The organism is Streptococcus sp. TATVAM-FAB8, from assembly GCF_046592795.1.
GTDB lineage: Bacteria > Bacillota > Bacilli > Lactobacillales > Streptococcaceae > Streptococcus > Streptococcus ruminicola.
In genome coordinates this window covers 1-57,671 of sequence record NZ_JAWVPQ010000008.1, presented here as the reverse complement: position 1 = coordinate 57,671, position 57,671 = coordinate 1, and the positions used below count along the sequence as shown (strand labels likewise).

At 37.9% G+C, this 57,671-nt stretch carries 49 protein-coding genes (1 of these 49 running past the window's edge); 4 read left to right on the top strand and 45 right to left on the bottom strand.

Annotated features, from left to right (window positions below):
• From SFC32_RS05895 to SFC32_RS05810, 18 genes are all read right to left on the bottom strand, one after another.
• A protein-coding gene (locus SFC32_RS05895) for a DUF2798 domain-containing protein (protein WP_411050117.1) crosses the window boundary here: on the bottom strand, positions 1–302 show its 5' portion. It extends 181 nt beyond the left edge of the window; only the first 302 of its 483 coding nucleotides appear in the window; the start codon lies at positions 300–302; the stop codon falls past the left edge of the window.
• A 337-nt stretch (positions 303–639) separates the two neighbouring features.
• Positions 640–1,056, bottom strand: coding sequence for a cupin domain-containing protein (locus tag SFC32_RS05890; RefSeq protein ID WP_039697104.1), 417 nt, complete (start codon positions 1,054–1,056; stop codon positions 640–642).
• 132 nt (positions 1,057–1,188) lie between these two features.
• Entirely contained in the window at positions 1,189–3,066 is a 1,878-nt protein-coding gene (locus SFC32_RS05885) for an ABC transporter ATP-binding protein (RefSeq protein ID WP_039697105.1), read from the bottom strand.
• Positions 3,066–4,817, bottom strand: coding sequence for an ABC transporter ATP-binding protein (locus tag SFC32_RS05880; protein ID WP_074563443.1), 1,752 nt, complete (start codon positions 4,815–4,817; stop codon positions 3,066–3,068). Before SFC32_RS05880 ends, SFC32_RS05885 begins: the two co-directional genes overlap by 1 nt.
• Positions 4,810–5,256, bottom strand: coding sequence for a MarR family winged helix-turn-helix transcriptional regulator (locus SFC32_RS05875; protein ID WP_074563441.1), 447 nt, complete (start codon positions 5,254–5,256; stop codon positions 4,810–4,812). Before SFC32_RS05875 ends, SFC32_RS05880 begins: the two co-directional genes overlap by 8 nt.
• Positions 5,257–5,448: 192 nt before the next feature.
• Positions 5,449–7,368 (bottom strand): ABC-F family ATP-binding cassette domain-containing protein, encoded by a 1,920-nt coding sequence (locus tag SFC32_RS05870; protein WP_411050118.1) that lies wholly within the window; start codon positions 7,366–7,368, stop codon positions 5,449–5,451.
• 76 nt (positions 7,369–7,444) lie between these two features.
• Positions 7,445–9,064: an SIR2 family protein gene (locus SFC32_RS05865; RefSeq protein ID WP_411216635.1), complete on the bottom strand. Its 1,620-nt coding sequence runs from the start codon at positions 9,062–9,064 to the stop codon at positions 7,445–7,447.
• A 169-nt stretch (positions 9,065–9,233) separates the two neighbouring features.
• Positions 9,234–9,947, bottom strand: coding sequence for a matrixin family metalloprotease (locus SFC32_RS05860; protein WP_039697110.1), 714 nt, complete (start codon positions 9,945–9,947; stop codon positions 9,234–9,236).
• A gap of 147 nt (positions 9,948–10,094) precedes the next feature.
• The gene (locus tag SFC32_RS05855) at positions 10,095–11,756 is read right to left on the bottom strand and encodes a ribonuclease J (protein WP_039697111.1); all 1,662 of its coding nucleotides are present in this window, start codon (positions 11,754–11,756) and stop codon (positions 10,095–10,097) included.
• A gap of 200 nt (positions 11,757–11,956) precedes the next feature.
• Complete coding sequence (locus tag SFC32_RS05850; protein ID WP_039697112.1) at positions 11,957–12,715, bottom strand: ABC transporter ATP-binding protein; 759 nt, start codon at positions 12,713–12,715, stop codon at positions 11,957–11,959.
• Complete coding sequence (locus SFC32_RS05845) at positions 12,712–13,581, bottom strand: ABC transporter permease (RefSeq protein ID WP_411049988.1); 870 nt, start codon at positions 13,579–13,581, stop codon at positions 12,712–12,714. The genes SFC32_RS05850 and SFC32_RS05845 overlap by 4 nt, the downstream gene beginning before the upstream one ends.
• Positions 13,582–13,602: 21 nt before the next feature.
• Positions 13,603–14,604, bottom strand: coding sequence for a tryptophan ABC transporter substrate-binding protein (gene trpX / locus SFC32_RS05840; protein WP_074625911.1), 1,002 nt, complete (start codon positions 14,602–14,604; stop codon positions 13,603–13,605).
• Positions 14,605–14,952: 348 nt separating this feature from the next.
• Positions 14,953–16,575 carry a peptidase M20 gene (locus SFC32_RS05835; protein ID WP_411049987.1) on the bottom strand — a complete coding sequence of 541 codons (1,623 nt, stop codon included), beginning with the start codon at positions 16,573–16,575 and terminating at the stop codon, positions 14,953–14,955.
• Complete coding sequence (locus SFC32_RS05830; protein WP_411049986.1) at positions 16,565–17,530, bottom strand: NAD(P)-dependent oxidoreductase; 966 nt, start codon at positions 17,528–17,530, stop codon at positions 16,565–16,567. Before SFC32_RS05830 ends, SFC32_RS05835 begins: the two co-directional genes overlap by 11 nt.
• Positions 17,508–18,593 carry a histidinol-phosphate transaminase gene (gene hisC, locus SFC32_RS05825; RefSeq protein ID WP_411049985.1) on the bottom strand — a complete coding sequence of 362 codons (1,086 nt, stop codon included), beginning with the start codon at positions 18,591–18,593 and terminating at the stop codon, positions 17,508–17,510. The genes SFC32_RS05830 and hisC overlap by 23 nt, the downstream gene beginning before the upstream one ends.
• A 63-nt stretch (positions 18,594–18,656) precedes the next feature.
• Complete coding sequence (locus tag SFC32_RS05820) at positions 18,657–19,493, bottom strand: dimethylarginine dimethylaminohydrolase family protein (RefSeq protein WP_074625917.1); 837 nt, start codon at positions 19,491–19,493, stop codon at positions 18,657–18,659.
• A gap of 12 nt (positions 19,494–19,505) precedes the next feature.
• Positions 19,506–21,059 carry an ABC transporter permease subunit gene (locus SFC32_RS05815; protein ID WP_411049984.1) on the bottom strand — a complete coding sequence of 518 codons (1,554 nt, stop codon included), beginning with the start codon at positions 21,057–21,059 and terminating at the stop codon, positions 19,506–19,508.
• A gap of 20 nt (positions 21,060–21,079) precedes the next feature.
• On the bottom strand, positions 21,080–21,817 hold the full coding sequence (locus SFC32_RS05810; RefSeq protein WP_411049990.1) for an amino acid ABC transporter ATP-binding protein: 738 nt from the start codon (positions 21,815–21,817) through the stop codon (positions 21,080–21,082).
• A gap of 218 nt (positions 21,818–22,035) precedes the next feature.
• Between SFC32_RS05810 and SFC32_RS05805 the strand changes: the two genes are divergently transcribed.
• Both SFC32_RS05805 and SFC32_RS05800 read left to right on the top strand, forming a co-directional pair.
• Positions 22,036–22,896, top strand: coding sequence for a LysR family transcriptional regulator (locus tag SFC32_RS05805; RefSeq protein WP_411049983.1), 861 nt, complete (start codon positions 22,036–22,038; stop codon positions 22,894–22,896).
• A gap of 141 nt (positions 22,897–23,037) precedes the next feature.
• Complete coding sequence (locus SFC32_RS05800) at positions 23,038–24,699, top strand: NFACT family protein (RefSeq protein WP_411049982.1); 1,662 nt, start codon at positions 23,038–23,040, stop codon at positions 24,697–24,699.
• 51 nt (positions 24,700–24,750) lie between these two features.
• Here the strand turns inward: SFC32_RS05800 and SFC32_RS05795 are convergent, their stop codons facing one another.
• The 23 genes from SFC32_RS05795 to miaA all read right to left on the bottom strand — a co-directional run bounded on the left by SFC32_RS05795 (position 24,751) and on the right by miaA (position 47,804).
• Positions 24,751–26,154 (bottom strand): APC family permease, encoded by a 1,404-nt coding sequence (locus SFC32_RS05795; RefSeq protein WP_411049981.1) that lies wholly within the window; start codon positions 26,152–26,154, stop codon positions 24,751–24,753.
• A gap of 216 nt (positions 26,155–26,370) precedes the next feature.
• Complete coding sequence (budA, locus tag SFC32_RS05790; protein WP_039697121.1) at positions 26,371–27,090, bottom strand: acetolactate decarboxylase; 720 nt, start codon at positions 27,088–27,090, stop codon at positions 26,371–26,373.
• Positions 27,091–27,163: 73 nt separating this feature from the next.
• Complete coding sequence (alsS, locus tag SFC32_RS05785; protein WP_411049980.1) at positions 27,164–28,837, bottom strand: acetolactate synthase AlsS; 1,674 nt, start codon at positions 28,835–28,837, stop codon at positions 27,164–27,166.
• Between the two features lie 270 nt (positions 28,838–29,107).
• The gene (locus tag SFC32_RS05780) at positions 29,108–29,284 is read right to left on the bottom strand and encodes a hypothetical protein (RefSeq protein ID WP_006532428.1); all 177 of its coding nucleotides are present in this window, start codon (positions 29,282–29,284) and stop codon (positions 29,108–29,110) included.
• Positions 29,268–30,503 carry a tetratricopeptide repeat protein gene (locus tag SFC32_RS05775; RefSeq protein ID WP_411049979.1) on the bottom strand — a complete coding sequence of 412 codons (1,236 nt, stop codon included), beginning with the start codon at positions 30,501–30,503 and terminating at the stop codon, positions 29,268–29,270. The genes SFC32_RS05780 and SFC32_RS05775 overlap by 17 nt, the downstream gene beginning before the upstream one ends.
• On the bottom strand, positions 30,493–31,680 hold the full coding sequence (locus SFC32_RS05770; protein ID WP_411049978.1) for an AI-2E family transporter: 1,188 nt from the start codon (positions 31,678–31,680) through the stop codon (positions 30,493–30,495). The genes SFC32_RS05775 and SFC32_RS05770 overlap by 11 nt, the downstream gene beginning before the upstream one ends.
• A 34-nt stretch (positions 31,681–31,714) precedes the next feature.
• Positions 31,715–32,200, bottom strand: a complete 486-nt coding sequence (locus tag SFC32_RS05765) for an NUDIX hydrolase (RefSeq protein ID WP_074563417.1) — start codon at positions 32,198–32,200, stop codon at positions 31,715–31,717.
• 193 nt (positions 32,201–32,393) lie between these two features.
• Entirely contained in the window at positions 32,394–33,443 is a 1,050-nt protein-coding gene (gene rfbB / locus SFC32_RS05760) for a dTDP-glucose 4,6-dehydratase (RefSeq protein ID WP_006532368.1), read from the bottom strand.
• Between the two features lie 168 nt (positions 33,444–33,611).
• A complete protein-coding gene (locus tag SFC32_RS05755; RefSeq protein WP_020916519.1) occupies positions 33,612–34,205 on the bottom strand; it encodes a dTDP-4-dehydrorhamnose 3,5-epimerase family protein in 594 nt (197 codons plus the stop codon).
• The gene (rfbA, locus tag SFC32_RS05750) at positions 34,205–35,074 is read right to left on the bottom strand and encodes a glucose-1-phosphate thymidylyltransferase RfbA (RefSeq protein ID WP_039697125.1); all 870 of its coding nucleotides are present in this window, start codon (positions 35,072–35,074) and stop codon (positions 34,205–34,207) included. The genes SFC32_RS05755 and rfbA overlap by 1 nt, the downstream gene beginning before the upstream one ends.
• 132 nt (positions 35,075–35,206) lie before the next feature.
• Positions 35,207–35,995 carry a Nif3-like dinuclear metal center hexameric protein gene (locus SFC32_RS05745; protein ID WP_411050198.1) on the bottom strand — a complete coding sequence of 263 codons (789 nt, stop codon included), beginning with the start codon at positions 35,993–35,995 and terminating at the stop codon, positions 35,207–35,209.
• On the bottom strand, positions 35,982–36,668 hold the full coding sequence (locus tag SFC32_RS05740) for a tRNA (adenine(22)-N(1))-methyltransferase (RefSeq protein ID WP_074601623.1): 687 nt from the start codon (positions 36,666–36,668) through the stop codon (positions 35,982–35,984). The genes SFC32_RS05745 and SFC32_RS05740 overlap by 14 nt, the downstream gene beginning before the upstream one ends.
• A gap of 91 nt (positions 36,669–36,759) precedes the next feature.
• Positions 36,760–37,410 carry an endonuclease III gene (nth, locus tag SFC32_RS05735; RefSeq protein ID WP_411050199.1) on the bottom strand — a complete coding sequence of 217 codons (651 nt, stop codon included), beginning with the start codon at positions 37,408–37,410 and terminating at the stop codon, positions 36,760–36,762.
• A complete protein-coding gene (locus SFC32_RS05730) occupies positions 37,410–38,084 on the bottom strand; it encodes a DnaD domain-containing protein (RefSeq protein ID WP_074601616.1) in 675 nt (224 codons plus the stop codon). The genes nth and SFC32_RS05730 overlap by 1 nt, the downstream gene beginning before the upstream one ends.
• Before the next feature lie 78 nt (positions 38,085–38,162).
• Complete coding sequence (metA, locus tag SFC32_RS05725) at positions 38,163–39,107, bottom strand: homoserine O-acetyltransferase MetA (protein WP_074559710.1); 945 nt, start codon at positions 39,105–39,107, stop codon at positions 38,163–38,165.
• 107 nt (positions 39,108–39,214) lie between these two features.
• A complete protein-coding gene (locus tag SFC32_RS05720; RefSeq protein ID WP_004231134.1) occupies positions 39,215–39,733 on the bottom strand; it encodes an adenine phosphoribosyltransferase in 519 nt (172 codons plus the stop codon).
• A 102-nt stretch (positions 39,734–39,835) separates the two neighbouring features.
• On the bottom strand, positions 39,836–40,813 hold the full coding sequence (gene bsh / locus SFC32_RS05715) for a choloylglycine hydrolase (RefSeq protein WP_074601613.1): 978 nt from the start codon (positions 40,811–40,813) through the stop codon (positions 39,836–39,838).
• A 171-nt stretch (positions 40,814–40,984) separates the two neighbouring features.
• Positions 40,985–43,189, bottom strand: a complete 2,205-nt coding sequence (gene recJ, locus SFC32_RS05710; protein ID WP_411049763.1) for a single-stranded-DNA-specific exonuclease RecJ — start codon at positions 43,187–43,189, stop codon at positions 40,985–40,987.
• Positions 43,190–43,224: 35 nt separating this feature from the next.
• Entirely contained in the window at positions 43,225–43,983 is a 759-nt protein-coding gene (locus SFC32_RS05705; protein WP_411049764.1) for an SDR family NAD(P)-dependent oxidoreductase, read from the bottom strand.
• Entirely contained in the window at positions 43,980–44,909 is a 930-nt protein-coding gene (gene rnz, locus SFC32_RS05700) for a ribonuclease Z (RefSeq protein WP_074563406.1), read from the bottom strand. Before rnz ends, SFC32_RS05705 begins: the two co-directional genes overlap by 4 nt.
• Positions 44,910–44,950: 41 nt before the next feature.
• A complete protein-coding gene (locus SFC32_RS05695; RefSeq protein WP_411049765.1) occupies positions 44,951–45,589 on the bottom strand; it encodes a cystathionine beta-lyase in 639 nt (212 codons plus the stop codon).
• The gene (hflX, locus tag SFC32_RS05690) at positions 45,582–46,820 is read right to left on the bottom strand and encodes a GTPase HflX (protein WP_039697134.1); all 1,239 of its coding nucleotides are present in this window, start codon (positions 46,818–46,820) and stop codon (positions 45,582–45,584) included. The genes SFC32_RS05695 and hflX overlap by 8 nt, the downstream gene beginning before the upstream one ends.
• 84 nt (positions 46,821–46,904) lie before the next feature.
• Positions 46,905–47,804 carry a tRNA (adenosine(37)-N6)-dimethylallyltransferase MiaA gene (miaA, locus tag SFC32_RS05685; protein WP_411049766.1) on the bottom strand — a complete coding sequence of 300 codons (900 nt, stop codon included), beginning with the start codon at positions 47,802–47,804 and terminating at the stop codon, positions 46,905–46,907.
• Positions 47,805–47,990: 186 nt separating this feature from the next.
• On the opposite strand from miaA, the gene SFC32_RS05680 reads away from it, so the two are divergent.
• Positions 47,991–48,167 (top strand): DUF3042 family protein, encoded by a 177-nt coding sequence (locus SFC32_RS05680; RefSeq protein ID WP_074481996.1) that lies wholly within the window; start codon positions 47,991–47,993, stop codon positions 48,165–48,167.
• Between the two features lie 49 nt (positions 48,168–48,216).
• On the opposite strand, the gene SFC32_RS05675 is transcribed toward SFC32_RS05680, so the two are convergent.
• Positions 48,217–48,951 (bottom strand): hypothetical protein, encoded by a 735-nt coding sequence (locus tag SFC32_RS05675; protein ID WP_411049767.1) that lies wholly within the window; start codon positions 48,949–48,951, stop codon positions 48,217–48,219.
• Positions 48,952–48,977: 26 nt separating this feature from the next.
• Positions 48,978–49,418 carry a cytidine deaminase family protein gene (locus SFC32_RS05670; protein ID WP_411049768.1) on the bottom strand — a complete coding sequence of 147 codons (441 nt, stop codon included), beginning with the start codon at positions 49,416–49,418 and terminating at the stop codon, positions 48,978–48,980.
• A 183-nt stretch (positions 49,419–49,601) separates the two neighbouring features.
• Here SFC32_RS05670 and SFC32_RS05665 point away from each other — a divergent pair, with 183 nt between their 5' ends.
• A complete protein-coding gene (locus SFC32_RS05665) occupies positions 49,602–50,747 on the top strand; it encodes a cobalamin-independent methionine synthase II family protein (RefSeq protein WP_074869078.1) in 1,146 nt (381 codons plus the stop codon).
• Positions 50,748–50,849: 102 nt separating this feature from the next.
• On the opposite strand, the gene addA is transcribed toward SFC32_RS05665, so the two are convergent.
• Together addA and rexB are read right to left on the bottom strand one after the other, a co-directional pair.
• Complete coding sequence (gene addA / locus SFC32_RS05660; protein WP_411049769.1) at positions 50,850–54,476, bottom strand: helicase-exonuclease AddAB subunit AddA; 3,627 nt, start codon at positions 54,474–54,476, stop codon at positions 50,850–50,852.
• Positions 54,466–57,671, bottom strand: a 3,206-nt coding sequence (gene rexB / locus SFC32_RS05655; protein ID WP_411216634.1) for an ATP-dependent nuclease subunit B, incomplete at its 5' end; no start/stop codon positions are given. The genes rexB and addA, both read right to left, overlap by 11 nt.

The following is a 57,671-nucleotide window of genomic DNA, read 5'->3' as shown; positions in this document are numbered from 1 at the left end:
ATTCCATAAAATGACATACATGTTACCATACCAAAAACCATGCAGCCTGAAATCGTAAGGATTTTTACTAATTGGTGTTTTAAACCACTTGGTAGGATTCCAAAAGCAATTTTCTTAGCAATTGGACCAACGACTAAAGTATCTAAAATGAAAGCAACGATAAACCCTGGAATGAATCCTAAAAAGACATGTTTCCAAGAAAAAGCACCAGCAACGAACAAGTTCCACATACTCATTCCAAAAACCATCATTCCACACATCAAACACGTAAATACCATTGCTTCTTTAAAATTACGAGGCATTTTATTCTCCATTCATTTCATTTTTTATCAACCCTCAACCTAGGTCGGCGTACAACAATATGTCCTCCGCTAGGATAGTGCCTGAATGGATTTTTTACTCCAACACTTCTCCAATCAACTCCAGTTTACAGTCAACAGGATTCAGTCTACCATAAAAAAATTTTCTTCGTAAGTGATTTTTGCCAAAAAATAAAAGTAAACGTTTTACACATTTACCTCTCATTTTATTAATCAATAATTTGTTCCATACGTGTTTCTAGTGGTGTCATACCTTGAAGTTCTTTGAAAACGCTTAAAAAGAAGATATAAAAAAAGACGCCAGATGCGTCTTTAAAACTTACTTCTCTCCCAATATTTTCCTTACCAATTCTTCGCAATCGACTTTGTCGTTTTTGATTTTGTCAGATTGGTTATTGCCGCTTGGGACAAAGCGAAAAACGGTGAACTGAACTTCTTCTTTAGTATCACCAATGATTCGATGTATCGAATCGTTTACCCGTAGGACATCACCGCAATTCGCCGTATAAGTCTTTATGGCATTGTCTTCCAAGACTTGAATGGTTACATTTCCTTTTGTCGGTACAATAACTTCTTCAATAGCTTGATGCTTATGCCAATCCTGAATGGTATTTGCAGGTAAAACATTTTGATGAATTTCAAATTCGGGATATAAGAAATAATTCACCTTAGTTCCATTGTCTTTTTCAACCGAAATAGCTTCTGAAAATTGCCGAATGTCAATAAATTTTGACATGATAGCCCTCCTTTGGTTTGAACAAAGTATATCACGACAATTTAGCATTTTCAACTAAAAATATATACCTAAAACACAAAAAACAACCCTTGAAAAACAGCTCTGCTATTTTCCAAAGATTGTCTAAATCTGTTATTCGCTGATGGCGTTACCTGTGTAGAGTTGGTAGTAACGGCCTTTTTGAGCGATTAATTCGTCGTGGTTACCACGTTCAATGATGCGTCCTTGTTCAAGAACCATGATACAATCAGCGTTGCGAACCGTTGATAAGCGGTGGGCAATGACAAAGGTTGTACGACCTTTCATAAGAGCGTCCATACCTTCTTGAACGTGAACTTCGGTACGTGTATCGATTGATGAGGTTGCTTCATCAAGGATCAATGCTGGTGGATTAGCCACAGCCGCACGCGCAATCGCAAGCAATTGACGTTGTCCTTGAGAAAGATTGCTTCCGTCACCCGTCAAAACAGTATCATAACCTTCAGGCAAGCGTTTAATGAAATCATGCGCATTTGCCAATTTTGCGGCATCGATACATTCGTCATCAGTCGCATTCAAATGTCCGTAACGGATGTTGTCCATAACTGTACCAGTGAAAAGGTGTGTATCTTGCAATACAATCCCTAAACTACGACGAAGATCTGCTTTTTTAATTTTACGGATATTGATACCATCGTAATGAATCTTACCTTCTTGGATATCGTAGAAACGGTTAATCAAGTTCGTAATAGTTGTTTTACCAGCACCAGTTGAGCCGACAAAGGCAATCTTTTGACCAGGTTCAGCAAAAAGATTGATGTCATGAAGCACCATCTTATCATCATTGTATCCAAAGGTAACATCTGTGAAAGTCACGCGACCTTCTTGCTTGTGATAAGTGACTGTACCATCTTCATGTGGGTGTTTCCATGCCCATGTACCAGTTGCTTCTTCAACTTCTTGAAGATTTCCATCAGCATCTTCTTTGGCATTGACCAATTCAACATAGCCTTCATCAACTTCAACTTCAGCGTCAAGCAATTTGAAGACACGGTCTGCCCCTGCCATCGCCATAACTACAGAGTTGATTTGTTGGCTGATTTGAGTGATTGGGTTAGTAAATCCACGGTTCAATGCAAGAAAAGAAACCAAAGTTCCCAAAGTCAAACCAGCATAACCATGAAGTGCCAAAGCCGCACCGAGCATGGCACAAAGAACATATGAAATGTGTCCAATGTTAGCAGATACTGGCATCAAGATATTGGCAAAAATATTGGCATTTGTAGCTGAATGACGGAGTTCTTGGTTGAGTTTACGGAAATCTTCTTTGGCACGTTCTTCGTGGTTAAAGACTTTAACGACTTTTTGACCGTCCATCATTTCTTCGATGAAACCATTAACGCGACCGAGGTCATTTTGTTGGTCATGGAAATATTTTGATGATTGCGCAGCGATTTTACGAGCTACATAAAGCAAAACAATAACCATGAAAACTGACAAGGCTGATAATGGCACATTTAGAACTAACATGCTGACAAAAGTTGTCAAAATCGAAAAGCTTGAGTTGACCACTTGCGGGATACTTTGTCCAATCAATTGACGAAGCGTATCAACGTCGTTGGTATAGATTGACATGATGTCCCCGTGAGCATGCGTATCAAAGTACTTGATTGGCAAGCTTTCCATGTGCGTAAAGAGGTCAATACGAATACGGCGCATTGTTCCTTGTCCCACATAAACCATCAAACGGTTATAAGTGTAAGTACTTGCTACCCCAATAATCCCAATAATGATTAGTTGGAAAATAGCATGCGCTAAACCAGAAAAGTCAGGATTTTTTGCAGCTAAAAGAGGTGTAACATAGCTATCAATCAAGGTTTGCATGAACAAACTAAAACGAACCATACAAAGCGCAGCAATCAAAATCAAGACGAAAACAGCCATGAAACGCCATTTATAATTCTTAATCACATAAGCCAAAACACGTTTTAGTGTGGCTTGTTTGTTCACTTCTTTTTTAGGTTGAGCCATTAGTTATTACCTCCTTCCTCATCAAAATCACCGCTACCTTGTTGTTGAACCTCATTGATTTCACGGTAGATAGCGTTTGTTTGTAGTAATTCATCGTGGCTAGCAAAGCCTGAGATTTTACCATCATCAAGCACCAAAATCTTATCAGCATGTTGCACACTTGAAATACGTTGTGCAATGATAATTTTTGTTGTTCCTGGAATTGTTTCTTCAAATGAACGACGGATATTGGCATCTGTGGCAGTATCCACGGCACTTGTTGAATCATCCAAAATCAAAACTTTTGGTTTTTTAAGCAATGCGCGAGCGATACATAGACGTTGTTTTTGACCACCAGAGACGTTGCTTCCGCCTTGTTCAATCCAAGTATTGTATTTATCAGGGAAGCGTTCGATAAATTCGTCTGCACAAGCTTGACGACAAGCTTCCATACATTCTTCATCAGTCGCATTTTCATTCCCCCAACGAAGGTTATCAAGAATAGTTCCTGAGAAAAGGACATTTTTTTGAAGCACTACGGCAACTTGGTCACGAAGAACTTCCAAATCGTATTCGCGAACATCGTGTCCACCAACTTTAACTGACCCTGCATCCACATCATAAAGACGAGAAATCAAGTTAGCAAATGATGTCTTACCTGAACCTGTGCCACCGATAACACCGATGATTTCACCAGATTTGACACTAAGGTCAATGTCAGACAACACTTCTTCTCCACCACCGTGTTTGTATGAAAAATGCACGTGGTTAAATTCAATGCTACCATCTGGAACTTCCATCAAAGGATTTTCTGGATTAACGATATCAGCTTTTTCATTCAAGACTTCAGCAATACGTTCAGCACTGGCTGTACTCATTGAGACCATAACCATAATCATTGACAACATCATTAGTGACATCATCATGGCAAAGATGTATGACATTAAGGATGTCAATTCACCTGTTGTCAAACTACCATCAACGATAAACTGTGCCCCAAACCATGACAAGCAAATAATACATGTAAAGATGATAAACATCATGACTGGCACGTTGAAAATGATGATTTTTTCAGCTTTAACAAATAAACGGTAAATATTTTCAGCAGCCTTAGTGAATTTTTTATTTTCATATTTTTCACGAACAAATGCTTTCACCACTCGAATGGCAGAAATATTTTCCTGAACGCTGGCATTCAAATCATCGTATTTACGGAAAACGTAATTGAAAGTTGTCATAGCCTTACGCATGATAAATAGAAGAGATGCTCCCAAAATCAAGACAGCCGCAAGGAAAATCAAACTCAAGCGGCGATCCACCACAAAACACATAATCATACTAACAACGATTGTCAGCGGTGCACGCACAACAATACGAATGATCATTTGATAAGCATTCTGTACATTTGTAACGTCTGTTGTCATACGAGTGACAAGACCAGCTGTACTGTATTTATCAATATTTGAAAAGGCAAAGGTTTGAATATTTTCATACATTCCTTCACGCAAATTAGCGGCAAATCCTGCTGAGGCTTGCGCAGCGAATTTACCAGCCAAGAAACCAGTTGTTAAACCACATGTGGCAAGAACCAACATCAAGATTCCATACTTCATGGCAACAGCCAAGTTCCCTGCTTGTACCCCTTGGTCAATTAACTTAGCAATGACAAAAGGGACTGACATATCGAAGAAAACCTCTAAAGCTGCACACAAAGGAGCAAGTAAAGATGGTGTCTTATACTCCTTGACTTGAGCTAAAAGAGTTTTAATCATTCTCGTCACCTCTTTCTACAACATTATAATAAGCTCGTTCGAGCAATGAATGAAATGTTTCTTGATCTTTATCAAAAAAGCCTCTAATGATATCGTCTTCAGACTCTTCCAAGTGACCACAAACCAGCATAATCAAGTCCATGCCCTTATCAGAAATACGCACTTTCTTGATACGCTTGTCTTTTTCATCCTGACCTGTAATAACTAATTCCTTTTGTTCCAAACGCGAGATAATCCCAGCCATGGTTGGTTGCGACACTTCAAATTCTCTCTCTAATTCCTTATAAGTACAACAATCCTTGTCATCTTTTAAATACAACAATACCCAAGATTGCATAATGGTGATATTATAAGGCTTCAAGAAATTATTCATATTTTGTTCCAAACGATGTGCGATTCGCTTAACAAGCCAACCGTATGGAGCATTTTTAGGATTCATAGTTACCTCCGACAATAAAAAAGCAAGGTCTTAAAATATGCCAGAATTGATTGACATCTCTTAAGATTTGCTAAACATTCCATTTTATTCCATTAATTATTATAAAACTTTGAGTTGAAAAGTCAATAGCCTGCTATTGATTTTTTAAAATCAAAAAAAGCCTGTTTTGATTCAAAACAGACTATCTTACATTTATCCCTCAACTTTTTCGCTGAGTTCTTCCCATTCTAACATGAGGGTTTCTTGTTGTTCAGTTAATTCATCAAGTTCTTTTTGAAGATCAACAAGTTCTGTTGCGTCATTTGTAGCCAACATGGCTTGATTGATTTCTTCTTCACGCGCTTCAATCTCTTCTAATTGATTTTCAATTTCAGTGATGCGACGTGTGAGTTTGCGAAGTTCTTTTTGATTGGCTTTTTGCGCTTGATAATCATTAGCTGGCGCTTTTTCAACGACTACAGTTGTTTTTTCTTGCGCTTCTTCTTCCTTCATGCGAGCCAATTCTTCCAGCTCTGCTTTTTTCTCAAGGTAATAATCATAATCACCTAGATAAAGTGTTGAACCTTCTTCAGAGATTTCAAGCACTTTCGTTGCCACACGGTTAATGAAATAACGGTCGTGACTGACAAATAAAAGTGTCCCGTCAAAATCAATCAAAGCATCTTCCAAAACTTCCTTACTGTCGATATCCAAGTGGTTGGTTGGTTCGTCAAGGATAAGGAAGTTATTATTTTGCATTGATAATTTGGCAAGCAAAAGACGAGCTCGTTCGCCACCTGAAAGCATGCTGACAGATTTTTTAACGTCATCACCTGAGAAAAGGAAGGCTCCTAGACGATTTCTGATTTCTACTTCAGGTGTAGTTGAGAAATCATTCCACAACTCATCAAGAACGGTATTGGTACGTGTCAAATTTGATTGTGTTTGGTCATAGTAACCAACCTCGACATTAGCACCGTAAGTTGATGTTCCTTTGATAAATGGAATTTGTCCAACGATAGATTTAATCAAAGTTGATTTTCCAATACCATTTGGTCCAACGATGGCAATGGCATCAAATTTCTTAACATCAATGTTAATCGGTTCAGATAAGATTTGGTCGTCATAGCCGATTGCTGCATCTGCCACTGTCAAGACGACGTTTCCTGATACCTTATCAGCGTGGAAAGTCATGTTAGCTGATTTTTGTCCAGCTGATGGCTTGTCCAAGCGCTCCATTTTTTCTAGTTGTTTGCGGCGGGCTTGGGCACGTTTTGTCGTTGATGCACGAACAAGGTTGCGTTGCACAAAGTCTTCCAACTTAGCAATTTCTTTAGCTTGTTTTTCGTAATTTTTAGCTTCAAGAGCTAATTTCTCAGCCTTCAAGTCCATGAATTTTGAGTAATTACCGACGTAACGATCAAGCGAATGTTTTGTCAAATCAAGCGTCACTGTAGCAACTTTATCAAGGAAGTAACGGTCGTGACTGACAATAATCAAAGCGCCTTGATAGTTGACCAAGTAATTTTCAAGCCAAGCAATGGTTTCAATGTCCAAGTGGTTGGTTGGTTCGTCAAGAACAAGCAATTCAGGCTTTTCAAGCAACATTTTAGCAAGAGCCAAGCGCGTATTTTGCCCACCAGACAACTCAGAAATTTTCATTTGCCACATAGACTCATCAAATTTGAACCCATTCAAAATGGCTTTGATTTCTGCTTCGTAAGTGAATCCACCTTTAACACGAAATTCTTCTGATAAACGGTCGTAATCCGACATCAATTTATCAAAAGCATCGCCTGTTAGCTCTGCCATTTGCATTTCCATCTTGCGAAGACGTGATTCCATGCTACGCACGTCATCAAAGACATGCAACATTTCATCAAAAATGGTATTTTCTGACTCAAAACGGCTATCTTGTGCCAAATATGACAAGCTCAAATCACGTTTTGTGTTAATTTCACCTGATGTTGGTGCTTCTTCCCCAACTAAAATTTTTAACAACGTTGACTTACCAGCACCATTTCGCCCAACAAGCGCAATACGGTCCTTTTCATCAACTTGAATATTAATATTATCAAATAATACATCGCCCGAAAAAGAGCGTTCAATTTTGTTTCCTTGTAAAATAATCATAGTTATATTTTAACAAATCCTCACCCGTTAAACTAGGAGAATGTTAAAAAATCTGCCAAATTCAGCAGATTTTTATTTACTCAATATCTCCATTTTCAATTAAATCATACGCTAATAATAATTTTCGCTGAGCAGATAACTCTGGTGCAGAATTATTATAATTTTCACGTATCACTGGCAAAATATCTTTTTTTATATAGCTTAATATTTCTTCTGGTGAAAAATTCTTTATGTTATAACAAATTATTTCTAATATGCTAGTTTTATAAAGTTGTAACGAAAGTATTTTATCTAGTGAATCATATTCTCTTTGATTACTCTTATTAACAGTTTTAATAAGCTTATCTAAAGTTCCCATATTATTTATTCTTGTTTCTATTTTTTGTTTTTCTTTACGTCTTAAAAATCTACATTCTTTGTAATTAATATTTTTCAAATATTTGACAAAAGGGAATCTTGCGTTAGAAGTTTCATTTGCAATAAATTTAAGTGCGACTTCTGGTAAAAAACTTGTTTTGTCAAAATAATCTTCTACATAGTCAACAAAACCTGGATTTACAAATATATTCTTTTTATCTCCTAAAGCAACTACCAAGTGCTTATTTTGTACATCCTCCGGCATAGTCTCTAAATCCCGAGGAGCGACTAGAACACTACTTAACTTTCCATTTGCTCCTGCCGTAACTATAATATTCTTTATTTTAGATTCAAATAGACTGACTTCATAAGGAGATAACCCTTGATCAATTTTTATAATTTCTCGGTACAATTCTGAATAGTTATCAGTTTTTATAATAGAATGCGAAATATTGATTGAAGGATTATTCACTATTTGTTCAGTAAATTCATTTTGCCCTTCTTGATAATCTACAACTGTTATCCTATTACTGGTTTTTCTTAAATCATCATTTGGCAACTGTGAAGAAAAATCAGATAGTAATTTTTGAATGTTTCGATCTGTTAAAGAATAGCCTAAAAAAATAATAGGAGAATTAATTAAATTAGCTAAAATTTTGGCACTAATTAAGATAGAATTTTTATCATATTTCCTATAATCTTCCTCTGTGATAATAATACTGTTAGGATCGTTTACATCTCCATGTATTTTAAATAATTCAGACCAATTACGAGTTTCGTCAAAAAAGCCTTTTTGTCCAACATAAACTGTCGGCTTTTTATTTATGGAATATAACAAATCTTCTGTAAGTGTATCATAATTAGTTGTAATTATCACTTTTGCTTTTGATAAAAATTTAGTGTATAAATCAATTTCCTCTCGCATTTCGTCTTTTATCACAGGATTTTTAAATCTTTCAGCAAGCGAAAAATTAAAAGGAGAAATCGAATTGTGAAAAGCAGTACTTTGATCAAGACCATCTATTTTAATAACACCATCAAAAAATAGATCATCATATTTCTGCTTAATATATGAAGCAGTTTTCGTATTAACGGCAAAATCCTTTTCATTATCAGATACAGAATCTTCTAACTCTTTTTTTAGCTCTCTCATATAACTAAAAATTGATTTTTCTTCTCCTAATAGTTTCCAATATTCTTCTAAAAGATCTAACCAAGTTGGAAAATCTTTCAAATACCTTTTAGACATCCCAGAACCAATAAAAACGATTGGATAGCTATTGTTATCAATAATATCTTTTAACAAATTAGTATCTCCTTTAACTTTTCTATCTGTCATTTTCAATAAATTAGTATAATCACGATAAAGCTAATTAATATAGCATGTTTATTGTATTATAAATACTCCATAGAAAAAAATCAACTTTATTTTTTCTTTTTGATAAGATTTCAACACCTGGTAATTTTAAAAAATCTGCCCAAAGAACAGATTTTCGTATGTGTATGCGTTATTGATTATAAATCGATTGCACTTTTTGGATATCAACCGTTTGAATGCCGTAGTATGATCCTGAAGACTGCATGACAGATTCTTCATTATCATCGTGGTCAAGCCCAATCGCGTGTCCCAATTCGTGCTCTGCTGTGTAAACAATTCGATTGTGCGTATAACCATAATCATTATCAAGCAAGTAATAGGTATTTAACTTGACGTCCACATGCGTAATCTGATTAGTCAGCGCATTGGTTTCTGTCTCAGCAAGCCCTGCTGCCTTAGAGCTGGCATCAGAATACTCTGTCGCCACAATATTAGCAGAACTTTCATCATTCACAAGCGTAAAAGTAAAAGCCCCCGTTGCATTCCAAGCATTGATGGCTTCTTCATAAGCATTTACCAAAGTTTTATTGGTCGTTTTAATATAAACTGTCGCTGAATTACTTGACCAACGTGCTCCAGAATAATGCGTGAAATCATCAGTCGATAAATCCTTTAAATTTTTAGCAATATCATCTTTATTATCCTGAAAATATGCTGTCACACTATTAGCAGCATCTAAAATGGAATTTGCTAACTGTGAGCTACTATTATTGGCATAATAAAGCAGACCAAAACACACAATCGCAATCAAAATGATTGTCTTAATAATAGCCCAGAAAAAATTCCAGATAATATTAATAATGAGGCTTGGAATGAAAAAGATAATCTTAAATAGTGTTCTCATACGTACCCTTTCTTTCTAGAATTCTAAGCATTAACAAATTACCTCGGGCTTTAGTATAACAAGCCCAGCTTAAAAAAACAAGAAAAAATAAACATTTCGGTACACAACAAAAAAGAAGCTAGTTTATTTACTAGCTTCAAATTATTCTTATCTCACTTCCATAACGACTGGTAAAATCGCTGGGCGGCGTTTGGTTTGGTCAAAGAGGAATTTAGCCACTTCATCGCGGACAGCTCCTTTTAATTCACCCCAGTCAAAACTATCTTGTTCCAAGTAGTTTTCAACGGTTTGGTTAACCAATTCAGCTGATTCACGAAGGATATCACGACTCTTCTTAACGTAAACAAATCCGCGTGTGTGAATTTTTGCTTTTGATACAATTTTCTTTTCGCGTTTATTAACAGTCAAGGCAACGATGAAGATACCATCTTCTGACAAGACTTTACGGTCACGAAGAACGATGTTTCCAACATCACCGATAGCATTACCATCAATCATGACATCGCCTGCTGGTACGCTACCTTCATGGTTGAAACCATTTTTACCAAGAACCATGACATCACCACGTTTGACGATGTAGATGTTTTCAGGATACATACCAACTTCTTGTGCCAATTCAGCGTGAGCTGCCAAATTACGGTACTCACCTTGAACTGGGAAAAGGTATTTCGGTTGAAGAAGGTTAAGCATCAACTGCAAATCACGTCCATTGGCATGACCTGAGACATTAAGTGTCTTCGTAATAAGGTTAACCGTACCACCAGCTTTGTAAATAAGGTTTTCAACACGCGCAACCGCTGCTTCTTTTGAAAGACTTGGTGTTGTAACGATGTAAACCAAATCACCATCTTTAATTTGAACATAACGGTGACGACCAAGTGCCATTTTATGTAGACCATTGATTGGTTCACCCATACGACCAGCTTCAAGAATAATTAATTCATGGTCTTCGTATTTGTGCATGTCTTTTGGCTTGATGATTAATTTTTCATCAACTAAACGAAGACGTTTCATACGAATAGCTGTGCGGACAATGTTTTCAGCGTCAAAACCAGTCAAGACCACACGACGACCGTATTCAGCAGCTGAGTCAAAGACTTGTTGGATACGCACTAGGTTTGAGGCTACCGCAGCAATGATAACGCGACCTTCAGCATCAGCAATAGCGCTATCCATTTCAGCAGCAACTTCTGCTTCACTAGCTGTCATCACGTGGCTTGTAGCATTTGCAGAATCAGAAAGAAGGGCAAGTACTCCTTCACGTCCAATTTCAGTCAAACGTCCCAAGTCAGTGCGGTAATATTTACGCGCAGCTTGGTCAAACTTAAAGTCACCTGTGTAGACGATGTTTCCTTCATCGGTACCAACTACAATCCCTAAACTTTCAGGAACTGAGTGAGTTGTTTTGAAGAATGAAATTGTAGCATCTGCAAATTCAATTTCTGTTTCAGCATCAATAACATGGAAGTTATTGAATTTTTTAACGTTATTGTTTTTCTTAACGAAAAGCTTAGCTAATTCGATAGTCAGTGGTGACCCGAATACTGGTGCTTTGAATTCTTGCAAAATATAAGGCAAAGCTCCAATAGCATCGGCGTGCCCGTGTGTCAAGAAAATCCCTTGCACACGTTTTTTGTTTTCAATTAGATAATCAAGGTTTGGAATGACTTCATCCACACCAAGTTGCTCATTTTCAGGATACTTCAGTCCAGCATCCAAAACGAAAATTGAGTCATTAACTTCTACCACATAGAGGTTTTTCGCATTTTCACGAACCCCACCTAGGGCAATAATTTTAATATCGCTCATGACGATGTTTTCTCCTCTTTTTTATTTTTTTTATACGTGCAAATTAATTGCTTATGAATTTTACTAACGGTCCTTGCCTCCAAAAAGGTTAGCAAGTCGAATTACAGCAATTTAATTGTAACATATTTTCAGAAGATTTTCTTCTTTATGATTTGGAAAAGTCACTCAAGGCACAAAAAAACGCCCGAGGGCGTTTCATTTTATTCAAATAATTGATAGTAATCAGCGATTGCCATTTGGGCTTTTTCATCTTGGTTGAGGTCTTTGATGATTTTTCCGTCTTTCATGACAATCAAGCGATTTCCGTATTTCAGAGCATCTTCCATGTGGTGGGTAATCATAAGCGCCGTTAACTGATCTCCTGTTACAAATTCATCTGTCAAGTTCATCAAAGACACGCTTGTTTTGGGATCAAGTGCTGCTGTGTGTTCATCGAGTAATAACAACTCTGGACGTTTCAGCGTAGCCATCAAAAGGCTGAGCGCTTGACGTTGACCACCTGACAAAAGACCAGTTGGTGTGTCCAAATGTTTTTCAAGTCCATTACCAGTTCGTGCCACCAATTTCTTAAATTCATCTGTAAAACTGTGAATTTTTCGTGGCAAGAGGCCACGCTTTTCACCACGGTATTTGGCAATCAAAAGATTTTCTGCCACCGTCATACGCGGTGCTGTCCCCATTTTTGGATCTTGGAAGACACGCGCAAGGTAATTAGCACGTTTTTCAGCAGGCAGATGCGTCACATCTTTTCCAAGGATTGAAATGCTTCCGCTAGTTAACATCAAAGTCCCAGCAATCACATTGAAAAGAGTTGATTTACCAGCACCATTTCCACCTAAAATCGTTAAAAAGTCGTGTTCATAAATGGTCAAATTCACATCGTCAAGGATTGTTTTGACCTCATCAAGACCATTATTAACTTGAACGGTTGCATTTTTTAATTCGACAATTTTTTTCATCGTGATAAGGTCACTCCTTTAAAGAATTTATTTTTAAGAACAGGAACCATGAGACAGATTGCTAGGACTAAGGCGCTGAACAATTTGAGATAGTTTGTATTGAAACCAAGTGCAATCACACCTGTGATTAAGAATTGATACAAGATTGAACCAACCACAATAGCAATCAAACGTTCAAGTAGGGTTAAGCCTGTTGAATAAAGAACTTCACCGATAATAATACTTGCAAGCCCAATAACAATGACACCAATCCCTTTTGACACATCAGCGTAGCCATCTTGTTGACTAACAAGCGCACCAGACAAAGCAATCAGACCATTTGAAATCGTAAGCCCCATCACTTCCATACGGTCAGTGTTAATCCCAAAACTTTTAGCCATATCTCGGTTATCACCAGTTGCGATATAAGCTTGACCAAGACGTGTGTAAAGGAAGAAAATCAGCGCTGAAATGACGATTACCACTGCCAAAAGACCGATTACCAAAAGATTTGTACTATCAGCAAATGGAAGCAAGGCTTGCAAAGGTTTGATATTTAGCAAACCAAGATTAGCACGCTTCATAACCATAAGCATAACGGAGTTACATGAGGTCATTACCAAAATCCCTGCTAAGAGCGTTGGAATTTTTCCTTTAGTATAAAGAAGACCAGTAACAAGACCAGCTAAACAACCCGCAAGCATACCTGCCAAAGTAGCTAACAAAGGGTGTGTCCCGTGATTCATCAAAGTAACAGCCACTGCTCCACCAAGAGGGAAAGACCCTTCAGTCGTCATATCTGGAAAATTAAGAATTCGGAAAGTCAGGTAAATTCCTAAACCAAGAATCCCCCACAAAAGTCCTTGTGAAACTGACGAAATAATCATATGATGTTTTCTCCTTCTCTCCTAATTTTCATCTGCTTTGACAGCTACAGTTGCTTTTGACAACATGCTATCTGGAATCGTAATGCCAAGTTCTTGGGCTTCTTTCAAGTTAAGGGTTGGGGTACCAGTATTAACGATGTTAACTGGGACGTCTGATACTTTTTTACCAGCAAGTAATTTAACAGCAATTTTTGCTGTTTCAACCCCTAAATCATATTGACTTTGAGCGACTGAAGCGATGCTTCCTTGTTCAACCATGGTGTCCACACATGAATAAACTGGAATCTTAGCAGCGTTTGCTGAGTTGACAACAGTTGAAAAAGCTGAAGCAATGGTATTATCTTGTGGGACAAAAACAGCATCGACTTTACCAGTCATGACAGACATGGTTGTTTTAATTTCATTGGTTGATGGGACAGCGTACTCGATTACATTGATACCAGCTGCTTTAGCGTATTTTTTAAATTCAGCCACTTGAGATACGGAATTATCTTCGCTACTAGCATACAAAACTCCGATTGTTTTAGCGTTTGGTGTAATTTCTTGAATCATCTCAACCGTTTGTTTAATCGGCACTTGGTTAGAAACTCCTGTTACGTTTCCTTCCGGTTTTTTCAAATTCTTAACCAATTTTGCTCCGACTGGGTCTGAAATAGCTCCCATCACAACTGGAATGTCTTTGGTTGCTGAGGCTAGACCTTGGGCAGCTGGTGTTGCAATACCAATGACCACATCATTTTTAGCATGAACCAATTGTTTACTCATGGTTTGGATTTTACTTTGGTCACCTTCGGCATTTAAAACGGTAATCTTCGCATTTGCTTTGTCATAACCGGCATCAGCTAAGCCATCTTCAATCCCTCTTTCAATCTCATCAAGAGCATCGTGGGTAACATATTGTAGAATACCGATTTTAATATCTCCATTTTTGGCTGACTCATTTTTTGTCTGGTCATAAATCATTGAACCAGCTACTAAAATGACAAGGGCAATAAGTGTTCCAATAAGTGCTTTATTTTTCATATTTTTCTCCGTTGAACAATCTAAATTATTTAATACCTTATTTTCAATTTGATGAGTCAACTAAAAAGAAAAGCGTCTAGTAATTGCTTACTACACGCTTTTTTATCTTTTAACTAAGATTAGCGCATAGATACTTTTTAGAAGTACTCCAAAAGTCGTATCTATGCAACAACATAAACACAACTTTTACATACGCCAACTTTGCCAACTTGTAAGAGTTTGTGTCATGTTCATATCTTAGCTTCCTCCTGTGTTTTTTAATAATTATAACCTAAATTCTGAAAATTTCAAGTTCTTTTCGAAATTTTCTTATTTTTATTCAAAACACTTATTTGCCATGCTCAAACTTTAGCTTAAATGCTTGATAAAACTTCTAATAACCTTTGGAAGAGTGTGATAAGAATAAGGTTTGTAGAGTCTTTCTTTCCAAGTATGAGCTCCAATACCGTAAACGCCCAAGTCAAGAGCTGGAATGTCAAGCTTTCTGATGGTATCAACTGGCAATGGATAAATTGCATCCATCAGAGGAAAATTCGCTTTTAGTTTTTCAATGTCTTCTGGACTTTCTCGTATCGCAAGATAGCTAGAATCACTTAAAAATGGGAAAAATCGTCGTTTCACAAAATGTTCTTCAGGAAATTCTGCCATCATTTTTTCAAGCGCTTGGTCAACATCGCTGCCTTTATCAGTATAATTGTGGGGACAAAACGGCGGTGCTAAAAAGACAATCACTTTTGCTTCATCAGACTGTGTTTTTTCCTCAAGGTAATCAATTAAATCAAAACCAACTTCTCGTTTGTCAAAATCTCCGATAGTTTCAAAGAACTCCCTAATCAAGGCTTGACTATCAAAACCTTTTTTCTCCAAAACATCTAGATACTGCGAAAAAGTCATCACAGTAATATCATGCGAAATCTGGCTATGAATATGACTTCTTTCCGAATAAATCTTAAATCGTTCTTTATAATGTCTTGAAACCTCATGAACAGCCTCACGACTAGCTTCCATTAAGGTGTGCAAAATGGTATCTGCACTTTTTTCATATAAGAAAGTATTGAAGTAAAGATTAGCACGCTTGTTTGTTTGGACATTATAAAAATCCTTGCAATCTCGTTGTAAAAGCACAGAACTTGGCAATATATCTTCATTGTCAATTTTTTCAACTAAATCAAGGTTGGTATTGATTTTAAGATTAATCGCACTAGAAATCATTGTGGCATCAATGCCCATCAAACAACTGCCAACATGCGTTTCTCTCCCTTTGATGTAAAAACATGTCAGCATTTTTCCAGCTGCGCCCGTGTAGATATATTTCTTATCATCACCGTCATATGATGGCGAAATAAAATCTGTATTGATAGCCACTTTAAAATCATAGCCAGCTTTACGCAAACGTAACAGTTCACTTGAGGCTTGAATAGCACCCGTATGGTCATTTTCCTCAACACAATTGGTCATCACAAGTAAATTACAGGGAAGTTCATCCATGTGTTCCATGTAATACAAAAGTGTTGCAATATTGACCGCATCACCTGATTTCATATCAAGAATACCTCGTCCAAAGAGCCAATCACCTGATTTGGCATGCTCTTGAACGACAGGGTCATCGTCATAATCTTTAAAAAAATCTAGCAGAGCATCTGGATTATTTGCGATTGTCTTTAGTGGACCATAATCCTCTATGCCTACGGTGTCCATATGCGAGTGTAAAATGACAGTCTTAGTTGTTCCTGATTTTTTGAGCAGTGCAAAATTATTTTTTCGTTTCAAGGAGTCGTTTTCTAAAACCTGCTGCCAGAGGTCTTCTGGGTGAGCTTTAAAATACGGTGCTGACTGCAATAAGTCATAAATGGCATCTGCCAGCTTGACCTCTCCTGCTGTACCATTTACCGAAAGAATGGACACCAAATATTTAGCAATTGCTTCGATGCGCTCTGGCAAACTGTAGGCTTCAATCGTTTCAAATTTCATGATGATACTCCTTTAAAATGGCAACTGCATTTTTAACCGTTTGAACTTGCAAGGTATTTAGACTTTCTTGACTGTAAAAGGCTGAATGCGGCGTTAGAATAACATTCTCGCGTCCAAGCAAAGGATTGTTAAGCAGATCTGGATTTTCACTTTCTAAAACATCCAAGCCAGCACCAATCACTTTGCCCTCATCAAGTGCTTCTACCAAGGCTGCTTCGTCAACCAGACTACCACGCGCCACATTGATAAACATTACTGGTTTCTTCAATTTCTTAAAGAAATCACGATTAAAGAAATGCTCATTTGCCGAATTAGCAAATAAATGCAAGCTAATCACATCAGCTTCTGCTTGGATAGTCTCAACCGAGACCAATTTGACCCCAATTTCTTCTGCCACTTCTTCTGGCAAAAAAGGATCGTAGGCAATCACTGACATGCCAAAACTTTTCGCACGTTTTGCCACTGCTTGACCAATTCGACCAAGCCCAAAAATCGCCAAAGTTTGCGAGGACAAACGCTTCACTTCACCAGCTTTTTGATAACTCCAAAAACCAGCTTCAATGTATTTACGATGAATAAAGAGTTTTTGATTTAGTGCTAGTAATAGAGCAATCGTGTGGTTGGCAACGTCTTCTGTCGAATAAGCTCCTAAATTTCGAATAGCAATGCCTAACTTATCAGCATACTCACAGTCAATGGTATTTGTTCCCGTAGCATTAACCGCAATACCCTTCAAATCTGGAAATTTTGCCAGAATATTTTCCTTCAAGGGAAGAAAGGCTGTCAAAAGAACATCCACACCAGACATTCGCTCGATGAACTCATCCTCATTGATATAAGGGTAAACAGAAATTTCGCTATCGGCAGGTAAAAGTTCCTTTAAAAGGTTAACTTCGATACTCAAATCACGCTCCGCCAAAACATTTGGATAATCAGAAATTAACACTTTTAACATGATCTTTCTCCTTTAAAATAGCATCTACCTCACTTACTAGACGGTGCATTTCTTGCTTGGTTCCAATTGTGATACGAACATAATCTTTGACTTCTGCTATGTCATAACGACGAACCAAAATATGACGCTCACGCAATTTCTCATACAATTCCTCTCCTGAAATCAGGTGTGAAGAGGCATAGACAAAGTTTGTCTTACTGTTTAAAACCTTGAAACCTAAGATTCGCAAAGCTGATGTCAAGAAATCACGATTTTCGATAATTTCCTTAACATGTCTTTCAAAATGAAATTCATCTTCAAGACTTGCTAGAGCAACTTCTTCTTGTAGCAAACTCACATTGAATGGATTAACCGTCATTTTTAAATCTTCCATATCTTTGATAAGTTCTTTACAAGCAACCGCGTAACCAATACGACCGCCGGCTAATTGACGCGATTTGGAAAAAGTACGAACCACAATGAGATTTGAAAATTCTTCAACCAAGGAAATCGCTGATTGTGAAGCTCCACCAAAATCAATATAAGCTTCATCAACAATCACCAATCGTTCAAGATTCGAGGCAAGCAACTTCTTGATAGCTGACAAAGGTTTCAAAAATCCTGTTGGGGCATCTGGATTCACCACTATAACGGCGTGGGGAAGTTTTTCATAATCTGATAAATCAACGCGTAAATCTTTTGTCAAAGGCACTTCCAACGCATCATACCCAAAGGTGTCAGCATAGCCTTTATAAAAAGGATAAGTCACTTTCGGAAAAGCAAGTTTATCGCCTCGTTCAAAAAATGTTCTAAAGATTAAATCTAAAACATCATCTGCTCCTGTTCCAACAATGACGTTTGTTTTATCCAAAGAATGCAAATCAGCCAATTTTTGACGTAATTTATGCTGACAAGGATCGTTGTAATAATTTAAATTCTGAGCATTTTTCAAAACCTCTAAAACACGAGGGCTAGGCTCTTGTGAACTTTCATTGGCATTTAATTTAAGGTAATCATCTCCAAGTTGTTCACCAGGTTTGTAAGCGACAATAGTTTCAAATGATTTAGCTAAAAATGTTGACATAACAAACTTTCTAAATTGTTTTTTACGTGGCAATCCACATCTACAAATGATAATTAAAAGTGATTAATAACGTTCAAGCGGGAAAGTCATGCAATGCACGCCACCACCTGCTTTCAATAACTCCGTCATATCGACCTCTATGACTTCCATGCCTTCACTGCGAAGTGCTTCGTTAATAAAAATATTTTGTTTTAAACTCATTACACGATTATCTCCCAAAGCTTCAACGTTATAACCATGTTTAAAAATCATGTCTTGCGTTCCAGAAATAATCTTAATGCCTTTTTCCTTGACCAAGGTAACAAAATCTTCTGGCAATCCAGCTTCATAAGCAATAGCAAGTTTCGGTGCCACTAAGTTAAAGCACATATCCAGATGAAGATAGTCTGGATTTGCCTTAACAGCATAGACCTTGTAACCATATGGTTCTAATTGCTTACGAATTTCATCAACACCTGTGAGATTGGTGCGATCAATCACCCCAATCGCTAATGTCTTCTCATCAATAAATGCAAAATCACCCCCTTCAAAGTAACCTTCAGTAACTTCAGCAATTTTTGGAATGCCAAGCCCCGCCATAATGTCTTCGTAATGACGACGTTCCTCAAAACGAATAGGCTTTTTAAAACGCCCTAAGATATATCCTTCCTTAACATCACCTCCAAAATCTCTAGCAAAAACTGCATTTGGCATTTTTTTACCAGAAGTGACCTGGACCACTTCCACGCCATTATCCTGGTAAGCTTTGACCACAGCGCCGTACTCTTGCATCATTTTGTCGTGGTCCAAAGGTTCAGTGTACTGCTCTGAAATCACATTAATCGGTGCCGCACTTACCAGAAAATCTGGTCGGCACATTAACACTTTTCGTAAACGGCTGGTTCCATCAATTACTGCCATAAGAATCTCCTCCTACTCATTTTCTCCCGTATTTTTTTGCGCTAAAGCACTATAGGTTTTCATCCATTTATCAAAGCTACCATCTTTTTTATCTTGCTCAATCAATTTATCCACGTAAGCCTTGAGCGATTGATTGCCTTTAGTTAAGGCCATAGCCGTCTCAGTTGTCCCTGGTAAATCAATATCAGCATAAGTCAATTCACTGTTACTTGCGATATATTGGTCAGCTACCGTATCATCTGCAACCACAGCATCCACTTTACCTTGTGCTAAATTCAAAAACGCATCTGGCAAACTTGATAAGGCAACTATCTGCTTAGGTTTGATGTCCTCTTTGACCACATCTTCTTGCGTTGTTGATTTTTGTACTGCAATCGAACTTTGTGATAAATCAGCAATCGCAGTGTACTGAGGAGCTGAATCTTTACGAACAACAACTTTATTGATTTGCTTAACGTAGTTTTGTGTGAAATCGACCGACTTTTCACGTTCTTTTGTTTTTGTCATCCCGGCAATGGCGATATCAGCATTTCCTGACGTGATAGTTCCTAGAATCGAATCAAAATTCATATTTTTAACCACTAATTTCACCTGCAATTTATTTGCTAATTGCTTGGCAAAAGCTAAGTCAACTCCAACAGCTTTCTTGTGACCTGATGACAAATCGTAAAACTCATAAGGAGCGTAGCCAATGTTAGTTGCAACAACCAGCTGTCCAGAATTCTGAATCTTCTCGATGCTTCCAGCAACCGTGTTTGTTTCCCTATGATTAAGAGCAAAAGCACCAAATATCATTACCATAAAAGCTGCTGTCACAAGCAAACTCTTCCAACTAGCTTTAATAGTTTGCACCAGCTCATCCCATTTATCACGCAAAGTTAATTCGTCTGCACTGCGATTCATCTTTCTTTCATAATGTGCAACGATACGTGTGGTTGAAAAAGTAAAAACCAAATAAACAATCCCAACAGCAATCACCGCTTGAAAAGGTTTATAAGAAATCCCCTGAATAGTGCTTGCTGTAAACATCAAATCAGCAACCCCAATTACCGATGCTTGCGAACTTGACTTAATGTTATTCGCAAATTCATTTCCCAAAGTTGGCAAAATATTTTTAAACGCCTGCGGGATAATCACATACCGATAAGCTTGAAATTTATTAAAGCCAATACTTCTAGCCCCTTCAAATTGTCCTGAATCTACCGCTTGAATCCCAGACCGATAAATCTCAGCAACAAAGACCGATTCCCCAACCGTTAAACCCGTTAAGGCTGCAATCAAACGGTCTAAATCAACACCAAAAAGCGTACTTTTAGGAATATTTAGCCCCAGCATGGGCAAACCATAAAAGAAGAGTGACAAAATGACTAGCATCGGCAAACCACGAATCACTTCAATGTAAAGTTTTGTCAATCCACTAATCAAAAGATTGTCACTCATCCTAGCTGCGGTGACAACACCCCCTAAAATCAGGGCTAAAACCATGGAAACCACCGACAAAAAGACTGTCATCAGGGCACCATCTAAAATAAATCCACCATAACTTTCCAGAAACCCACCAAACATAACTCTCTCCTAGACCTAACTTATAAAATTTGCTTCAAAAAACTTGCCACACGTTGATTTGGATAAGAACGATTCACCTCTTCAGGTAGCATGTCTGCGATTAACTCACCATTTTCAAGAAATACAATACGATCTGCCACTTCTTTTGCAAAACCAATCTCGTGTGTCACAATAATCATTGTCGTACCACTTTTAGCAATAGCTTTCATCACCTGCAAAACCTCACCAACCATCTCAGGATCAAGCGCTGAAGTCGGCTCATCAAATAAAATAATGTCAGGTTGCATTGTCAAAGCTCTTGCTATAGCAACACGTTGTTTCTGACCGCCAGACAGATTTTCAGGATAAGCATCTTTCTTATCAAGCAAGCCAACTGCCATCAGCAAGCGAAAAACAATTTCATCCACCTCTTCACTGCTTTTCCGGTGTAATTTTTCTGGACCAATACCAATATTTTTAGCAATGGTCATGTTATTAAAAAGGTTAAAGTGTTGAAAGACCATATTGACATGTTCTCGTAGCAAATTGTCATTCATATTCAGGTCGTAAATGTTCTTTCCCATAACCGCAATTTCACCACCGTCAACCTTTTCCAATTTATTAATCGTTCGAATCAAGGTTGACTTTCCACTTCCAGATGGTCCAATCAAAACCACAACCTCACCTTTTTTAACAGACAGGTTGATATTTTTTAGGACTTCTTGCTTACCATAACTTTTTCGAATGCCCTTCATTTCGATCATATACTTCGCTGTCAAATCGAAAGTCGCCAACTCCTCTTCCAAAGCAACCATACCGCAGACCTCTTTCTTAATTGATGTCAATATTTTATAATTTTCAGAATTTTATTTCAATAGTCTATGTTAGGTTTTGTAACATATGTGTGGATTTTTTCTATTTTTTTATGATTTTGGTGATTATTTTCTTTATTTTCGAATCCTTGTTTATAACTTTTATTTATGATAAAATCAGAAATATGAAATCTAGTTATAAATTATCCATTTTTGACTTCAAATTAATCAAAGACATTTATGAAACACAGAGCTTCTCTGAAGCCGCTAAGCTTAATAATATCAGTCAACCAGCTGTTTCTAAGCGTGTAAAAGAAATCAACAGTAATTTATGTGAGGTTTTCTTACGTAAAAATAAAAAAATCTCCCTGACACCAAAGGGAAAAGACATTTATCAATTTGCTAATCAGACATTACTTGCTTTTAACAGCCTGCTTGATAATTTGGACTCTACCTTTGAGCAAAGTATCATTCTTGGTTCTGATACCTCTTATCTCAAGACCTATTTGTCAGCCATTCAAAAATATTTGCCAGAAAACCGTAAACTCAATGTCCAAACTTACAGCAATTCGCATCAGATTTTTCAAGCACTTTTGGATGACCAAATTGATCTTGGAATTATGTCAGGTAGCTACACCCAAAAAGGTGTGCTCAAACTTCCACTTCGCTCTGATAAATTGATGATTGTCGGGCAAAGAGAGCTCATCGAAAAATTCGACAAGGGTGAAGAATCGCTTTTCTTACTTTATCACATGACCAGCAGCTACCATAATTTCTTAAAAGAATTTATTAAGATTAATCAGCTGCCAACCCAACACCATATTTCTATCGATAACCTCTCACTTATCGAACACGAAGTGCTTAAAGGTACTGGCATTACCATTGTCAGTCAAGACATCGCTGAACGTCTGCTTGAAAATCCAAATATCATTTCAAGCTCTAAAAAACTAAAAGACATTTTCATCAAGACCTATGCCATCGTCAAAATGGAAAATAAACATTACCAAGACCTTCTAGCAATCATTCAAAAATTAAAAAAATCGTAAGGGGCAAACTTTCCCATATCACAGAGTCCAGATTTTGCAAGGGTTATGGTATAATAGAAGAATTGAAAACATGAGATTAGAAAGGAGACGTCGTAAACTTCTTATCGCTTTTGATGAGCTAGTGTTACGGCAACTTTAATCATGTCATTTGATGGTTTTTTCCTACACCATTTAACCAAAGAATTACAAGACGAGCTTCTCTACGGACGCATTCAAAAAGTTAATCAGCCTTTTGAGCACGAGCTTGTTTTAACCATTCGTAATAACCGTAAAAATTATAAACTGTTACTTTCTGCCCACCCTGTTTTTGGGCGCCTGCAAATTACTAAAACAGACTTTCAAAACCCTCAAACACCTAATACTTTTACCATGATTATGCGTAAATACCTTCAAGGTGCTGTTATTGAAAGCATCACACAAATTGAAAATGACCGTGTTTTAGAAATCGCCTTTTCAAATAAAAATGAAATTGGTGACAACATCAAGGTTACCTTGGTTGTTGAAATCATGGGTAAACACAGTAACATCATCTTGATTGATAAGGCTGAAAGTAAGATTATCGAATCTATCAAACATATCGGTTTCTCACAAAATAGCTACCGAACAATCTTGCCTGGTTCAACTTACATTGCTCCGCCAAAGACAGATGCTAAAAATCCATTTACTGTTTCAGATGAAAAATTATTTGAAATCTTACAAACCGAGGATTTGGCACCACGTCATCTTCAAAAACTCTTCCAAGGTTTGGGACGTGATACCGCTGAAAATTTGGCAGCTCAGCTTAGTGATGACAAACTCAAACAGTTCCGTGCTTTCTTTGCTCGACCTGTCCAGCCAAATATGACTGACAAATCATTTGCAGCAGTGCCATTTGATAAGAGTGGTCAAACATTTGACAGTCTTTCAGAATTGCTAGATGTTTTCTATCAAGATAAAGCTGAACGCGATCGCGTCAACCAACAATCAAGCGACTTGATTCACCGTGTTCAGACTGAACTCGATAAAAACATCAAAAAACTAGCAAAACAAGAAAAAGAATTAGCAGCTACTGAAAACGCCGAAGAATTCCGCCAAAAAGGCGAACTCTTAACCACTTATCTCTCAATGGTGCCCAACAACCAAGACCAAGTGGAACTTGATAACTACTACACTAATGAAAAAATCACTATTGCTCTTGATAAAAGTTTGACCCCTAACCAAAATGCTCAGCGCTATTTCAAAAAATACCAAAAACTAAAAGAAGCTGTCAAACACTTAACAGGACTCACCGAAGAAACAAAACACACAATCACTTATCTTGAAAGCGTCGAGACAGCTCTAAGCCACGCTTCTATCTCTGATATCGAAGACATTCGTGAAGAGTTGGTGGAAACTGGTTTTGTCAAACGCCGCACGCGCGATAAACGTCACAAACGTAAAAAACCAGAGCAATACCTTGCTTCAGATGGTAAGACAATCATCATGGTCGGACGCAACAACCTGCAAAATGATGAATTAACTTTCAAAATGGCGAAAAAAGGTGAACTCTGGTTCCACGCCAAGGACATTCCAGGTAGTCACGTACTCATCAAGGACAACCTCAACCCAAGCGACGAAGTCAAAACTGACGCCGCTGAATTGGCAGCCTATTACTCAAAAGCTCGCCTATCAAACCTTATCCAAGTCGATATGATCGAGGCCAAAAAACTCAACAAACCTACTGGTGCCAAACCTGGTTTTGTCACATACACTGGTCAAAAAACACTTCGCGTTACACCAACCGAAGAAAAAATCAATAGCATGCGCATCGAAAATAAGAAATAAGTTGCTGTTAAGATTGCAAAAAAGCATTGGCTAAAAGCCAATGCTTTTTGTTTATTCTTCTGTTTTATGAATTAATTTTGAGTGACGGTAACCATAAGCAAAGTAAATGATTGTTCCAATCACAAAGGCAATGATAAAGCCAAACCATGTCTCAAGCTTACATTGTGTCATCAAAGCAAAGCAAACCACAATTGATAATATTGGCAAAAATGGCACCCAAGGTGTTCTGAATTCACCTTCTTTTGGCTCACCAAAATCTTTACGAAGTTTGATAACCCCAAAAGCAAGCAAAATAAGATAAGCCAAAGTCACAATATTTACCAATAAAGCTAGGATTTCCAAAGGAAAGACCCCTGAGAAGAACATTGTGACAATCCCGACAAAAATAGTCGCTTTTTTCGGTACTTTACTCTTCGGTGTTAATTCTTGGAATTGCTCAGGCAAAAGCCCATCACAACTGACATTGTAAATCACACGTGACAAGGCAAACATCATAGAAATACATACCGTTACCAGTGTCAAAATCACCACTACAGAGACAATATTACCAACTAATGGAAAACCAATGCTACGTAGAACAAATGGCACCACATCAGCCGTATTTAATTTTGTATAATGAACTGTCCCTGTTAAGACCAAGGTTACCAAAACATACAACAAAGTTGTCAATCCAATTGAAAAGAAGATACCTTGTGGAATTTTCTTTTGAGGTTCTTTGGTTTCATCAGCCGCCATCGAAATAGATTCAAATCCAAGGAAAGCAAAGAACATCAATGATGCACCAGCCATGATACCAACTTTACCACCATAAATTTGACCAAATCCGAACGGTGCAAAATCACTCCAGTTTTGCGTATTGATTGCTGTCAAACCAAGAGCGATAAAGATAATCAAAACGGCTAATTTAAAAATAACCAAAACCGAATTAAATCTTAATACCGTTTGAACCCCTAACACAACAAGGGCAGTCACACAAAGCAATAAGAGAACCGGAACAATATCAATATAAGTTCCTTTAGCAGGATTGAAAGGACCACTCAAGGCAGTCGGCAAACTAATACCGAAAGTTTTCAAGAAAGCCTTTAAATACTCTCCCCAACCAGAGGCTGCCGTTGAAATCGCTCCAGCAAATTCAATCATCATAAACCAACCTGCAATCCAAGCTGGGTACTCTCCAAAAACAGTATACAAATAGCGATACACACCACCTGAATGTGGTAAGCGTGAAGAAAATTCTGCAAAGAATAAAGCTGACATGGTTACACAGATAGCAGCAATAATAATTGAAATAGTAATCGCAGGTCCTGCGTATTGAGAAGCACCTACTCCTGTTATCGTGAAAATCCCAGTCCCAACAATCGAACCTACCCCTAAAAAGATAAGTTCAGCAAGCCCCAGGCGTCGTTGCAAATGGCTTGTCTTTTGCGCCATCGGGGTCTTTCGAAAAATATCCATACATTCTCCTGTTATTTGTTTGAAATCGTCATACAATTCTTATAATTCTATCAATTCTTGATACAAGATTCACATGCACAACGTCTTTTATTTTAGGATAAATATAAGTAAAAATCAACTCTATATCTCATTTTTATCCGTAAAAAAACACATTACTAAAACAAGATAAACTCGTTTTTAGAAATGTGCCTTTTTCATATGCGATAACTAGACGATTTATTCGCTCTTTTTGATGTCTTCTTTCAATTCGTCCATGTTAAATTTTGCAAAAAGGTATTTACGGTCTTGAACTGGGAAACGTTGATCAAGTTGATCAACCGGCCCTACTTCAACAACACCTTCTGAAATCACAAAATCCATCACATGACCACCAAAGGTTAAATCATCTGAAATAAAGTGTAAATGATAACCAGCAACACTCACACCATGGAACATCTTAGGTGTCCAGATACCCACAATAGTCCCTGTGACATTTTCACGTGAATATTCAGGTTGGCGTGTTGCGACTTCTGCAAATTTTGTATTTGGCGCAGATTTTGGAATCATGCGAACATGCATGTTAGAAAAAGTCCCTTTAATTTTAATCGAACGGAACAAGTTCACCCCATCATAATATGACTCGATACGCTTTTTCAACTCTGCATCTGTCATTTCAAAACGTTGTTTGAAAATCACTTCTGCTTGATGAGGAACAACTGCAGCGTAAGGAACTTTGACATCATCAGAAACCTCAACAATTTCAGGTTTTCCGTTTGAACCGATAGCTTGATAGGCTTTACCGTCTAGAATAATCAACTCTCCATCAATAGAATCGAGTGTCCCGATTCCTAAATCACCATGCTCTAGTAGCTCACCGATGGTTAATGTTCCACCATAAAGACCAGCCATCAGGGCACTTAAGGTATTATATTGAAAAAGTTTAATTGCTTCTGACATATTCTCCTTCACTTTCGTCATTTAAAATTAACTGTCATTAATATTTTATTGCCAAATGAGCTAAATTGCAAGCTTAATAAAACTCGTCTGGTAAGATTGTTTCACCAAGTTTAATGTTATCTTTGTAATCGATTGGAATATCGATAAGTACTGGTCCGTTTTCTGCTTCAGCAAGGGCTTTTTTGAAGGTTACTTCAAAACCTTCTTTGCTATCAACACGGTAACCTTTAGCACCGAAGCTTTCTGCGTATTTGACAAAATCAACAGGACCAAAATCAACACCTGAAGAACGACCGTATTTCATCTCTTCTTGGAATTCAACCATGTTGTATTTACCATCATTCCAGATAATGTGAACGATTGGCAAGTTAAGACGAACTGCAGTTTCTAATTCTTGCGCTGAGAAGAGGAAACCACCATCACCAGATACAGAGATAACGGTTGTATTTGGACGAACAAGGGCTGCTGAAATTGCCCAAGGAAGTGCTACACCGAGTGTTTGCATACCATTTGAGAAGAGCAGGTGACGTGCTTCGTATGATTTGAAGTAACGTGCCATCCAGATGTAGTGACTACCAACGTCAACAGTTACAGTCATATCATCTGTGATATTTTCTTGCATAACATCAATCACATCAAGTGGGTGAACCACACCAGGATTTGAGTCACGGTCAAATTTCACATCTTCAACCACATTTTTCTTAAGATTTTGAAGGTAGTCTACTGATGCTTTTGGCAAAGTGTAACCATTAACTGCTGGTAAAAGCAAATCAATCGTATCAGCAATATCACCAATCAATTCACGTTCAGGTTGGAAATAAGTATCAACTTCAGCTTGAGCCACGTCAATAACAATGATACGTGCTGAGATTTCAGCATTCCAGTTGCGTGCTTCGTATTCAATTGGGTCATAACCAATAGCAATGACAAGGTCCGCTTTTTTAAGCAACATATCACCTGGTTGGTTACGGAAAAGTCCAACACGTCCAAAGAAAGTATCTTCTTCAAGCTCACGTGAAACAATACCAGCACCTTGGAAAGTTTCGACTACTGGCAACTTAACAGCTTCAAGCAATTTACGAATTGATTTTGTAACCGCACGTGTTGAAGCACCATTTCCCAAAAGTAAAACTGGCAACTCAGCATTGCGAATCGCTTGAGCAAGATAGTTCACGTCATCAACAGATGCTGAACCAAGTTTAGGGTCAGTTAGTGGCTTAATAGCTTTTACAGATACTAAACTATCCGTAACGTCTTGCGGAATTGAGATAAAGCTTGCGCCGCGTCGACCTGATTTAGCTACACGGTAGGCATTGGCGATGATTTCAGAAAGTGTATTTGGGTCATGCACTTCAACAGCTGACTTCGTTACTGGTTCCATCATCGCAACGTTTTTCATTGATTGGTGTGAACGTTTCAACAAGTCACAACGTTTTACTTGTCCTGAGATGGCAAGAACTGGGTCACCTTCATCAGTCGCCGTTACAAGACCAGTTGCTAAGTTTGACACACCAGGACCACTTGTTGTAATTACAACACCTGGATTACCTGTGATACGTCCGATACCTTGCGCCATAAAGGCTGCATTTTGCTCATGACGTGCAACAATCAATTTTGGACCTTTGTCTTCAAGTGTATCGAAAACACGGTCAATTTTTGCGCCCGGAATACCAAAAACGTATTCGACGTCATGATTAATAAGGCTATCTACAACAAGATCAGCCCCATATTGCTTTTGTTCAGTCATTTTATCTCCTATATGTCTTTAGATGACTAATTAAGAACAGATTTTAAAGTTCCAATACATCACAATTTCAAGAAAATCTGGCGATAAAATTAGTCAAATCTAAATCACAAATTTTTATTTTTTCACAAATATGAATCAATTATACCATAGTTTTACGAAAAGTTTGTGAAATTTCGCTTGTGAAATTTTTATTTATCTTTCTAAAGTAAGATTGAAAACATTCTTGAAAATTACAAGAAAAAACACGACGAAATTGTCGCGCTTTTTACTCTATTTTTTTCGTCTTGTTCTAACAAAATCATAGATGGTCATCAAGATAAAACCACCAAATACCACAAGAATATTGCGAAGTGGTTCACCACTTTGATCAAAGAATGATAGCAAAACAAAAATGATAATAACCGTTATCAGGTTACTAGCCAAAAGACTCTTAAAATTCATCTTCATTTAAAAATTCCACCATATTGACATCATCTGGAACCATGGTTAAGTAACGTTTAGCCACATCTTTGGCACGATCTGTATAACCAAATTCGCGCAAAATATAAGCATAGTCTTGCAAGAATTCTGGATTATCTGCCAAATCCGTTGCCAAATCATCATAAATCTTGAGGGCTTTTTTATCAGCTTCAAGCGCTTGATAGGCTTTGGCAATGTTCCATTTAGTAAGGACATTATCAATGTTGTCACGATTAAGGGCAACAACATCGTCATAGTGTTCTTCTTCTAAGTACAAGTTAGTCAAACGCATCAAAACATCTTCATCGTCAACCGCTACGTCTTTAGCTTTCAAAAGATAGCTTTCGGCTTGTTTGGTATCGTGTAATTCATACGAAAATTGTGATGCTGCGAGCAAAAGATTGGTATCAAATTCATTTTTAGCCAAACCTTTTTGAACCAAACGAAGTGCTTCTTCAGTTTTATTTTCTTCATGAAGAGATTGTGCGTAAACATACTCATACCCTTCAAAGTCAGGATTCATTGTCTCCAATTGTTTGAAGTAAATATTTGCTTTTTGGTATTCATCTTGATCATACAAAATTGTCGCTAATTCAAAGATTGTATTGTCATCGTATTCAATCTCAACAGCTTTTTCAAGAAACTCGATAGCTGCTTCGAATTTTCCGAGACTAGCGTAAGCACGACCGATACGTTGATAAGTTGACACACCTGTCATTTCAAGAATATCTCGATTATCTAGCTTAGCATATTCTTTGATAGCTTGATTGTAATTACCAAGTTCCATTTCGATTTCAGCCAAACCAAAAATAACCAAAGGTTCATCACTAATCTGACTCGCTTGGAGAAGTTTTTCACGCGCAACGTCAGCTAGCCCTTCCATTTCATAGATATCTGCCATAACAAGCAAAGCAGACAAATAAGCATCGCTCTCAGGCGAAATAGCATCAAGATACAAGAAAGCACCTTCGATGTCACCATCTTCAGTCGCAATCTGAGCTAGGTTAATATTAACTTCAGGATAATCTTCACGTTCTTGCAAATAAATTTCTTTTGCTTGTGGCAAGAACCCAATGCTCTCAAGATACTCTGCCAATTCCAAAAGTGTCTCAGCATCGTCTTCTTTCAAAGCTCGTTTAAAATATTTATTAGCGTGCTCTAAATCTTGACTCTGGATTGAGGCAACCATTTTTTCACTATTTAACATCTTTTGATTCTTCTTCTCCTTCTTCTACAATTAACTCTTCTTCATATAAACCACTGACAGCTTTGTACCAGTCAAAAATTTCTTTAACAACCACCTTGATAGAGGCATAAACCGGAATTCCAAGGAACACTCCCCAAATACCAAACATTGAGCCAGACGTTAGCAAAATAAACATAATGGTAATCGGATGGATGCTTAGCTTGCTTCCCAAAACCAAAGGTGCTACAAAACGCCCTTCAATCGTTTGTTCAACCACGAAGGTCACAAGAACCTTAATCAGCATAATTGGTCCTTGAACAATCCCCATAATCACAACCGGAACCATAGCTAAGAAACTACCAAGATATGGAATCATATTAAGGAACCCTGCAATAATACCAAAAGTTGCCGCATAACGCAAACCAATCATATTAAAGAAGATTGTGAACATGATTCCAACAACAATCGCAACGGTTACTTGACCTTGAACATAACCAGCAAGCTGCTTGTTGATATCTCCAAGAATACGTGACGTTGGACGACGCATTCTAGTCGGAAGTGCCTTAATTAACCCCTCTTTCATCTTATGACTATCTCTTAAGAAATAAAAGAGAATGAACGGTGACATAATGATAGCTAAGGTCACGCGAGCAATGGCGCTAGCAAAGCTTGATGCCCAGTCAATTGCATTCTTAGAAAAACTTTCCGCATAATCAACAGCTTTATCACTGATATTAGCCAACATATCTTGCAATTCTGACTGATAATTAGCCAACCAAGGACTCTTCAAAAGTTTAGAACTTTCAACGTTGACACTTTTAACATAAGCAGGTAAATTCTCAACAAATGATGTCAATTGCCCTTCAATCATAGGAATAAAACTTGCTACCGCCCAAATAAGCAGAGCCACAATAATAGCATAAACAATGAAAATTGAAACCGTTCGGTTAACACCACGTCGTTCAATCAAGCCAACCAAAGGCTTAATCAGGTAGTAAAGAATTGCTGAAATCACCAAAGGAAGCATGATGATGGCTAAAAAAGACAGAACAGGTTTAAATAGAAATGAAATCTTAGTGAACAAATAAAGGGTCAAAAAGACAAGAAAAGTGACCATAACTGCCACAGTAGCTTGACTGTTTAAAACCCATTTAAAAAACCAAGACTCCGTAAATTTCTTTTCTTGATGACGATCCATAAAAACTCCTCTCTTCAGACAACTTCAATAAGGACTACTTATCGCCATAAAAAGTAACACTCTTATCGACTAAGCGTTGCTTGTCATCATAAGTAAACTTAGCTGAGAAGAATGGCACATCATCTAAAATCCACTTAAAGATTTCATAGTCACCTTCCCAAGTTGGTTTTGATAACACCTTATCATAAGGAACCCACTCAAGAGTACCCTCACGTGATTCTTCGTCAGAAATTAATTCACCTTCAAAATCTGTCACCTTAAAGACGTAGGTATACCAATCGTGACCAGGCGTAAATTCAGGGAAAGTAATCACACCTTTAAAATCCATTTCCTTAACCGTAAAATGCGTTTCTTCAAAAATTTCACGTTTAGCACATTCATCAGGCGTTTCACCCGCTTCAAGTTTACCACCAACCGAAATCCATTTTCCCTCATGAACATCATTAGGCTTTTTATTACGATGCAAAAGCAAAAGTGCCTCACCGTTATCAATATAACAAATCGTCGCTAACTTCGTCATCTTTCTCTTCTTTCTCGTTTTCTTCTATTGTACCAGAAAACCAAACACAATTCTTGAATCAAAGCATAACTTGTAAAATAATTCTAGGTTTTTATAGATATTTTTCAATTAACCCTATCTTAGCTTTGCTTTTTTCTCAAAAGATAAAAAAAGCCCCGCACCAAGCGTGGCTTGATACGATAGGCTTTTTAAATTATTTATCAAGAACTTTTTGAGTTTTAGCGTAGTTAGCTTCAACTGCTTCTTTTTCAGCTTTCCACCAATCTTGGTTATCTGTATACCATTTGATTGTTGCTTCAAGCCCTTCTTCAAAGTTAGTGTATTTTGGTTCCCAACCAAGTTCTTCACGAAGTTTAGTTGAATCGATTGCGTAACGAAGGTCGTGACCAGCACGGTCTGTTACGTGATCGTAAGCATCTTTTGGTTGACCCATTTTTTCAAGGATAAGTTCAAGAACTTCTTTGTTGTTCTTTTCACCATCAGCTCCGATAAGGTAAGTTTCACCGATACGTCCTTTTGTCAAGATTGCCCAAACACCTGTTGAGTGGTCGTTTGTGTGAATCCAGTCACGAACGTTTTTACCATCACCGTAAAGTTTTGGTTTAATCCCTGACAAGATGTTTGTGATTTGACGAGGAATGAATTTTTCGATGTGTTGGTATGGTCCATAGTTGTTAGAGCAGTTAGAAATAGTTGCTTTAACGCCAAATGAACGTACCCAAGCTTTTACGATCAAGTCTGATGCTGCTTTTGTTGATGAGTATGGTGAACTTGGGTTATATTTAGTTTCAGCAGTGAATTTTTCACCTGGACCTTCACCATGTCCTGGAAGGTCTTCACGAAGTGGAAGGTCTCCGTAAACTTCGTCAGTTGATACGTGGTGGAAACGGATATCGTATTTACGAGCAGCTTCCAAAAGTGTGTATGTACCAACAAAGTTTGTTTGGATGAATGGACTTGGATCTTTTAGTGAGTTATCGTTGTGGCTTTCTGCAGCGTAGTGAACGATCGCATCAGCTTTTGCAGCCAATTTATCTACCAATTCTGCATCTGCGATATCACCAACAACCAATTCAACACGGTCACCAAGGATCTCTTCCAAGTTTGCACGGTTACCAGCGTATGTTAATTTATCAAGAACAGTAACGTGTACATCTGGGTGGTTATTGTAAACATAGTGTACGAAGTTTGAACCGATGAAACCTGCACCACCGGTTACAATGATATTTTTGTATTCAGACATAATTAAGATACAAAGGGACGTTTCGCTCGCGAAAAATCTCATAGAAAAATAGGAAATCTGACGCAGACGACAAGCGTCTAGGAAGATTTATCTTTTTTCTTAGAGATTTAGTCCCGTGTTCAGTTTCTTAAAACTGAACACTCCTTTCTGATTAATTTTTTATTTTTATTACAAATCTTCTTTACGTAATGGTTTTACGTCTTTAAGCAATGGGTGATTTTTATCTGCTTCAGAAACTTCTGCTTCTTCCAAGTTTTCCCATTTGATACCAAGAGTTGGATCTGCGTAGTTTACAAAAGCGTATTTTGGTTTAAGTTCAAGTGCCCAGTAGTCATTTACCAAGTAGCTGTATGATACTTTATCAGACAATACTTGGAAACCATTAGCGACACCACGTGGAACAAAAATACCTTTTGAAGCATCGATAACAGTTTGATAAACGTGACCAAAGCTGTCACCTTCACGCAAGTCAACCCATGAACCTAGGACTTTACCTTCATCAGCAACTGAGATGTATTTGTCCCAAGGTTCTGCGTGAAGTCCACGCAAAACGTTTTTATGTGAAAAGCTAACGTTATTTTGTAATTTTCCTTCTGCAAAGAATGATTCTGGGAAACCAAGAGGAAGCATTTTTTCTTTTTGGAAGTTTTCTTTAAACCATCCGCGGTTGTCACCGTGAACAGGAATATCAAATTCAATCATTCCTGGGATGGCTTCGATTTTACGTGCTGCCAATTCTTTACCAAAAAACTGTTCTGTCATTATTCTTCTCCAATCAAACGGAGCAAGTATTTTCCGTATTCGTTTTTCTTAAGTGGTTGTGCAAGGTTGTAAACATCTTCTTTTGTGATGTAACCCATGCGGTATGCGATTTCTTCCAAGTTTGCCACTTGAAGGTTTTGCATACGTTGCACTGTTTCGATGTATTGAGCTGCTTCAAGAAGGCTTTCGTGTGTTCCTGTATCAAGCCATGCAAAGCCACGTCCCATAACTTCTACAGAAAGGTCGCCACGTTCAAGATAGGCTTTGTTAACATCTGTGATTTCAAGTTCACCACGTGCACTCGGTTTGATGTTTTTAGCAATTTCCACAACATCGTTATCGTAAAAGTAAAGACCTGTTACAGCGTAGTGTGATTTTGGATGTTCTGGTTTTTCTTCGATTGAGATAGCATTGAAATCTTCGTCGAATTCAACAACACCAAAACGTTCTGGGTCTTTTACTTGGTAACCAAAGACAGTAGCACCTTTTTCTTTGCTTGCTGCTTTTTGAAGCATTTTACTTAGACCTGCTCCATGGTAAATGTTATCTCCTAATACAAGAGCAACATTGTCATCTCCGATAAATTCTTCACCGATGATAAAGGCTTGTGCCAATCCATCTGGACTTGGTTGTACAGCGTAAGAAAGTGAAATACCAAATTCTGAACCGTCGCCAAGTAGTTCTTCAAAACGATGAATATCTGTTGGTGTTGAGATAATCAAAATATCTCGGATACCTGCCAACATCAATGTTGATAGTGGATAATAAATCATTGGTTTATCATACACTGGCATAAGTTGTTTTGAAGCCGCACGAGTCAAAGGATACAAACGTGTTCCTGAACCTCCTGCAAGAATAATACCTTTCATAGTTAGGTCTCCCTCTTTATTAATAAATTATCAATTATCAGAACTATTCTATCATTTTTTGCAAATGCTGTCACTAAATTTCCTAATTTTACAAGCTTTTAACGAAAATTACTGACAAATGTCAGTAATTATTTATAAATGATAAAACGGATTTGTTTCTGCCTCACTGGCAATGAAATCTACTGACCAATGATTGTCATTTTTCCAAGCATTAAATTTCTCAAGTAATTTATCAACCATGAGCACTTCAATATGATGCCCTGGGTCGATAGCAAGCATACCGTTTGTAATCATCTCTTGAGCAGTATGATAGTAAATATCACCAGTAATGTAGACTTGCGCCCCTTTTGCCATTGCTTCACGATAAAAACTTTGACCACTACCACCACAAATAGCCACACGATTAATGAGCTTATCTTGGTTTCCGTATGCGACCAAACGAACACTATCTAAGTTGAATTTTTCTTTAACCTTAAGAGCAAATTCTGAAAAAGTTTGCTCCTCAATCGTTCCAACTCGACCAATCCCGTAACCATCAGCCGTAGGGCTTAAAATCTCTGTATCGGTAATGTCTAACAGCTCACAGAACCAATCATTTAAACCATCTGGCACAATATCGATATTTGTGTGACTCACGTATACGGCGATATCATGTTTTACCAAGTCAAGGTAAATCTGATTTTGGGGAGTCGCCACAAGGTCTTTTAGTGGACGAAAAATAGGAGCATGCTTAACGATAATCAAGTCAATATTTTTCTCGATTGCTTCAGCAACTGTTGTTTCTCGCACATCTAGAGCAATCATCACGCGCTTAACTTCTTTATCAAGAGTTCCAATTTGGAGACCAGAAATATCTCCTTCCATAGAAAGCTCACGTGGACAGTATGCTTCGTAGCGTTCAATGATTTCACTTGCTTTCATTGATAGCCTCCTTGATAGCTGTCATTTTTTGTGAAATAGCTGCGCGGTCATCGACACGATTTTCTGGAACGTGAGGCAAAGCGATTTCTAATTTTTTCAATTCTCGTTGCCAACGTGCTTTGAAGACAGCTGATTTTTCTTGGTTCAAGAAAGGACCAAAGCGTAGGTCTGTCTCTGACAAAGTCATTTGTCCGTGTTCAACAACCATGATTTCATAAAATTTATCATTTTCTGTCATAATTTCTTCGGTGACAAGTTTGAAGCCATTGTTCATCAACCAAGCACGAAGCTCATCTTCACGATTATTAGGTTGCAAGATGAGGCGGTCTACACTTGCTAATTTTTCAACTCCTGCCGCCAAAATATCAGCAATCAAGCCGCCGCCCATACCACAAATCGTAATAGTTGTTACCTGGTCTGATGCTTCAAAGGCTGCCAAACCATCTGCCAAACGCACAACGATTTTATCTGCCAAACCTGCACCAGCAACATTATGAACTGCTGATTCATATGGACCTTTGACAACTTCACCAGCAATGGCAAAATCAATTTTTCCCTCTTCCATCAAGGCAATCGGTAAGTAAGCATGGTCACTTCCGACATCTAGTAAGCGTGCTCCTTGCGGTACAAATTCTGCTACGGCAGCTAGACGCTTAGATAATACTGTTTGCATAATTCTTCCTTCTAAAATATCATTCTTTTTAATTATATCAAAAACAACTTCTCCTTACAAAAGCATAACAAAAGCAACTCAAGTGAGCTGCTTAGTTAGTTTTCACATTGTCTTTATAATATTTGCAATAAGCTTGAACTGGGCAAATATCACATTTAGGCTTTTTAGCTAAGCAATGATAGCGTCCAAAGAAAATCAAGCGATGATGTGTCAAAATCCAATCTTTCTTTGGAATTTTTTTCATCAAATCTTCTTCGATTTCTTTAACATCAGCATCTGGTGCAGAAATATTCAGGCGCTTAGCAATGCGTGACACATGCGTATCCACAGCAATTGATGGAATACCGTAGACTTCTGCTAACACAACATTAGCTGTTTTTCGTCCCACTCCTGGCAAGGTTTCTAACTCCTTGTGGGTCTTAGGGACTTGCCCATCGAAGTCTTGTAAAATCGCTCTTGCTGTCTTAATGATGTTTCGAGCTTTGTTCTTATAAAGTCCAATAGTTCGCAAACACTCCTCAACATCAACCAAATTTGCCTTAGCCAAATCCTCGATTTCTGGGTAATGTTTCCAAAGATTTGGAGTTACCTTATTCACTGCTTTATCCGTCGTTTGAGCAGACAAAATCACCGCGATAAGCAGTTGAAATGGCGTCTCCCATTCCAACTCGCCACGCGCTTCTGGATACATATCACCAATAATAGCTAAGATTTTCTTTAAACGCTCACGTCCAACTCTCATTAGTCACTCCACAAATCCATTGCAGCCAAAAAGTCATCTGACACATTGACTTTACCTGCTTTTGAATCTTCATGCTCTTTGCGACGTTCCTCAACTTGGCGCATTGTTGTAATGCCTTCACGACGCCAATTTCGCAAAATGGCATTAATGTAATTCCAGTTTGTCTTACCATTAAAGACCGCTTCACGTAGGGCAGCGCGCACTAAATCAGGATCTGTTTTATCCTCACGAATAGTTTTTTGCAAATCTTCCAATTCAAATGGACTTAGCATACGACCTAGCTCACGTTCAAAATCTTCGACAAGTTCTTTCACAGGATTTACATCTTGTTTTTCAGGAACTTGTTTTGGTTCAGATACTAATTTATCCAAAAGGGCTAAAACAGGACTAGCATCAAAAATCACTTCGATTTCACTACCAAGTTCAATAGTCTTCATATCAAGCAAACCTTGAGCAGTCAAATCAGAAATCGAGCGGTTAACTTCTGCCACTGTTTTATTCAGTGCGCTAGCAATTTGACTAGGTGCCAAATCATCCATCTTAGTCGTGTTTTGGAGATAAATAAACTGCCAAATCAAAAAATCATCTGCACGTTTAAAAATGTCTTTGTAATGAAAGAGAAGAGCACTCGGCAATACAAGATTGCCTGATTTATAATTTTCCAAATAACTCATAATATATTCCTAAAAAATCATCACATTTAAAACTGAACCTGACAAAGATAAAGCAAGATTTGACCGACAATCACCTCATCACAAGTAACCGTAAAAAGATGGTTCTTTTTCCAATTGCTCCAACTGATAAGGCGTCTCTTGGTAAACAGCATAATTAATCCAATTACTAAAGAAAGTTGTTGCCGCTAAGTTCCACTTCATCGGAACATCTTGCTCAGGATCGTCATTGACGTAATAATGCGCAGGTACATTAGGATTTTTTCCAACTTTAACATCACGCTTGTACTCACGATCCAAAGTTTCACGGTCATATTCCAAATGTCCAAAGCTATAAACTTCGCGCAAATCTTTACTAGCTACGATAGACAAACCAACTGTGGGACCTTCAGCAATTACTTCTAATCGATCAACCTTAGCAACATCTTCATGACGAACTTCTGTATACCTAGAATGCGGCGCCATGAAGCAATCGTCAAACCCACGGACAATCGGATTAGAAGGTTGTTTGACATTTTGAGAAAAGATGCCTGATAATTTTTCCTCTAGCAAAACCTTCTTAATACCATATTTGTAATAGAGCCCAGCTTGCGCTCCCCAACACAAGTGCAGGGTTGAATAGACATGAGATTTTGCCCAATCAAAGATTTGGCACAATTCATCCCAATAATCCACTTCCTCATAAGCCAAGGTTTCAACTGGAGCACCCGTGATAATCAACCCATCATAATACTTGTGTTTAACATCCGCAAAAGTTTTATAGAAGGTTTCTAAATGCTCAGCCGTTGTATTTTTTGACTCGTGACTAGTCATATAGAGGAATTCAACATTAATCTGCAAAGGCGTATTGGCTAGCAAACGCAAGAGTTGTGTTTCTGTCACTTCTTTTGTCGGCATCAAGTTAACGATGAGAAAATCCATCGGTCTAATATCTTGATGCTTTGCTCGCTTATTATCCATGATGAAGACATTCTCTTTGCGCAAAATGTCTAAGGCCGGTAATTCTTTATCAAGTTTTATTGGCATGAAAATATCTCCACTCTATAATATTATATTTAAGTAATATTATAAAAGATGGAGATATAGTTTTCAATTATATAATTTCTTTAGGTAGTTATAGTTTTTAGCTATAATTATCCTGGGAAATTCATTAAGACTTTCGTATCATAACCTTCAAGTGCTTTACGTCCGTTCAATCCGTCCAATTCAACAAGGAAAGCACATCCAGCAACGATACCACCAAGGCGTTCTACCATTTCGATAGTAGCTTTCACAGTACCACCTGTTGCCAAAAGGTCATCAACGATAAGGACACGTTGTCCAGGTTTGATAGCATCAGCATGCATACATAGTGTATCAATGCCGTACTCTTTTTCGTAATCAGCTGAGATTACTTCACGTGGTAATTTACCAGGTTTACGAACTGGTGCGAAACCAATTCCAAGTTCAAATGCAACTGGGCATCCTACGATAAATCCGCGTGCCTCTGGACCAACAATCATGTCGATCTTCTTGTCAGTAGCATACTGTACAATTTCGCGAACAGCATAGCTATAAGCATTTCCATCTGCCATCAAAGGAGAAATATCACGGAAAGTGACTCCTTCTTTAGGATAGTTTTCAATTGTAGCGATATAATTTTTTAAATCCATTTTCTTCTTTCTATGGGCTTTTTGCCAAAAAATGTTTTACATTTCATTATAGCATATTTTTCGAAAAAAGGAAGGGAATTTAGGTAATAAATTTTTAAGATCTTAATTTTGGTAATTCACTTGCCAATCTTTAATCAATGGATAAGTAACTAACTTGTTATCATCCAAATTTTCCTTATGCATATCGACAGCTGTAATCTGTGAATTATCGTAAGTTGTGTAGTAATAAATACCTTTTTCTGTATTGATACATGAACTGTAAATGGTGTATTCGTATTTGCCGCTTTCATCCACGTAACATAATCCTTTTTGTTGTTCAACGGATTTCAAAATATGGAAGAATTGGTTAACACTAGATGCTTCAGTATCTTCTGCTACTGAATTTAATTTGGTAAAGGCTACTTTAACATATCGTGACATTGATGACAAATCACCAGGCAAACCAAGTCCACCCATTCCTCGGCTGTAAGTATCTAATTGAATTTCTGTAGAGAAAAGATTGTCGGAAACTTTTGGTGAAAGGTGACGGTAATTGTTCAAGTTAAATAATTGTTTGTCAAATGTTGGGTTGTTCGTCAAAACACCTGTTGGGTTATCATAAACCTTAAGACCACTAGCCACAGATTCCAACACAATAGCTTCATTGCGGTCTGCAATCAACCAGTGCAAAGGACTTGGTTGAAAATCAGCACTGAAAGCTTCATTTGTCACATTAAGATTTTGGCAAAGTTTCTTAACATCAGCAACAGATTGGCATTGTGATAAGAACCATGGAATCAATTCAAAAGATGCCAGATTGTCTTTTCCTTCTGCCACTTCTTTATAGTCGGCATTTTCAGGGAAATTCAAACCTGCCATTCCTAAACCTTTTTCATTAACTGCTTCGTAATAAAGTGGGTAATCAGCAACTACCGTCGCCATTCCAATCATGGCATAGTGGTCCTTATTTTCCCCCTTATGCTTAAACGAGAATGGGTAAGTTCTAGGACAAATAGTCACCGTTTCATTGTATGAAAAATCCAAATCAAGATTACGACCAAAGTAACTATCCTTAGTTGTATAAGTAATCGCAGTACACATAAGAAACCTCCTTATTACAAGAAAATTCAATAAGCTATTAACAATTTTGTAGCGAATCATCCCTACATAACCATATTATAATTCTGTCTCAATAGAAAAACAAATATTTAGCAATCGCTTACTTTTAGTCGACAAAAAAACTACGACAAGCTAAAACTTGTCATAGTTTTCTTAATTATTATCCATCAACCAATCATAGATTTCTTGCGGAGTGCCAAGTGCCATAAGTTCTTGATACTTCACTTCTTGTTTCAGGTTTTGATAGATTTGGCTGTCTGAGATGCTACGCTTTTGAGCATCTTTGTTAACAACCATAACACCATCTGTGATGGTTACGAAGTCTAATTCATCAAAGATTTGAATCATTTTCACCAGCAAAATATCTGGGATATTGAGGTATTGACTCAAGTCTTTTAGTTTATAACGAACATCAAATTCAGGGAATTGGTAAATGGTTTTATACAATTTAGCAAATTGTTCACGAGTTCCATACCCTGTCAAATAATAGGCACGTTTGATGTGGTTTTTAAAATAAACGGCATCAAATTGTCGACCGACAAAAAGGGATTTGAGTTCTTCAGCCTTCTCAGGAATATCTAGCACAACCACTTCACTGGCACTAGTGTCTTCGCTCAAAACAGGAACACGTTCAGGAAGACTGGCATTTTTGGCACGAATATCAATCAACTGAACGCCGTCAACACGCGCATCTTCAAGCATCAACTGAACAGTGGTTTGCCCGTTCCATTTGTTGATTGACAAGGTAACGGCAAGACAGAGATTCTGTGCTTGTTGAAATTCTTGCACCAAGTGACCTTGATTAAAGGCAACAAGGTCTACTGCCGTGCTTCCTTGAGCAATTTTTAACTTCAAGTGGGCACCATTTTGCCCCATGGTACGTACTTGTTTAACGGTAAAGTCTTTGATTTCAAAGACTGGCTTAGCATTATCCATCCCAAAAGGTGCAATCTTCTCAAGACTTTTAACAGTGTCCAAGTCAATTTCTGACAAGTCTAGCACTTCATCAATGATCAAAGTCTTTTTCTGAGCTAAATTAATATCATTTTCAGCAATGTAATCACATAAGACCTGTGACAATTGCTCTAAGTTATCAACGGGCAAGGTCATCCCAGCTGCACCAGCATGTCCACCAAAGGCTTCAAATAAATCACGGTGTTCATCAAGCGCATGGAAGATATTGATAGCCTCAATACTTCTAGCAGAACCTTTTGCCATGCCGTCTTCAATGTTTAAGACAATAACTGGCTGAGCAATATGCTCCAAAATACGACCAGCGACAATCCCAAGAACACCTGGATGCCAGCCTTCTTTTGCTAACACTTGAACAGGCTTATCAAGGTCAACCATGCCCATGGCTTCGTCATAAATCTTTTGAACGATTTCTTTACGTTCTTCATTTTTGGCATTAATCATTTGCGCAATGCTTAGCGCTTCTTCATCATCAAAGCCAGTCAATAACTCAACAGCTGGATTTGGATCATCTAGACGACCAAGAGCATTTAGCTGCGGTGCAATTTTAAATCCAACAGTTTCCTCATTAACATCTGACATGTCAATATCAGATACTTTCATTAGTTCCATTAAACCAATGCGTTCGGTCTGCTTGAGCATTTCAAGACCAACCTTAACCATAATACGGTTTTCATCTGTTAGACTAACCATATCGGCAATCGTTCCGATAGCAACTAAATCTAGCATTTCTGTGGGAATTGATTCCAACAAGGCACAAGCAACTTTGAAAGCTACGCCACATCCTGCTAAATACTTGAACGGATAATCCGCTTCCGGATGCTCTGGATGTACAATGGCAAATGCGTCTGGAAGCTCTGCTGGTAAGCCATGGTGGTCAGTAACAATGACATCTACTCCTTGACTTTGTGCATAGCTAATAGCTTCATGCCCAGCTACGCCATTATCCACCGTAATAATCAAAGAAACCTGTTGTTGCTCAATAAAGTATTTATAGACCGATTCATTTGGTCCATAGCCATCAACAAATCGGTTAGGGAGATAGACTTGAACCTCAGCCCCTAGCATTTCAAGAGCTTCTTTCATAATGCTAGCACTTGTCATGCCATCGGCATCATAGTCACCATAAACCAAAATCTGTTCGTAATTTTCAATAGCTTGACGAATGCGAGCAACTGCCTTGTCCATATCATGCAACAAATATGGATCATGAAGTTGTGATAAATCATTTGATAAAAATTGAGCTAGTTTTTCGCCATTATCAATGCCTCGACTGTATAGAATTTTGCTGGCTAATGCCGTTATATTTTCTTTTTTTGTCACTTCAAAAAAGCCATCATCTGGCTCTTTTTCAATGTTTTTCCAATTGTATTTACTTGTTATCATTCACTTCTCACTTCTTATGTAGAATTGAAAGGAGGTTATTTATAATTAAAAACTTTTCGTGCTAAAAAATCAGCAACCTTAGGAAAAAGTGTGTAGAATTTGTGTGCTGCAGCCATTGAAAATGGCATGTTCACTTCACGCTTGTTCTTCCCTAAAATGGCAACCGTACGTCTGGCAACTTCTTCTGGTTGCAAAACAAAACGTCCAACACTCTTTAAGTATTCTCCAGATGGATCTGCCTTGTCAAAAAAGCTTGTTGCAATCGGTCCAGGATTAATCGTTGTCACATAAACATTGCTATCAGCTAATTCCAAACGAAGAGCATTTGAAAAACCAATCACCGCAAATTTTGTTGCCGAGTAAACTGATGATTTCGCTGAAGCAATCAAACCAGCGATGCTGGCAATATTGACAATATGTCCCTGTCCCGCTTCTTTCATCTTATGCCCAACCAAACGTGAAAAAGTCATCGTCGCAAAGGTGTTGATATCAAACATGTCACGGATTTCAGCGGTTGTATAAGCATCAAACTCACTAAAATCACCATAACCAGCGTTATTGATAAAGACATCGATGTGACCATGTTCAGCGTATAGTTTTTCAACCATAGCGCCAATCACTTCATCACTTGTCATATCAAGTTCGTAGCAAACTGTGTTAGGACGTTTAGCATAACAGGCTTCAAGTTTTTTTACATTACGTCCTAAGGCAATCACAAAGTCATCAGATGGTAACTGTTTGACAATTTCTTTGGCAAGTCCACCTGTTGCTCCTGTAATAGCAATTATTCTCATAAGCTAATTTCTTCCAAATCTTTAACCAAGTGTGTATTTTCAAAAATTTCTTGAGCATCGTTTTCGATTTGTTTGCATTCGCGTCCCAAGAAACGTGCACTGATGTGATTAAGCAATAAGCATTTAGCTGACGCTTCTTTAGCAATCTGGGCAGCCTGAGTTCCTGTTGAGTGTCCGTGCTTGCGGGCGATTCTTTCATCACCTTTGCCATATGTTGATTCGTGAACCAAGATATCAGCTCCCAAACCAAGACGCACACTAGCATCAGTCTTACGTGTATCACCTAAAACAGTGATAACTTTTCCTTTTTTCGGTGCTGAGATGTAATCTTTGGCAATGATTTTTGTCCCATCTTCTAAGACAACATCTTGACCGCTCTTGATTTTTCCAAATAATGGACCAAATGGCACACCTGCAGCTTTCAACGCTTCAGCATCAAGTGTTCCTTCCAAATCTTTTTGCATCACACGGTAACCAATACAGAAAATCGTATGGTCCAATTTTTCAGCATATACCACGAACTTGTCAGTTTCCATGATTTTGCCCAGACTGTTTTCGTCAAATTCATGAAAATGAATACGGTATGGCAAACGAGCACCAGACAAGCGCAAACTGCTCAAAACGTATGAACGAATACCGACTGGACCATAAATATCAAGGTCAGTTTGTTCTTCATTTGCCTGGAAAGCGCGACTTGCCAAAAAGCCAGGAAGACCAAAAATGTGATCACCGTGCAAGTGCGTGATAAAAATGCGTTTCACTTTACGAGGACGGATAGTTGTTTCTAAAATCTGACGTTGTGTGCCTTCGCCACAGTCAAACATCCACACCTCATTAATCTCGTCAAGTAACTTTAACACTAAGCTTGACACATTACGTGACTTTGAGGGCTGACCCGCTCCTGTTCCCAAAAATTGTAATTCCATATATACCTATAAAAACCGAAGTTTTTACTTATCCTTCCTATTTACGATACTTTTACATAAGCGATAAATTCACGTTGATCAAACGTATAATAAACTTGCCCTTGATAGTGAGCTAGCAAGTCTGACAATTCATCGCGATTAAAACTTTTTAGCTTAACCATATTTCCTTTTAATTTTGAAACATGGCTGAGCAAACTACTTTCTGGTGTAAGGTCTTCAAGTTCTTGGTCATCAAAAGTGATTTTTGACATTTTGATTTTGTCATCTTCAACATAAATTTTATATTGAGGAAAGACCTGAGCCAATTCAAACAAGACATCTCTTGTCAAAGCTTCATCTTTTTCAGAAAAGACAAGAGCAACCTCTTTATCATTTTCATAAGTGAAACCATATGATTTCCCTGATAAATTCAAACGAATAAAAGGCTTGCGTTCGTCAAAAGATGGCTTATCATTTAAAAGCTGCAATTCTTTTGATAGTTCAAAATAGTAATCTGTTGCGACTTGCGGAGATTGTTTTTGATACATTTCTGCAAAATAAGCATTGATAACACTTGGAGGTGGTGTGATGAAACTCAATTTTTGCTCATCTGTTAAATCCTCCAAAACATTTTGCAAATACACTTTATCTAGTGACGTAAAGCCACCATATTTTAAAGCTAAGCTTATATAATCAGTCATAAAATTCTTCTAGTCTCCATTTATTTTTTGGATTAATGTAACCAGTGATATTTTCGTATTCTTCAACAAAATCATAACGATCAAGCAGTGCGATTTTATTTAAATCGTATAACTTATAGGCTTGATTTTGGTGAACACGAATGCTAAATGGTTCAAAAATCTCACGAATTTCATTGATAATCAAACGGCGCAAAAGTGAACGAGCATCTTTATCACGCGCAGAAATACGCACATTTGGAAAAGCTGTCGCTGCAAAGTGCTCCGCCACGTCCATCTTGTTATAAACAGCTAAACGTGGAATATCCAACATATCTAGCTCTTTTAACAGATTCAAAACAACTTTTTCGTGTTCAGCATGATTTGGGTCGCTGGCATCAATCACGTGTAGCAACAAGTCAACATGACGGCTTTCTTCCAAGGTTGACTTAAAGGCTGCCACCAACTCAGTTGGCAAATTTTGAATAAAACCAACCGTATCTGTAAGCGTCACTTGAAATTGATTTTGCAAGTAAATCTGCTTAGTTGTCGCATCCAAAGTCGCAAATAATTCATCAGCTTCGTATTGCTTGTCATTAGTTAAAACATTCATAATGGTTGATTTACCAGCGTTTGTATAACCAATGAGTCCAATTTTAAAGACTTGTGATTCTGTACGTTTTTCACGACCAGTTTCACGATTTTTCTCAACCACTTTCAATTGGCGTTCAATATCTGAAATCTGATTACGAATCGAACGGCGGTTCAATTCCAATTGACTTTCACCAGGTCCACGGCTACCAATTCCACCTGCTTGACGGCTTAGCATAACCCCTTGACCGACAAGGCGTGGCAACATGTATTTGAGTTGAGCCAGATGAACTTGCAATTTTCCTTCGTGACTACGAGCACGCATGGCAAAAATATCCAAAATCAGCTGCATGCGGTCAATCACTTTAACCCCAAGTTCTGATTCTAAGTTAACATTTTGACGGGGTGTTAAACGGTCATTAACAATAACAGTGTCAATCTCATCAGCGTCAACAATCGCTTTAATTTCGGCTAATTTTCCTGAGCCAATCAATGATTTACTATCGTATTTTTCACGTTTTTGGCGATAAGATGAAACCACCTGCGCTCCTGCCGTTTTAGCCAGCGAAGCTAACTCTTCCATAGACATGTCAAAATTTTCAGTGTCTGGCAGCTCAACACCCAGTAAAATCACGCGCTCTTGATGTTCGCTTGTTTCAATCATGCACTCACCCCTCTTCTTAATTAATCCGTAAATCTCATTATATCATAAAATCTTTTCAAAAGTGAAAGGGAGCGTTTTACTCCCTTACAATTTCTTATCATTTAAAAAACAATCAACATCACTTGTAACACTAGCTTTAAAATCAGCTTCTGAAACATTGTAAAACTTAACTGCCATACGGTTTCTAAACCATGTTAACTGGCGTTTTGCAAAGCGACGTGTGTTTTGTTTTAATTTTTCAACACAGTTTTCAAGAGAATCTTCCCCAGCAAAATATGGAAAAAGTTCCTTGTAACCAATTGCTCGCGCGGCTTGAACCTCACGATAATTGTCATAAAGCCATTTTGCTTCATCCAAAACACCATTTTCAACCATGAGGTCAACACGACGATTGATACGGTCATAAAGCACTTGACGATCATCATTTAAACCAATCAAATAGGCATCATAGTTGGTTTCTTTATTTTGCAACTCTTGTCCAAACTTAGCTAACTCCAAAGCACGAATGGCACGACGGCGGTTGATTTGAGGAATCTCGATCTTCTGCTCTGCTATTTTTTCAAAAAGCTCTTCATCACTTAACAAATCCAATTCTTTTCGGTAAGCGAGGACTTTTTCTTGGTCAACCTCACCGCCTAAATGATAACCTTCTAGCAAACTTTGAAGATAAAGTCCAGTTCCTCCAACAATGATAGGCAACTTACCTCGACTAACGATATCGTCAATCGCAGCTTTGGCTTCTGTCACAAAGTCATAAACAGAATAAGTTTCATCAACATCACGCACATCTATTAAGTGGTGAGGAGCTGCTGCTTGTTCTTCAGGCGTTGCCTTAGCCGTTCCAATATCCAGCTTACGGTAGACTTGTTGACTATCACCGCTGATAATTTCTCCGTTAAATTGCTTGGCGAGTTCGATTCCTAAAGCTGTTTTTCCAACAGCTGTCGGTCCAACCACAGCTAGCAGTTTTATTTTTTTTGACATCTATTTTTTTATCCGTCCTAAGCCTGATTTTTTAGTAAATATAACGTTTTCACTTGAATTTTTAGGCAATTTTCGTTACCATTATTATAACATAAGGTGGTAGGACAAGAAAACAAATCCTACTGCTATAAAAGAGTATAAAGACCTCTTTATACTCCCTGTTCTTATCAGTGAGGAGGAATTATTATGGCTAAAAAATTTGCATTCGCTAAAGGTCTTGCTACTGGTGTTGTAGCCACTGCAGCTACTGTCGCAGGTGCTATTTTCGCAGTTAAGAAAAAAATCATTGACCCTGAAGAAGAAAAAGCTGCTTTCATTCAAGAAAATCGTAAAAAAGCAGCCCGCAAACGTATTTCTCACTAATTTTTAAACGTTAAAAAGCCCTGAGCCTTATGCTCACGGGCTTTTTGTTTTACAAAATTTCCCAATCTTCAATGCCAAATTCATCAAGTAAGTCTTGGATTTTATCAAAAGCTAGACGAAAATGCTCCAACTTATGACCGTCTGAACCGATAGAATACTTGTGGCAACCTAATTCTTTAACTAAGCCTAAGGCATAACGGTAAAGGTCTTCCTTGCCATACAAGTACATCGATTTGCTGTTTAACTCAAAAGCCAAATCATAATCAATCATCTTCTGGAAGATACGTTTGAGTTGAGGTTCATAAGCTTTTAAATCCGTGACGGTCATGTCGAAAATGCGAAAACCATAGTCAAAATGTGCTAAAACATCCGCATCCACGCGTCCAATCGCATACTCCAATTTGTCCAGATACTCTTGGATAATCTCATCTCTATTCATATCTGCCACTTCATCATCAAGGTAATCATTTGTCCCATTATGATGAACCGACAAGAGTTTCAAATCATAGTCCTTATCCGCCAAATAAGCAAGAATATCCGCTTCACGTGGCTGATAATAACCAATTTCAATGCCTTTTTTAATGCGATTACCATATTTTTGATTAAGCTTAGCTATTTCACGTGAATAAGCCTCATAATCTGGCACATCATCTTGTTTGGTATAAGGATTTGACAAATCATAATGCTCAGTCGTCACAATATCCCCTGTATAATGGTCTAAATAATCTTCAAACCGCGCATCTGAATCATAAGAAAAATGTGTATGTAAATGATTATCTCGCATCCTCAACCTCGCTGTATTTAATATTGTTAGTCTAAATCATCAATGCCTGCTGCCATGCGCTCTGTCCCCCACCATAAAGGCATCAATTCACCTAAGGTAATGGTTTCACGTTTCTCATAATCAAGCATAAATTCCAAATCTTTATTTTTCGGAGACAATTGCATCAAGAATTCGCGACAAGCTCCGCAAGGCATTCCTGAACCTTCACCGTAAGGTGGTTTATCGCGAAAAGCAATGATGCGTTTGATAGTGGTTTGACCAGATTGTTGAAACATGTTAAAAGCTGCTGCGCGTTCCGCACAAAGATGAAAAACACCAGAAGTCGCTTCAAAACAATAGCCTGTAAAAATCTGACCATCTTCTACTTCAATTGCTGCAACCACATGATTTGAATAGATAAATGGCGTCACATAATGAGGATTATAATCCTTTTTTGCTGCTTGATATAACTTTTCCCAAATATCCATTCTAAATCTCCTTGTAATTATCTGTATTTTCTTAGTATATCAAATTTTCTGTTAATTAGACAGAGATTTTGATTTTTTTAGTTATAGTTTAAAACTATACATAGTCCTAAAAAAATAACTATTTTTCAAAATGGCAAAGCTCCGCTACAATAGGAATCACAAAAAACAAACGAGGTATACGAAATGGCAAAATCAAGATTTCAATTAGTTGGTTCGCTTCTACGACCAGCAGATTTACGCGAATATAAAATCGCAATCGAACATCGTGATGATATCACATACCCATTCTACGATGCTTTTGATGGCTATCGTGAAACAGAAACGGCTGACATCAAAAAAGTTATCGCTAAAGAAAAAGCAAATGGTATTGATGTCTTAACTGATGGTGAATTTTCAAAATCAATGTGGCACCTTGACTTCGTCTGGGGACTAAAAGGGATTGAACGCTACATTGCAGACCACGGTTATACTTTCAAAGACCATGATGGTGGTCACTTCGAAACACGTAAAGACATTGGTATCCGCATCACAGAGCCACTTTCAGGTAAGAACCACCACTTCCTTGATATCTTTAATTTGCTTAAGGAAGAAGCTGGAGACTCAGATACAAAATTGACTATCTGGGGACCTGCTCACGCCTACACAGAATTCACAGTCTTTAATCAATTAGTTGGCGAAGACCAAGTTTACAAAACTAAAGAAGAACTAAAAGCTGGTCTTACAAATGCCTATAAAGAATTCTTGAAAGAATACAAAGAAGCTGGTGGAGAAATCATCCAATTTGACGACTGCCTCTGGGAACTTTTCGACGAAACAAACCCAGCTGGTTTCTTTGCTCAAGGAAATAGCGCTCTTGCTAACCTTGCTGACGAATTCATCGCAGTAAATAACGATGTTGCTGACTATGGTCATGAGCTTGGTTTGCAAGTTTGGACTCACAACTGCCGTGGTAACTACGAAAGTCGTTCTGCTGCTGGTGGTACTTACGAAGCTATCGCAACAAAATTCTTGAAAGACCAACACTATGACCGTTTCTTCCTTGAATGGGATAGCGAAGTGGCTGGTGACCTCAAAGCTCTTGAAAGCTTGAAAGACTCAGATGCTGAGGTTGTTCTTGGACTTCTTTCAAGTAAAACAACTGATCTTGATGATGAAGAACGCGCACTTAAAATGCTTGAAGAAGCTAGCCAAATCATCCCTAAAGACCGTCTTTTCCTTTCTCACCAATGTGGTTTTGCTTCATGTGATTCAGGAAACGAACTTGCTATCCCACAACAATGGGCTAAAATCAAGCAAGGTCAAGACATCGCCGCTAAATTCTGGAGTTAATCCAATCAACTCGCCTTTATTTTTTCAATATACAATAATACAATATACTATACCAAAAACGGCCGCAAGCTTTATGCTAAACGGTCGTTTTTTTAATTACTTTTAAAGTTTAACTACTTCCAGACGCTCTCCACCAAGTAAAACAAGGTATTTATCAACTTGATCAATATGATATGACTTGCTAAGTGCTTCGGCATAAAGTGCCATTTGGCCTTGGTATCGGTCTTTGATTTCCTCGCTGTTTGTGTATTTATCAGTCTTGTAATCTAAAAGAACCAAACGGTCTTCTAAGAGTAGATAAGCATCGACAATCCCACGAACAACGAATTTTTCTTTGCTCTCAGGGTCTTCTTTTAGCATGGCAAATGGAGCTTCGCGGTAGATTTTGTCAGTATTTTGCTGAATCAATTGTCCAAGAGTTGAATTTTCAAAGAAATCCAAAACATTTTCTAGACGAATGCGCGCTTTAACCTCATCTTCAGCTGAAACTTGTGCTAGAGCTGTCGAAATATCCTCTAGTGTCACTTTTTGAGACAAGGAAATTCGCTGCATGAGCTCATGCATGGCAGAACCAATCGCTGTTGCTTCGACTTTGGCTTTTTTCGAAAAATCAGGTAAGGCAAAGCTTGGTTTTACGTGGTCCGTCTTAGCCATCACATCAACACCATCAATATCCATGACAGGCTCATAAAGTTTCTTGACCTGACTAGGTGTTCTTAAGCTTGGTAAGTTAATGGCTGATTGATATTTGGTATTCAACTCTTCAACTGCCTCAAGTCTATCCAAAGCTTCTGCGATATTTTCAGACTGACGGTTATTTGACAAATCATCAGGTTTAATAGCTGATTTGACTTCGATCTGACCGATTTTTTCTTCTGTCAGGTCTTCATCTGTGACAAATTCGACTTTAAATGGCAAGTTTTTATATGCTTCGTGAATGGCTAACATCCAATCTTGGAAAGTCATGAAAGCCTCTCGTTCTGCAACTGGAAGGTGATTATTTTCAGACTTACCGCTGTATTTATCAACCAATTTTTCAGAGCTAGCTTTACCAACCAGATAAAGTTTCTTTTCTGCACGGGTCATGGCAACATAGAACAAACGCATTTGTTCAGATAAGGTTGCTAGTCGCAGTTCACGTTTATTAAGCTGATAAGGCAAAGTGTCCATGCTGACTTTAACAGTTGGAAAAACATCCGTATCTAACTCTTCTCGCATGTCAGCCAAATATTTAATTCCAGCTCCATTTTGACGTGACAAGATTAACGGTGACATCATGTCTTGAATGCTGAATTTCTTATCAATATTCAAAATAAAGACATACTTAAACTCAAGACCTTTACTCTTATGGATAGTCATCAAATTCACAGCATGTTTTGGAAGGGCCACTTCAACATCTGCCAAATCATTTTCGCTTTCTAAGACGCGATCAATCATGCGAATAAAGCGTGATAAGCCTTTAAAGCCAGTCTTTTCAAAATTATTAGCACGAAGGGCTAGAGCGTAAAGATTGGCTTGACGCTGCTCGGCACGAGGAAGATTACCCACGTAATCATAATAAAAGCGCTCATTGTAAATCTTCCAAATCAAATCATAAAGCGAATGCCATTTGGCAAAATCACGCCACTTGCTAAAGCAAGTCATAAAATCTTTTAATTTTTGACGTAAAGCTGGTTTGACTAGCTCTGCATGTTGCCCTTGATTAGCCAAAGCATGTTCCAATTTTTGGTACAAATTAGCTTTGTGCTCATCTTCTATCGTTTGAAGTGCCAAGCGAGCAAGGTCATCTTCGTTGAAAGAAAACATTGGTGAACGCATAAGAGCTACCAAAGCATAGTCATTGAGCGGATTATCCAAGGCTCTAAGCGTATCAAGCATCACCATGACTTCAACTGATTTGAGGTAATTTTGCTCACCGCCATCCGTTACCAAAGGAATGCCATAATGCTCGAAAGTCTGTAAAATGCCATCATTACGTGTGCGCGATGATACCAACAAAGTAATATCTTCAAAGGCAACACCTTCTTCATTATGCAGACGAATAATTTCTTTAGCTACCAGCTTAACCTCGTTCGGATTGATTTGCTCCTCTTCTGGGCTACTTGCAAGCTCACTACTGTCATCAGTGTCGTAAATTAGAACTTGTGTTTCATTTTCTGGATGAGCTTCTTTTTGTGCAGGACTGCCTGCTACCAACTGGTGCATGCCGTCATACAAAATTTCCCCAACAGACTCGTCCATCAAGTGCGTAAAGACACTATTTGTCGCATCTAGGACTTCTGATTGACTACGGAAGTTTTCTTTTAGCAAAATTAATTTTCCATGTTCTGGATGCTTTTGAAAATCCTTGAATTTTTGGTTAAAAATCTGCGGATCAGCCTGACGAAAACGATAAATCGATTGCTTAATATCCCCCACCATGAATCGATTATGACCATTTGACAACAATTCAAGCATGCGTTCTTGCGTGTGGTTATTATCTTGGTACTCATCGACCATGACTTCGTGGTATTTATCTTGGTAGAGCTCACGAATATCTGGATTTTCTTCCAAAATCTGGATAGCAAAATGCGCGATATCTGAAAACTCAAAAGCATTTTCTTGGATTTTAGCTTGCAAATATTGCTCAGAAAAATCCTGCATAAACGCTTGTAAAAGTTCTAACAAAGGCAGACTTTCCGATTGGTATTTGAAGATTGTTTCTAAGTGTTTCAGACCAGTCAAACGACCTTGGAGAGTCTTGAAAATTGGATATTTTACTCCTGCAACTGTCACAGCTGGACTAGACGGAATCAAGTCAGCCACATCTGTCGCCAAACGACCAAGTCCATCACGACCGTAAAGCGTCTCAAAATGCATGGCCCATTCATGCAAATGTTCAATCATGTTCAAATGCTTTTTATAAGCTGCCGTTGGTGTACCCTTAGCTGTTTTTTGCTTATAATCTTCTAAATCTGTTACATCCTGCAAATGATTTGCCGTATCATGTAAACAACTTAAAAAGTCATTAACTTCTTGATCTGGAATAGCTGAAAAATCAGTATAGGTTCTAGCACCTTTCAAGAAAACCTCAGCCAGCCATTTCTTCGGATTATCCGTTGCTTGACTGAAATCATAGATTTTGTAAACAATTCCTCTAAAAGCTGTGCTATCTTTACGATTGCCTGAAAAATTACGAACTAATTTACGGAAAACATCCTTGTTCTTTCCTGTCATGTAATCTGAAAAAAGATCTGAAAAGACATCATTTTTAACAATATCTTGTTCACTTTTATCCGTCATGATGCGAAAAGTTGGCGAAATTCCTAAAGTATAGCCATACTGGTTGACCAACTTCTGCGTAAAAGCATCCATGGTTCCAATATCAGCAGTCTGCAAGGCTAGCAACTGTTCGTTAAGATAAGTTTTTAAATCATTATCCGTCGCTTTTTGCAAAGCTTGGCTGATTTTTTTCTCAAGACGTTCCTTTAATTCTCCCGCTGCTTTAACCGTAAAGGTCGAAATAAAGAGCTGGTCAACGGTAATGCCACGCAAAATTTTATCAATAATACGCTCAACCATAACGAAAGTTTTCCCAGAACCAGCCGACGCTGATACCAAAATATTGTTGCCATAGCTATAAATGGCTTCGATTTGTTCAGGTGTTCGTTTTTGCGCTTTAGATGACTGAGCCTCTTTTTGCTGTAGAGAAGAAATAGCTTCAGCCGTTAAAAATGGTTTAAAGGTCATCTTTTTCCTCCTCTTCTTGCATCAAGCTCAAAAAGCCTTGACGTCTATCTTTTCTTGGTAATTTAAACCACTTGCGTGCGTATGGCATGTGGCGGTCCGCTTCAAAGCGTGTGATAGCTTTTAATTGGTCACCCTTAACCGTCTTACCATCCTCACTGTAAGGATTAATCAAAAAGTGTCCTTGTCTAATCTGCTCAGCTGCTTGAAGGAATAATTTTTGATTGTAAGCTAGTAAAATATCTAACTCTTCTTGCGTGTAAACTGAGTCATTAAGATGGTAATTTCCATTTGATAAATAACCTTTTTCATCTTCTAAGAACAAGCCACGGTAGCGCAACTCTTTAGACAAATTCTCCAAAATTTTCTCTGTAGTAGCTACCGATGACAAATCCACTTTTGGCTCTTGCATGTGAAGGTACATGGCTCCAAAAATCTTATCTGACTCACTTTTAATTTTTTTATCGCGAAGAGCTTGCATGTAAGTCACTAATTGTGGGTTGAGACCATTGTAGAATTTTTGAATATCAAAGGTATTGTGACTTGATTTGTAATCAACCACCCCAAGACTTCCATCTGACAAACGGTCCACACGGTCAATAATACCTCGAATACGTACTGCATTGGCAAGCATTAACTCAAAAGGTTCTTCTTCATTTTCCACCTGAATCTGAGCATCCTGACGTAAAATTGTCGCCGTGCTTCTAGCAATATCTTCTAAGACTGTCAATGAGTAGCGGCTTTCCTCGTCTTCTTCATAGACAAATTTGAAAGCATCTTCAGCGTTGGTTGTTTGAATAGCTCGATTTAATTTGTCGTCAAAAGCTTGATCCGAAGCATCTTTCATAACCAATTCAAAGACACGATGCAGATAAGTCCCGTGATTTCTAGCGTCAGGGTGAATGGTTTCAACCTCTTGCAAACCAAGGACATACTGTAAGAAATATTTGTATTGATTGTTGTAGAAAGTTGTCACAGCTGAAGAAGACAAATTAATCGGCTCATCACTTGGAAAACGTGTCTCGATCACTTCGGCAGAAACTGGCTTGGTCTGCATATTATCCTTAATCAGTGGCAATTCAACATCTTCGTTAGCCAGTTTTTTACGAAGATAACGTACAGCTACTGACCAGAAGGTCTGCTCTTCTTTGCTAAGCTCGCGGTCTTCTTCAATAGCTAAGCGATTAACCTCAATCACACGAGATAAGAGCGCTTTATAATTTCCAATGTCTTCAGCATCTGTCGACAAACGATTTCGTCCCTTAACCAAAACAGGCACACCAAAGCTAGCTAATTCCGCAAGATAAGAAGATTCCTTATCTTCTGACTCATTAGCAATTTGTGGCAAACTGAGCACCAGTTCTTCCGTCGCTGAATTAAACAGTGACAAGGCAGCAAAATGATTTTTCTTGATGTTTTCACGACTAATCACATCAAAACGTTGATTTTCAGCTGTTGTCTCATTAACCTTGGCACGTTCCTCATCTGAAATCAAACTACGATTTTGCGCAATTTTTGGGAAATGCGACTGCGTCATACCAAGTGCAAAGACAAATTTATTGGTGTGTGGTTCAACCAAATCATAAGATTTTACAGAAACTACATCAACGCTTGCTGGCACCACACGGTACTGTGCAGCCAACATGCCGCTTCTTAAAAGGGCTAAAAATTCATCCAAAGATAATTTTTCTTGTCCAAAAATCGTTTGAAATTGCTCGAGAATGCCAGTAAATGTTCGCCAAACTTGCTCGTGCTTTTCTTGTTCATTTTCTGAGAAAGTGGCTACCATACGCTCTAAATTCTCAGGTAGAGAAATCGCACGTAAGAAAGTCATCAATTTTTCAAGTAAACTTGAGCCAAGCTGCTTTTGTGCCTTAAATAAAGCTAGCAAAGGCGCCATGATTTGCTCGCGCATACCATTAACAAAGTCTAAATGCTCCTCACCTTTATAAGCAATGGTAAACTCTTTAGCAAATTTACTTTGCCCCTTAATATCTGCATAAATCAAATACTGCTCAAAAAGGTCCAAATCATCTTGAGTGAAGGAACCATATAGCCCTGTTTTCAAAAGATTAACAACATCTTCAGTACGAAAACGATAACGTTTCACACGCTCCAAGGAATCAATAAAATGCACCAAAGGATGGTCACTCATCGACTCTGCTTTTCCAAAATAATAGGGAATTTCATATTTATCAAAAATTTTGCCGATTTGCAGACGATAGCTATCTACATCACCCAAAAGTACCAAAATATCCTTATAACGAAAGCCTTGGTGAAGCTTATGACGAATAGCCTTTGCCACATGCTCAACTTCTTCTTTTTGATTAATAACATCCCAAATCGCATAATGTTTTTTATCATCATCTGTCAATGTGATATCTGATGTTGTGAAGTCGTGCTTCGCTTCAAAGAGTTTTGACAATTTAGCAAATGCTTCTTGAGATTTTTGAGAACTCTCGACATACTCTGGCTGTGTTTGAAATTTAGCAGCCAAAGAACGCAAAAAATCCAAACTTGCCTGATAGACATTCCCAGTTGAAAATGTAGCCTTATAAGCCTTTTGACTACTGTAAGTTCCGATAATCACTTGAGCACATTTTTCCTCTAAAAGGCTGACTAAGTCTTCCTCTTCTGCTGAAAAACGAGTAAAGCCATCGATAACCAAAACAACATTTTCAAGCGCATCATCCAAATGACCCGATGCTACCTGTTTAGCAAAAAATGCAATTTTTGATTGATTTTCATACTGGTTAGCTAACAAAATGTCATTAACTGCCAAAAAGATTTTCACCAAATCTTCTTGCTTCTCAGCCGAATGCAATTCCGTCAAATCAAGCACGGTCATGTTAGCCGTTTTTAATTCCTTATACAAATCAACCAATTGCTTGATAAAATTCGTATCTTGTTTTAGACGTCCGAAAACTTTCAAATCCGTATCAGAAAAATGAGACAGCGCACGATAAAAAATCATGGCTAAGCCATTATCATCAATCGTTTCTTTGGTCTGAGGTTCATTTAAGACAAAATAGCGCGCCATTTGAGCAAAACGTGTAATGGTAATGGCAAAAGACGCTTGGTCAGGCAAAAGTTCCAAAACTGCCCTTTCTTTTTCAAAAGACAAAGAGTTTGGAGCGATGTAGAAAACACGCTTTCCAGCTTTAGCCTCTTCCATCGCTTTTCTTGCCAAAATTTCAG

Coding starts and splice junctions, on each gene's coding strand:
- rfbB (WP_006532368.1), bottom strand. CDS start 33,443: ATGTCTGAATACAAAAATATCATTGTAACCGGTGGTGCAGGTTTCATC.
- SFC32_RS05755 (WP_020916519.1), bottom strand. CDS start 34,205: ATGACAGAACAGTTTTTTGGTAAAGAATTGGCAGCACGTAAAATCGAA.
- hisC (WP_411049985.1), bottom strand. CDS start 18,593: ATGTCAACATTTTTAGCTAAATCATTTGAAACTATTGTCGCTTACAAA.
- SFC32_RS05835 (WP_411049987.1), bottom strand. CDS start 16,575: ATGAAATTTGAAACGATTGAAGCCTACAGTTTGCCAGAGCGCATCGAA.
- SFC32_RS05795 (WP_411049981.1), bottom strand. CDS start 26,154: ATGGATATTTTTCGAAAGACCCCGATGGCGCAAAAGACAAGCCATTTG.
- SFC32_RS05680 (WP_074481996.1), top strand. CDS start 47,991: ATGGCTAAAAAATTTGCATTCGCTAAAGGTCTTGCTACTGGTGTTGTA.
- SFC32_RS05845 (WP_411049988.1), bottom strand. CDS start 13,581: ATGATTATTTCGTCAGTTTCACAAGGACTTTTGTGGGGGATTCTTGGT.
- SFC32_RS05805 (WP_411049983.1), top strand. CDS start 22,036: ATGAAATCTAGTTATAAATTATCCATTTTTGACTTCAAATTAATCAAA.
- miaA (WP_411049766.1), bottom strand. CDS start 47,804: ATGTCAAAAAAAATAAAACTGCTAGCTGTGGTTGGACCGACAGCTGTT.
- SFC32_RS05875 (WP_074563441.1), bottom strand. CDS start 5,256: ATGAATCCTAAAAATGCTCCATACGGTTGGCTTGTTAAGCGAATCGCA.
- hflX (WP_039697134.1), bottom strand. CDS start 46,820: ATGATTGAAACAAGCGAACATCAAGAGCGCGTGATTTTACTGGGTGTT.
- rnz (WP_074563406.1), bottom strand. CDS start 44,909: ATGGAATTACAATTTTTGGGAACAGGAGCGGGTCAGCCCTCAAAGTCA.
- SFC32_RS05850 (WP_039697112.1), bottom strand. CDS start 12,715: ATGAAAAAAATTGTCGAATTAAAAAATGCAACCGTTCAAGTTAATAAT.
- SFC32_RS05775 (WP_411049979.1), bottom strand. CDS start 30,503: ATGTTAAATAGTGAAAAAATGGTTGCCTCAATCCAGAGTCAAGATTTA.
- SFC32_RS05855 (WP_039697111.1), bottom strand. CDS start 11,756: ATGAGCGATATTAAAATTATTGCCCTAGGTGGGGTTCGTGAAAATGCG.
- budA (WP_039697121.1), bottom strand. CDS start 27,090: ATGTCAGAAGCAATTAAACTTTTTCAATATAATACCTTAAGTGCCCTG.
- trpX (WP_074625911.1), bottom strand. CDS start 14,604: ATGAAAAATAAAGCACTTATTGGAACACTTATTGCCCTTGTCATTTTA.
- SFC32_RS05705 (WP_411049764.1), bottom strand. CDS start 43,983: ATGAGAATAATTGCTATTACAGGAGCAACAGGTGGACTTGCCAAAGAA.
- rfbA (WP_039697125.1), bottom strand. CDS start 35,074: ATGAAAGGTATTATTCTTGCAGGAGGTTCAGGAACACGTTTGTATCCT.
- SFC32_RS05675 (WP_411049767.1), bottom strand. CDS start 48,951: ATGCGAGATAATCATTTACATACACATTTTTCTTATGATTCAGATGCG.
- SFC32_RS05800 (WP_411049982.1), top strand. CDS start 23,038: ATGTCATTTGATGGTTTTTTCCTACACCATTTAACCAAAGAATTACAA.
- bsh (WP_074601613.1), bottom strand. CDS start 40,813: ATGTGTACTGCGATTACTTATACAACTAAGGATAGTTACTTTGGTCGT.
- SFC32_RS05865 (WP_411216635.1), bottom strand. CDS start 9,064: ATGACAGATAGAAAAGTTAAAGGAGATACTAATTTGTTAAAAGATATT.
- SFC32_RS05745 (WP_411050198.1), bottom strand. CDS start 35,995: ATGAAAGCAAGTGAAATCATTGAACGCTACGAAGCATACTGTCCACGT.
- SFC32_RS05695 (WP_411049765.1), bottom strand. CDS start 45,589: ATGACTGATTATATAAGCTTAGCTTTAAAATATGGTGGCTTTACGTCA.
- SFC32_RS05730 (WP_074601616.1), bottom strand. CDS start 38,084: ATGAGTTATTTGGAAAATTATAAATCAGGCAATCTTGTATTGCCGAGT.
- SFC32_RS05815 (WP_411049984.1), bottom strand. CDS start 21,059: ATGTTTGGTGGGTTTCTGGAAAGTTATGGTGGATTTATTTTAGATGGT.
- SFC32_RS05765 (WP_074563417.1), bottom strand. CDS start 32,200: ATGACGAAGTTAGCGACGATTTGTTATATTGATAACGGTGAGGCACTT.
- SFC32_RS05820 (WP_074625917.1), bottom strand. CDS start 19,493: ATGGCAGTAATTGATGGAACCAGCCGTTTACGAAAAGTGTTAATGTGC.
- SFC32_RS05740 (WP_074601623.1), bottom strand. CDS start 36,668: ATGCAAACAGTATTATCTAAGCGTCTAGCTGCCGTAGCAGAATTTGTA.
- recJ (WP_411049763.1), bottom strand. CDS start 43,189: ATGATAACAAGTAAATACAATTGGAAAAACATTGAAAAAGAGCCAGAT.
- SFC32_RS05885 (WP_039697105.1), bottom strand. CDS start 3,066: ATGGCTCAACCTAAAAAAGAAGTGAACAAACAAGCCACACTAAAACGT.
- SFC32_RS05770 (WP_411049978.1), bottom strand. CDS start 31,680: ATGGATCGTCATCAAGAAAAGAAATTTACGGAGTCTTGGTTTTTTAAA.
- SFC32_RS05870 (WP_411050118.1), bottom strand. CDS start 7,368: ATGATTATTTTACAAGGAAACAAAATTGAACGCTCTTTTTCGGGCGAT.
- metA (WP_074559710.1), bottom strand. CDS start 39,107: ATGCCAATAAAACTTGATAAAGAATTACCGGCCTTAGACATTTTGCGC.
- SFC32_RS05880 (WP_074563443.1), bottom strand. CDS start 4,817: ATGATTAAAACTCTTTTAGCTCAAGTCAAGGAGTATAAGACACCATCT.
- SFC32_RS05665 (WP_074869078.1), top strand. CDS start 49,602: ATGGCAAAATCAAGATTTCAATTAGTTGGTTCGCTTCTACGACCAGCA.
- SFC32_RS05830 (WP_411049986.1), bottom strand. CDS start 17,530: ATGTTAAAAGTGTTAATTTCTGATTATCCAAATGTTTTGGCGGAGCGT.
- SFC32_RS05670 (WP_411049768.1), bottom strand. CDS start 49,418: ATGGATATTTGGGAAAAGTTATATCAAGCAGCAAAAAAGGATTATAAT.
- nth (WP_411050199.1), bottom strand. CDS start 37,410: ATGAGAGTTGGACGTGAGCGTTTAAAGAAAATCTTAGCTATTATTGGT.
- SFC32_RS05780 (WP_006532428.1), bottom strand. CDS start 29,284: ATGAAGATGAATTTTAAGAGTCTTTTGGCTAGTAACCTGATAACGGTT.
- alsS (WP_411049980.1), bottom strand. CDS start 28,837: ATGACTGAACAAAAGCAATATGGGGCTGATCTTGTTGTAGATAGCCTT.
- SFC32_RS05890 (WP_039697104.1), bottom strand. CDS start 1,056: ATGTCAAAATTTATTGACATTCGGCAATTTTCAGAAGCTATTTCGGTT.
- addA (WP_411049769.1), bottom strand. CDS start 54,476: ATGACCTTTAAACCATTTTTAACGGCTGAAGCTATTTCTTCTCTACAG.
- SFC32_RS05860 (WP_039697110.1), bottom strand. CDS start 9,947: ATGAGAACACTATTTAAGATTATCTTTTTCATTCCAAGCCTCATTATT.
- SFC32_RS05720 (WP_004231134.1), bottom strand. CDS start 39,733: ATGGATTTAAAAAATTATATCGCTACAATTGAAAACTATCCTAAAGAA.